This is a genomic window from uncultured Arcanobacterium sp. (assembly GCF_947253055.1).
GTDB lineage: Bacteria > Actinomycetota > Actinomycetes > Actinomycetales > Actinomycetaceae > Arcanobacterium_A.
In genome coordinates this window covers 1-57,671 of sequence record NZ_CAMXYE010000001.1, presented here as the reverse complement: position 1 = coordinate 57,671, position 57,671 = coordinate 1, and the positions used below count along the sequence as shown (strand labels likewise).

Sequence of the window (57,671 nt, the reverse complement as noted above, 5' to 3'; positions counted from 1 at the left end):
GAATTTCCGCTCGTAATATCACTCTTTCTACCGTGGGAATAGTGCCCGGCATTGAGCGGCTTGCCCAAGAAAATCTCCCCGTCACCCTGGCTATTTCTTTGCACGCTCCTGATGATGAACTGCGCGACGATCTAATTCCGATTAATAGCCACTACAAAGTAGGAGAACTACTTGATGCGGCGCGCGCCTATTTTCGGAAAACGGGGCGGCGGGTATCGATAGAGTACGCACTTATAAAAGATATGAACGATCACAAATGGCGAGCGGAGCTACTTGCACATGAGTTAAATAAACGGGGTAAAGGTTGGGCGCATATAAATCCGATTCCGCTCAACCCTACTCCGGGCAGCATTTGGACAGCTTCCACGCCGGCCGCGCAGAAAGTATTTGTAAATACGCTGCGCCAGGCAGGGATATCCACCACAATTCGGGATACGCGTGGTTCCGATATTGATGGAGCATGTGGGCAGTTAGCAGCAGAAATAGTAGATCCGGCGCATATAGCGCGCAAAGCGGCACGGGCGCAACAAGCAGTAGACTCCCGCATTGCGCAACACCGAGAAGCACCGGAAAACTTGTATAGTATTCTCCATAAGGAAAGTTAAGATATTGGCAGTAGTTTTATTTAGTGTAGAGAGCTGGGCCGTGCAAGAATGAATGAGACTTTTGAAAAAGTAGGGCGTTTTCGCTTCGGATACCATGTGAAAGATGTAGATAGCTTCTTTTCTGCTGCAAAAATTGCCTATGCAGCTTGGAAAGATGCTGATACTTCCGCTGATGATCCAGTAGATTCAGATCAAGATAAGGCGGGAGAGAATCCGGTATTCGACGAAAGCAACGTCCGTGATGTGGCTTTTCGGTGGGTGCGCGGCGGATATCGTCCCGATAAAGTGGATGCGGCTCTTGACCGTCTCGAAGGAGCTTTTCTGCAGCGTAAGCGCGCGCGGGTAATGCTCGACGAGGGAGAATCTGCGTGGCTGGAAAAAATTTACGCCCAGGCTACTACGCTTTATCCGCGGATGTTGCGCCCGGCGGGGGTACGTTTTCGCGATGCCTCTGGCAAAGGATATCTGAAGACGGATGTAGATAAATTACTGGATCTGATTGCGAGCTATTTTGACGGAAAAGCGCAGCTAAAATCGGAAGAAGTGCGCAAAGCAGTATTTCGGCCAGCTCGAAAGAATAATGCCTATGATGAAAGCGTCGTAGATGTCTATTTAGACCGCGTAATCCATGTGCTCATGGCGGTAGAGTAAATGCGGCCGGTAATTCTACTCGGCTCCACTGGCTCTATTGGCCGGCAAGCTTTAGAAGTAATTGCTGCACATAGGGATTGTTTCCAAGTAAAAGCGCTGGGAGCCGGCGGCGGGCATATAAAATTATTGGCCGCGCAGGCAGCTCAATTTTCCGTCTCCGCCGTGGGAATTGCCGATGCGGCGCAGCGGGAAGATTTTATAAGTGAATATAAGAGTTGCAGTGGCGGGCAGAAATTGCCGGAAATTTTTACGGGCCCGCTAGCTATGGAAGATCTCCTCACCCTAGCTTCTCCGCAGGCAGTGGTGCTAAATGGTATTACTGGTTCGCGGGGGCTCGGCCCCACTTTAGCGGCTTTACACAGTGGAGCTACTCTGGCGCTCGCTAATAAGGAATCGCTGGTAGCGGGAGGAAAATTAGTAGCTGAGGCACTGCAGCGCCCCGGGCAGATAGTTCCGGTGGATTCGGAGCATTCGGCGATAGCGCAATGTTTAAGTGCTGGCCGGCACCGTAAAGGGCTGGTTTCTCCAGAGGTAGACGGCACTTCGGAAGTAACGCGGTTAATTCTCACTGCTTCGGGAGGGCCTTTCCGTGGGAAAAAACGCTCTGAGCTGGCCGAAGTCACGCCGGAGCAGGCTCTGGCCCATCCGACTTGGAATATGGGCGCAGTGGTGACCATCAACTCCTCTACATTGATGAATAAGGCTTTAGAACTCATAGAAGCCGCCCATCTTTTTGCAATCCCGCCGCAAGATATTGTGCCGGTGGTACATCCACAGTCAGTGGTACATTCCATGGTGGAATTTCAAGACGGAGCTACGATTGCTCAAGCTTCCCCTCCGGATATGCGCCTCCCTATCGCCTTGGGGCTTTTCTGGCCAGAACGTTTAGTGGCTGCCGCTGCCCCTTGCCAGTGGGATAAGGCTACTCAGTGGACCTTTGCGCCGGTAGATTCCGAGACTTTCCCCGCTTTGGATTTAGCGCGGGCGGCACTAGCAGCATCGCCCCTCCACCCTGCCGTTTTAAATGCGGCTAATGAGGAATGCGTAGATGCATTTTTGAGTGAGCGGCTTGCTTATTTGGCTATTACCGAAATCGTGGAAAAAGTTTTAACAGATTTTTCTGCTCCCCCCGCGCTTTCTTTGGCGGAAGTACTGCACAGTGAAGATTGGGCCCGCCAGCGCGCTTGGCACTATATAAAGCAGGAAAAGGGCAGATAAATCTGCGTAAGTGGAGTTTTTATACGAGAGTGGAATAATAGAAGCGTGAGTACACCGATTAATTTGGGAATGCCAGAGGTAAAAGCACCAGCTCCGGTGCTGGCAGAGCGAAAAAAGACCCGGAAAATTTCTGTAGGCGGGGTAGAAGTAGGGGGAGATGCCCCGATAAGTGTGCAGTCTATGACTAATACTAAGACGCACAATATCGGTGCCACTTTGCAGCAAATCGCGGAGCTCACGGCAGCTGGTTGCGATATTGTGCGCGTAGCTTGCCCCACCGATAAAGACGCCGAGGCCTTGGCCACTCTAGTGGAAAAATCCACTATTCCGGTAATCGCAGATATTCACTTTCAACCGCGCTACGTATTTGCGGCCATCGATGCCGGCTGTGGCGTGCGGGTAAATCCCGGAAATATTAAGAAATTCGACGATCGAATTCCCGAAATAGCGGCCGCTGCCAATGCGAACGGCACCGCTATGCGTATCGGTATCAATGCGGGATCGCTGCATCCGGCGTTACTGAAGAAATACGGGAAAGCCACTCCGGAAGCTCTAGTGGAATCGGCAGTAAGTGAAGCGCGCCTTTTTGAAGATGCGGGTTTCTACGATTTTGCTATTTCAGTTAAGCACCACGATCCAGTAGTTATGGTGAGAGCCTACGAGCTCCTTTCCGAAGCAGGGGATTGGCCTTTACATCTGGGCGTGACGGAGGCGGGCCCCTCTTTCCAGGGGACTGTGAAATCTGCTGTCGCTTTCGGAGCACTTCTATCACAAGGAATTGGCGATACGATTCGTGTTTCTCTCTCGGCGCCGCCCGTAGAAGAAATAAAAGTGGGAGAGCAGATACTGCGTTCTTTGAATCTGAGGGAAAAAGAACTGGAAATAGTTTCCTGCCCCTCCTGTGGGCGCGCGCAAGTAGACGTCTACACCTTAGCTAACCGAGTCCAAGAGGGGCTAAAAGATATTAAATACCCGCTGCGGGTAGCGGTGATGGGGTGTGTGGTGAACGGCCCTGGCGAAGCTCGAGAAGCCGATCTGGGGGTAGCTTCTGGAAACGGTAAAGGTCAGATTTTTGTGCGTGGAAAAGTTGTGGAGACGGTGCCCGAATCCGAAATAGTGGAAACTCTTATTCGCCGTGCCGGAGTGGTGGCAGAAGAACTGGGGCTACAAGCTGCTCCCGAGGCGCACGCCGAAATTATTACTGCTGCGCCGCGTCGCTAAAAAGTTGTAGCGCTACTTCTCTTCGTTGATATCCGTTCATACTCGTTGACATCTGCTCACACTCGTTAATATCTGCCGCCACTACTTTTAATTTCTGGCGAGGTTTTACGATCCGTATCTTATATCGCAGTATTCACATCGGAGAAAGAAGCGAATTTTGCGGTAGCACGCTAAACTGTGAGCGTGCAAAGAATGTCTGAATTTTTTTTGAAAACGCTTCGCGAAGATCCAGCTGATGCGGAGGTAGCTTCGCATAAATTACTCGTGCGCGCTGGATATGTGCGCCGGGTATCTCCCGGTATCTATAGCTGGCTGCCGCTGGGATTGAAAGTACTGCGGAAAGTAGAGCAAGTAGTGCGGGAAGAGATGGACGCCGCGGGCGCGCAAGAATTGCTGCTGCCGGCTTTGCTTCCGCGGGAGCCCTACGAAAAAACTAATCGCTGGGAAGAATACGGAGCGAATCTTTTCCGTCTGCAAGATAGACGCCAAAATGACTATTTATTAGCACCCACGCACGAAGAGATGTTCACCCTCGCGGTAAAAGATATGTACTCTTCTTACCGTGATTTACCAGTAATTCTTTATCAGATTCAAACTAAATATCGCGACGAGGCCCGCCCGCGGGCGGGATTGATTCGCACCCGGGAATTCTTAATGAAAGACGCCTATTCTTTCGACGTCGAGGACGCCGGCTTGGCTCATGCCTATGAGCTAATGCGGGCAGCCTATCAGAAGATTTTCACTCGCCTCGGATTGCCTTTCGTAATCTGCTCTGCCACTTCTGGAGCTATGGGCGGATCGCGTTCCGAAGAATTTCTCTTCCCCTGCGCTATCGGTGAAGATACTTTCGTTTCTTCGCCCGGCGGATACGCAGCCAATACGGAAGCTGTGACCACTCCCGAACTTCCTGCTTGCGATTTTTCGCAGGTGCCGGCGCAAATTTTAATAGATACTCCAGAGGCGATGACTATCGAAGCCTTGGTGGAAGTGGCGAACAAAAACTGCCCGCGCTCGGACCGCCCCTGGGAAGCAGCCGATACGCTCAAGAATGTGGCTTTGGTAGCTATTCATCCCGATGGGGAGCGCGAAGTGATAGTGGTGGGAGTCCCCGGAGATCGAGAAGTAGATATTAAGCGCTTAGAAGCCAATATGGCTCCGCTAGAGCTGGAGATGGCGAGTGCAGAAGATCTAGAAAAGCACCCCGAGCTCGTGCCCGGCTATATTGGCCCGGAAGTATTGGGTCCGAATTCGCCGGCGCGGCAGCAAGATGAAAATGGCCAACCGGTAGGCTCCGTGCGTTACTTCCTCGATGCACATATTGCGCCAGGATCAGCTTGGATAAGCGGTGGAAACGCCCACGAGAAGCACCTTTTCTACACCGTATACGGAAGAGATTTCACTGCTGACGCTACGGTAGAAGCAGTAGTCGTAGAAGAAGGAGACGCTGCTCCAGATGGAAGTGGCCCGCTCAGTATCGAACGCGGCATCGAGATTGGCCATATCTTCCAGCTCGGGCGGAAGTATTCAGAATCTTTAGATCTGACGGTGCTAGATAAAGACGGCAAACCGGCAGTAGTCACTATGGGTTCTTACGGAATCGGCGTTTCACGCGTTTTAGCGGCACTTGCAGAGCAGAATCACGACGAAAAAGGTTTGATTTGGCCGGCAGAAATCGCTCCAGCTGCTGTATATATCATTGCAGCCGGGAAAAATCCGGAAGTCGCAGCGGCGGCAGAAAAAATTGCTACAGAGCTCAGCGCGCGCGGTCTCGAAGTAATTTATGACGACCGCACGAAAGTATCGGCGGGAGTGAAATTTAACGATTTTGAGTTGCTCGGTATTCCTTATGGAATAGTAGTCGGGCGCGGCCTGGCGCAAGGAGAAGTAGAACTGCGTATTCGCCAGAGCGGCGAAAGCCAGAATGTGGCTTATACCGAGATTTGTGATCATCTCTGTGCCGAGCTGCAGAGCTAATTTGCAGAGCAATTGCGCGCGGAAGCAGAATCACTTGGCAGGCTGCCAGCCGGGAAAAGCTGAGTCATTCGGAAACACCTGTAATATCTGCGCTAATACTTCGGCGGCAGTTTCGCGCGCGGGGGCTTCGCTGCGTTCTCCAAGCGTGAGTAATTCTCCGCAGAGTGCCGCCCCTAAATCTGCCACTTTCATCTCTGGATCTACCATTACCGGCCGGGTATCTGTTACTTTATTTGCCAAGGCGCCGTCGATGAGTGCATTTAGCGAGTCTAGGAGCTGGAGCCGATTTTCCCGTTCGGAAAAAGCTAATTCCGCGGTGGTATTTTGCAGCTGTTGCCGGAGCGTTTCTAAACGATTCAGCTCCTCTGATCCGGAAACTGCTTTACCGAGTTCTTTTAAACTACCGGGAGCTATATCTGCCGCAGTTTTGCCATTATTTCCGTTTTCTTTAGCGAGCAGAGCTATATAGTAGCGAGCTTTAGCACTAGTGGAAATTCCTAATTGGCGGGCAGTGCGGCTGGAGCTAGCCTGTATAGATAAATTAGCGAAATTCAACAATTCGTTTTGCAAGGCGGGAATATCAGTGGCGGCCGGGGTGAGCGAGAGCTCTGGATTTTGATAGTCTGCGGGCGCGCCTTCCGGCCACGGCACCCATACGCCACCCCAAGCTTTTTCCCAGGCTTGCCCGGCGGCCTCTAGAGCACTTAACTGCGGATACTGTTCGGCAATTTCACTAATCAGATGTGCACTCAGAGCAGTTTTTTGCCTTTGTATTTCGCCAGCGGAAGGTTCTGGGGGAGTTAGATCCGGATGTTCGCTGTGTAGCCCAATGGAGTACATAAAAATTCCGAATAGAGCTACAGAGCTGAGGAGCGAGATAATAAACACCCACTGCTTTTTTAACCAACTGCGCAGATTATTCGGCATTAATGCTCCTCAGTTAGCCGATGGTAAAGTAATTTTTGCTCCGGCTATGACACTTTTTCCTACTTCGGTACTCTTAATAGTATGGCAGATAAGAGTAAAAATCTTCATACAGAACTGACAGAGCTGCTTCAACCGCTAGTAGCTGCGGCCGGGCTGTATCTAGAAGATATAGTGCTGAAGCGGGCGGGAAAATATACTACTTTGCAGGTGATAGTAGATTTAGAAAGCGGCACCGGCGGAGTGGATTCTATGCAACTAGACGAACTCACGCGCAGTATTTCTGCCCAACTAGATAAAAAAGACCCCATCTCCGGCCCCTATACGCTGGAAGTGAGCACTCCGGGAGTAGAGCGTCTCCTCACGCAGCGGCGCCACTATGTGCGCGCTAGTGGCCACCTGATTGCCTTTGTGCTGCAAGATGGCGAAGAATTCACTGCCCGTCTACAAAAAGTAGAAGAATTTTCCCTGGTGGTGGTGCCGGAAACGAAAGAAAAACATCGTATACGGAGCGGGGAGCCGCGGGAGATTTCCCTCGCGGAAGTAAAAAGGGCCCGAGTCGTAGTAGAATTACGTCAGCTTGACTAGGGCAGGAGGAATTATGGATATCTCGATGAACGAGCTGCGCATTGTAGAGACGGAGCTCGGCATTGATCTCGAAGTGTTAATAAAAACTATCGAGGAGGCGCTCCTGCATGCTTATAACCGTGTGCCGGGAGCGGTAAAAGGAGCTCGTATTAACCTGGACCGTAATACTGGACAGGTGACGGTAATAGCTCCAGAGCGGGATGAAAATAACGAAATAATCGGTGAATTTGACGATACGCCGAAAGATTTTGGGAGAATCGCCACCGCTACTGCTCGTTCCGTGATTACGCAGCGGCTGCGCGATGCCGAGAGTGCGCGCATTCTCGGAGCTTTTCACGGCAAAGAGGGGAAAATAGTATCCGGAGTCGTGGAGAGCGTGTCGGGGCAAAATCCGGAATCGCGCGATTTATTCGTCCAGCTGGGAGAAAACCGCGGAATTTTGCGGGCAGAAGAGCAGGTGCCTACTGAGCACTACGGGCATGGGGATCTGATTCGGGCTCTCGTACTAGATATTTCCGTCGGTCCGAACGGTGCTTCGATTCGACTTTCGCGTTCGCATCCGGATTTCGTGCGGGAGCTTTTCGCCACCGAAGTGCCGGAAATAGCGGACGGGACGGTAGAAATAGTGGCTTTAGCTCGCGAAGCAGGGCATCGTTCGAAGGTTGCCGTCTGGTCGGCAGATGAGAAAGTGGCAGCCAAAGGCTCGGCAATTGGGCACAATGCGCAGCGGGTGCGTGCCGTCACCCAAGAACTACATGGAGAAAAGATTGACGTCGTAGAATACGATGATGATCCAGCTACCTTTATTGCAGCTGCACTTTCGCCCGCGCGGGTAGTGCGGGTAGATATCCTAAATCCGGATATGCGCCAAGCTTTAGCCATCGTACCCGATGATCAGGCTTCTCTCGCTATTGGTAAAGAGGCCCAAAATGTGCGTTTGGCAGCTAAATTAACTGGTTGGTCTATCGATATTTGGAAAGAATCCGATAACCCATATCAGGCAGAAGACCCAGAATAATTCGGCGGGCGCGCGGTTGTGGTAGTGAGAGTATTCACCTGCGAAAAGTAGCTAATAGATACGGAAATGGCAAATTTTCCGGTAAACTAGGCGGAGTGCGCGGGGGAAGTATGCCCCTATACAATATCCCGGTATATGAGTAGTTTCCCCGTCTGCAGTAGGCATTTTGCCGACTTTAAGTCAGATAACAACGATATGAAAGCGGGTAGAGAGCCGATGGGCACCCGATGAGTACCCAGCGATGAGCTGCCAGATAAGAGAGGTCTGACGCCTTGGTGCGCGGACCGTAACGAAGGAGAAAAGTGGCCAAGGTCCGCGTCCATGAACTAGCTAAAGAGTTAGGTATTCCCAGCCGGGATTTATTAAAGACTCTGACGGAGAACGGTGAATTCGTAAAGTCCGCTTCGTCTAGCATTGAAGCGCCGGTAGTACGCCGAGCGCGTGAATATTATAAGCAGCATCCGGAGTTATTACCTGATGCCAAGCCAGAGCCGGCGAAAAAAGAAACTAAGGCAGCCGGGGCGAAGAAAAAGGCAGCAGAGAAAACCACTGCTGCGAAGAAGAGTAGTGCGGCTAGTGCAGAAGATAAAGCACCAGCTCCTGCTGCAGAAGCAGTGACGGAAAAAGCGCCGCAGAAAGCTAAAGCGAGTAAAACAACTAAAAAACCGGGTCCAGTGCCGAAGCAGGCTAAGAAAGCACCGGTAGAGAAGTCAGAAGCGGCGCCGAGTGTGCCCGCAGCACCAGAGAAGAAGCCAACGTCGCACTCCAGTGCAGTGTCGGTAACTCCGGGAGAGGCGCATCGCAGTGCGAAAGCCGCGCGGGAGGCAGCTCCACCGCGGCCGCAAGCACGGAAAAAGGCCGGTCCGCGCCCAGGTAATTCGCCTTTCGCTGCTCAGCAAGGAATGCGGAGTCGGGGTAAGCCGCGCCCGGGTAATTCACCTTTCGCCGCTCAACAAGGAATGGGTGGTGCGCATGCGGCAGAAGATACTCGTAGTAGAGGGAAATCTGAGCGGCCTTATAAGCCGAAATCAGCGCCAGCGATTCCGGGTATGTTCCCAGCGCAGGAAGAAGCACGCGATAACCAAGGCCGGGGAGGCCGGGGCGAGCGCGGTGCGAACCGTTTTGGCAATTCGCGCCGGGGTGGCCATGTGCGATCCGGTGGAAAAGCGCGCGGTGGATCTACTGCCGGAGCTTTCGGTAATCAAGGTGGGAAGCGGCGTTCGAAGCGAGCTCCACGCAATGATTTTGAAGAGCAGAAATCTCCGATGCTGGCTGGAGTGCAAGTGCCGCGAGGAGATGGCTCTACGTTAGTGCGCGTTCAGAGCGGTGCATCCTTAGCAGATTTTGCCGAAAAGATTAAGGCAGATCCGGCAGCTTTGGTGACGGTACTTTTCCGAATGGGGGAGATGGCTACCTCTAATCAGTCTCTAGACGAAGATACATTCCAGCTTCTCGGAGCGGAACTGGGCTACGATATTAAAATCATGAGCCCGGAAGATGAAGATCGGGAGATTTTAGAGGCTTTCGATATTGATCTGGAAGCAGAACGAGCCGAAGAAACTGATGCCGAGCGCAGCCCGCGTCCGCCGGTAGTGACGGTGATGGGGCACGTAGACCACGGTAAGACGAAGCTGCTCGACGCCATTCGGAATGCCGATGTGGTAGAGGGAGAAGCTGGCGGTATTACGCAGAGCATCGGCGCCTACCAAGCGCATGTAAAGGTGGAGAATACCGAACGTTTCATTACCTTTATTGATACCCCGGGCCACGAAGCCTTCACGCAGATGCGTGCCCGTGGTGCGGATGTGACAGACGTAGCGATACTGGTAGTAGCGGCAAATGACGGCGTAATGCCTCAGACGGTCGAAGCGATTAATCACGCGAAAGCGGCGAAAGTGCCTATTGTGGTGGCGGTAAATAAGATTGATTTGGATTCTGCCAATCCGGAGAAGGTGCGTGCACAGCTCACTGAGTATGAGTTAGTAGCAGAAGAATACGGCGGAGATATTCCTTTTGTGGATATTTCGGCGAAGAAACGCCTACATATAGATGATCTCTTAGAGACTATCGTCACTACTTCTGATATTTTGGTCAATCCTACTGCGAATGCTAATAAGCCGGCGCGCGGAATCGCTATTGAGGCGAAGCTCGATCAAGGGCGCGGCTCGGTAATTACGGCTTTGATTCAAGATGGCACTCTGCGGGTAGGCGATCCGATTGTAGTAGGAGATGCCTACGGGCGTGTGCGCGCTATGGTAGACGAAAAAGGAGCGCCAGTAGCAGAAGCAGGGCCTTCGCGTCCGGTACAGGTACTGGGGCTCACCTCGGTACCAGCTGCCGGAGATCAACTAATTGTAGCGGATGATGATCGCACGGCCCGGCAAATTGCCGAGCGGCGGGCAGCAGCTCGGCGCGCCACTACCTTGGCGAAGCGCCGGAAGCGTATTTCTTTGGAGAACCTCACGGAGGCAATTGAAGAAGGCAAGCTAGAGAACCTCAACTTGATTATTAAGGGAGATTCTTCTGGCTCGGTAGAGGCGCTCGAATCTTCGCTCTACGATATTGAAGTAGGTGGCGATGAAGTACAGCTGAACGTAATTCACCGCGGTGTAGGTGCAGTTACTCAGTCTGACGTCAATTTAGCTACGGTGGATAACGCGATAATTATTGGCTTTAATGTGCGCCCGGCCGAGCGAGTACAGGATATGGCAGAGCGTGAGGGAGTGGAGATGAAGTTCTACTCCGTCATTTACGATGCTATTAATGATGTGGAAGACGCCTTAAAGGGTAAGTTGAAGCCGATTTATGAAGAAGTAATGCTGGGTACGGCGGAAATTCGCCAGATATTCAAATCCGGTAAATTCGGTAATATCGCTGGTTCCATTGTGCGCAGCGGCAAGATAAAGCGGCACACGAAGGCGCGGCTAGTGCGCGACGGAGCAGTAGTAGCTCCCGAACTAGAAATAGTCTCGTTGCGCCGGGAAAAGGACGATGCTACCGAGGTTAAAGAAGGCTTCGAATGTGGAATCACGCTCGGATATAAGGATATTCGGGTAGGCGATTTGATTGAGACCTGGGAAATGCGCGAAAAACCGCGTGAATAACCGGCCTTTTCAATTAGCGAAATAGCAGGAGGAATAATGCCTAATCCGCGCGCGGCTCGGGTAGCTGATCGGATACATCGCATTGTGGCTAGCTCTATAAATGGGCGGTTGAAAGATCCGCGCCTCGCGCGGGTGACTATTACCGAGGTGCGAGTAACCGGTGATTTACAGCAAGCGAGCATATTCTATACCGTATACGGAGGAGAAAAAGCGCAAGAAGTGGCTGCTGCTGGCTTAGAATCTGCGAAAGGTTTACTGCGGGCAAAAGTAGGGGAGCAGCTGGGTTTGCGCCTAGTGCCAACTTTAGAGTTCGTGCCCGACGCCCTGCCGGAAACCGCAAAATCTTTAGAAGCAGCTCTGCAGGCGGCGCGGGAGCACGATGCGCAGGTGCGGAAATTGGCTGCCTCTGCTCAGCCAGCTGGAGAGGCAGATCCTTATCGACGGCCGCTAAATACTGACGCCGCCGATTCGGCGCCGGAGGAAGATTTCGATGCCTCGCCCAGTGCTCCCTTGGGGTGAAGTACCGCGGGCAGAAATTTCTGCACCTTCCGGCATTCTGTTAGTAGCTAAAGATATCGGAGCTACCTCGCACGATGTGGTAAATGCGGTGCGGAGATTGGCGGCTACGCGGAAAGTTGGGCACGCCGGTACGTTGGATCCTTTAGCCAGTGGATTACTCACTCTCGGCATTGGAAAATCCACAAAAATACTGCGTTATTTTACAAATTTAGATAAAAGCTATCGAGCACAGCTGTGCTTGGGAGTGGCTACTACTACGGAAGATGCCGCCGGAGAAATTCTTTCTGATCCACAGCCGGGATTAAGCCCACTTTTCCAGGCTGCTTTATATTCTCCAGATTCTGCTCCTGCCGCTAACGCTGCTCTGCAAGCTGCGTTGGCGCAGTTTCGGGGAGAAATTATGCAGCGTCCTTCGGCAGTTTCGGCAATAAAAGTGGAGGGCGAAAGAGCCTATGCACGTGTGCGCGCGGGGGAAAAAATTGAGCTGCCCGCGCGCCCAGTGGTGATAAGTGCTCTGGAGGTAGGGGAGCTTCGCCCCGGGCCGATTTTTTTGCGAGCCGGAAAAGAAATTCCTACTCTAGTGGCCGAGCTTTCCCTCAGCTGCAGTTCTGGCACTTATGTGCGCGCTTTAGCTCGCGATATTGGAGCTAGTTTAGGAATGGGAGCACATTTACAGGCTTTAGAGCGCACTCGCGTAGGCACTTTTACATTGGCGCAAGCGGCTTCTATAAGTGAATACAGCGAGATGGTGCGCCGTGGCTTGCCATTACCAGTGCAAAGTGCCGAAGCAACTCTGCGGACGATGTTGCCGATATTAACTGTAAGCGCGGCGGAGCGGACGGCACTCAGCTATGGGCAACGAATTTCTTTACCACCGGATTTCCGGAAAGAGAATCAAGATTTCGCGGCGGTATATGATGAAGAATTAGTGGCTACTGGCACGGTAAAATCGGGAAAAATGCAGCTCCATACGGTATTTATTACCCCGCCGACCGCCCGCAGTTGAAGTATATCTTTTACACTAAAGCTAGTATTTAGCTTTCGATAAAGAAATAACTTTAGATAGAAAAGTAACTTTAGATAGAGATTTTCCGTTCCTTATGAGTTGAAACGGCTTTTAATCACGGAAAAAATGTGTGGGTATCTGCGCAGCATCTTTCACATCCGCTACTAATTCCCGCGCTAAGGGCTTATCGCTTTTAATTACGGAGAGCTTCCCGGAGGATTCCATAATTACGCTAGCTACTTCGTCGAGGGAGTGTATGCCACTTTCTCGCAGTTTAGAAGTGAGTTCGGAGTGGGTAGTGTGGGTAGCGTGCATATTATTTTCCAATATTTTATCTCCCGTCATTAGCAGTACGGGCTGGGTGTTGAGAATTTTATCGCCGCGCGGTTGATTGGCAATATTTCCTAGCGTTATCTGCAGCAACACCAAGGTTAAAAGGGCTACTACGCCGGTGGCTAAAGTGGGGACGGGGCCAAGAGTAGTACGGGCAACTACGCTCCCGAAAAGCAGCACCATTACCGTATCGAAAGTAGTGATATTGGAAAGCATTTTCGGCCCGCGAATCCGCGTAACTAGCAGGAATAGTGAATAAATAGCTACCGTGGCAATGATGGTAGAAGCCACTCCGACCCAGTTGAGACCCAACCAGGCAATAATTCCATCTGGATAATGCATTTTTCTTCCTTAGTAGTAAATGCGATTAGCACTGCAATCAACTTCGCTTTACACTATAAGCATGGGAAAGTGTGCATGTGGTAAAGAGCGGGAAAATTCACGCCCGGCGGTGTCGCCAGAAGTGGCGGCGCAATCCGAATCAGCGCCAGCGCCAAAATCGGCGCATAAATGTGGCTGTGGAGGTAAATGCGGGTGCGGCGGAAAAGGAAAACGGCGCGGAATTCGCACTGAGCATACTCCGCCTGGCGTTCCCGACGATTTTTCAGAAGGCCGACCGCAGTTAGGGCTGCGTGGTAAGTGAATGGAAATATGGACTAAACCGCAGGATGTGCCGAAAGATCTTCATTCTGCGCTCACGATTGGCATATTTGATGGAGTGCATCGCGGGCATGCAGAAATTTTAGCGCAGACCGTGGCGGCGGCGCGGGCAGCTAATCTGCGCGCGGTGGTATTGACTTTTTCTCCGCATCCGGCAGTAGTGCATCATCCAGAGCGGCCTCTGCACTTAATAACTGCACTTCCGGAGCGTTTGCGGCTCCTGGAAAAAGCGGGAATAGATGCAGTCTATATTCAGCATTACGATTTAGATTATGCGCGCACCGATCCAGAAGATTTTATTTCTTCCCAGCTCTGCGGTTTATTAAAAGCAAAAGTGGTGGTAGTGGGGAGAGATGCGCGCTTTGGAAAAAATAATTCTGGAGATTGGCAGCTGCTGGAAAAGCTGAGTGAAAAGCACGGATTTAAGCTGTATTTAGTAAATGACATCGGCGGCGTGCGGACGGCGCGTTGGTCATCTACGGTAGTGCGTGAGCTATTGGCAGATGGGAAAGTAGCTGCTGCCGCCCAAATTCTGGGCCGCCCCCACCGAGTGCGTGGCATAGTGCAACACGGAAACAAACGCGGGCGGCTGCTCGGATTTCCTACCGCTAACTTAGCCGGAGATGATTTAGGGGAAATTCCCGCGGATGGAGTATATGCCGGCTGGGTAGTAGAAAATGTGGATGCGGAAGCAGAAGTAAAGTATCCAGCAGCTATTTCGGTGGGAAGTAACCCGCATTTTCATGGTGAAAATCGCACGGTAGAGGCGCATATCCTCGGCCGAGGTGATCTGCATCTTTACGGAGAAGAAATAGCAGTAGAGTTTATTGCTTATTTGCGGCCGATGCGGGCTTTTGCGGGAATAGCAGAGCTACAAGCACAGATGGATAATGACATTGCGCAGAGTGCGCAGATACTAGGAGTCCCCGATACCGGCCGGATAGATCCTAGCGTCGTCACCGCGCAGTGAATAGAAGCAATTTGTGCGCTGTAGAGTAATTTGCGCGCCGCGGCCCAGTGCGGCCTTAGCCAGTGCGGCCTTAGTGAGCCGGATATCACTCAGTGGGCATCAGAGAATATGGGTGGGCATGATAAACTGAGAAAGCCGTTAGAGCCGGCCGCGGATGGATGCTGAAGAGAACAGGCCTTCAGCTCTGCGCAACGAGAAATGAAGGAGATCGTATGGCTCTCGCTAAAGAAGTTAAAGAGCAGATTATTAAAGAGTATGCTACGCACGAGGGTGATACCGGTTCGCCGGAAGTACAGGTCGCCATTCTCTCTGCGCGCATTAAGGAATTGACGGAGCACTTTCACACTCATAAGAAAGATCATCATTCCCGCCGCGGTTTGCAGCTGCTAATCGGTAAGCGTAAGCGTCTGCTGAAGTATTTAGCAGATGAAGATATTGAGCGTTACCGTTCTTTAATCTCCCGTCTCGGCTTACGCCGCTGACGAATCCATCGACCTGGCAAAATGCCGGGTCGATTAGTATATATAGAGTAATAAAAGAAGAAGTCCTCTCTAATCGGTTCGGTCCTCGGTTGTGGTGAGCGGTTGGGCAGTAAGATCACTGCCGTAACTGAGCATGATAATCGATGACCGTATCTGGGGAGGCACAGGAAATAAGGAGGTCCCGTGCAGGGTCCTGATATAAAATTTGCAGAAGCCGTTATTGATAACGGAAAATTTGGCACCCGGAAGTTTCGTTTTGAAACCGGGTTACTCGCCCAGCAGGCTGCGGGCAGCGTCTTAGTGACCATGGACGAAGAAACCACTATTTTGGCCACCACCTGCGTTTCATCGCAGCCCCGAGAAAATTTTGATTTCTTCCCGTTGACCGTCGATGTGGAAGAGCGGGCTTATGCGCTCGGTAAAATTCCCGGATCGTTTTTCCGGCGGGAAGGGCGCCCGGGCACGGAGGCAATTCTTGCCGCCCGTCTAATCGACCGGCCGCTGCGTCCTGCTTTCGTAAAAGGTCTTCGCAATGAGGTGCAGGTAATTGCCACCGTCTTTACTATTAATCCGGATGACGCCTATGACGTAGTAGCGATTAATGCTGCTTCTTTAGCTACCCAACTTTCTGGATTGCCTTTCTCTGGCCCAGTGGGTGGCGTACGGATGTCGCTAATCGAAGGGCAGTGGGTGGCTTTCCCCCGTTACTCGGAGCTGGAAAAGGCCACTTTCACAATGGTTGTAGCCGGGCGTATCGTCGGTGACGACGTAGCCATTATGATGGTGGAAGCGGAAGGAGGCGAACACCTCGTAGAAAACGTAAAGAAAGGTGGCGTCGCTCCTACCGAAGAAGTAGTGACGGAAGGCTTAGAGGTAGCGAAAGGATTTATTCGCACTCTTTGCTTGACGCAGGCAGAATTGGCCGAAAAAGCGGCCAAAGAAACTGTAGAATACCCCCTCTTCCCCTCTTATGAAGAAGAAGAGCATGAAGCAGTAGCATCTCGTATTGGAGATCGCTTCGTATCTATCTACGGAATCGTCGATAAGCATGAGCGTGATGAAGCTCTGAATGAGGTTACGGACGCTATTGTCGAAGAGCTCATTGAGCAGTTCCCCGAGCGGGAGCAAGCCTTAGCTTTGGCGGTAAACGATCACTGGAAGAAAGCTATGCGCAACCGCGTACTCACTGAAGGTGTGCGGATGGATGGGCGGACGCCGGTAGAAATTCGCACGATTACTGCTGAACCGGGCGTATTGCCGCGGGTACACGGATCCGCTATTTTCCAGCGGGGCGAAACGCAGATTCTCGGCGTCACCACTTTGAATATGCTGAAGATGGAGCAGCAGCTGGATAATCTTTCGCCGATTACCGCAAAGCGCTACATCCACCATTACAACTTCCCTCCGTATTCCACGGGAGAAACTGGACGGGTAGGTTCTCCGAAGCGGCGGGAAATTGGCCACGGAATGTTGGCCGAGCGAGCCTTGGTGCCGGTACTGCCCGGGCGGGATGAATTCCCCTATGCGATTCGGCAAGTTTCGGAGGCTTTAGGATCGAATGGTTCCACTTCGATGGGTTCGGTCTGTGCCTCTACTATTTCCTTGTTGAATGCTGGTGTGCCTTTGCATGCACCAGTAGCGGGCATAGCTATGGGTCTTATTTCGGGAGAAATCTCCGGAGAACGCCGTTACGTAGCTCTTACCGATATTTTGGGCGCGGAAGACGCCCTCGGCGATATGGATTTCAAAGTGGCTGGTACGCGTGAGTTCATCACGGCGCTACAGCTCGATACCAAGTTAGACGGCATTCCGGCAGAAGTGCTCGCGAAAGCTCTGGCACAAGCCAAGGCCGCCCGCTTTGCAATTCTCGATTTGATTGAGCAAGCTATCCCCGGCGTAGAAGAAATGGCGCTCACCGCTCCGCGGATTCTCACCGTACATATCCCGGTAGATAAAATTGGAGAAGTAATCGGGCCGAAAGGCAAGATGATTAACCAAATCCAAGAAGATACCGGAGCTGATATCACTATTGAAGATGATGGCACTGTATATATTGGTGCAGATAACGGAGCAGCAGCAGATGCGGCGCGGGATACGGTAAATGCTATTGCCAATCCGCAGATGCCGGAAGTGGGCGAGCGCTTTATCGGTACCGTAGTAAAGACCACCACTTTCGGAGCCTTCATTTCGCTGACTCCAGGTAAAGATGGCTTGCTGCATATTTCGCAGATTCGCCGCCTGGTAGGTGGAAAGCGGATTGACTCCGTCGAAGATGTGCTGAATGTGGGAGATAAGATTGAAGTAGAGCTGGAAGAAGTAGACGATCGCGGAAAGCTTTCGTTAATTCCAGTGCTAACTGAAGAGCAGCTAGCTGCCGAGAAAGAAAATGCGGAAAAAGAAGATAGCCGGGAAGGCCGCGAGCACCGCGGTAAAAACGAGCATCACCGCTCCAATCGGCAGAACCGCTCGCGGCGGCGTACCCGTTCTAAGAAAGTAGAAGAAGCTGGCGAATAGGTACATAATCTAGCCATTTAATCTAAATGTGGAGCATTCGGTTCATTACCGGGTGCTCCACTTTTTATATAAGATGGCAAAAGTAAAGTAGTTCCCCGACTAGAGGAAAACGTTTTGGCTTTTTCGTGTATTGAATTCCCTCTCGATTCCACCGCCTCCCAGACTTGGGAAGAAAATGGCGTAATTGGTAAAAGATCGGTACTCCCAGGTGGAGTGCGGGTACTGAGTGAAAAAATTCCCGGGCACAGCTCGGTTTCACTTTCTTTCTGGATCGGGGCCGGTTCGCGCGATGAAAAAGAAGGGGAAGAAGGCTCTACCCACTTTTTAGAGCATCTGCTTTTTAAGGGCACCACTCGGCGTTCCGCTTTAGATATTTCCCAGCTTTCCGATTATCTCGGAGGAGAGATAAATGCGGCCACTTCCCGCCGTTACACCTGCTACTACGGGCGGGTATTTGCCAGCGATATGCCGCAGCTTTTAGAACTACTGGTAGATTTAGTCACTTCTGCCACTCTCGATAAATCCCAAATGGAGATGGAGCGAGGAGTAATTCTAGAAGAATTGGCGGCGGCAAATGACGACGCCAATACGCGCGCCAGTGAAGCTATTTTACCGGCTGTACTCGGGAATCACCCCCTAGCTCGGCCGGTAGGCGGCACTATCGCCGAAGTGCGCACCTTGGATCATGTGCATTTATTGCAGCACTATCAGCAAAATTATTGCGCAAATGAACTAGTAGTTACGGCGGCGGGGAATGTAGATCACGCCGAGTTGTGCCGAGCATTGCAAAGATTGCTAGAAATATATGGCTGGGATTTAGCCGAAACCGCTCTCCCCGCTGCGCGGCGGAGCACCTACGATATTTCTTATACCGCAGGTAGTACCCAAGTATTGGCACATCCGGGGCTGCAAAGTGCAGTGGTGATTGGAGTGCCCGGCGTGCGCCAAGACAGCCCCGAAGAAGCGGTGCTAGATTTACTCAGCATTATTCTCGGTGGCGGTAATTCTTCCTTGCTTTTCCAAGAAGTGCGCGAAAAGCGCGGCTTAGCGTATTCCGCTTTTTCGGGGGCGATGCAGTGGAAAGAAGGCGGAATTGTTTGTATGCAAGCTGGCTGCGCGCCGGAAAATTACGCACAGGTGGCGCAAGTGATGGAAGACTGCCTAAAAGAGCTGGCAGAAAAAGAAGTGAGCGCCGATACTTTGGAGATGGCTTACCGGCAATATCGAGCGCAGTTGGTATTTGCTATGGAAAATAACAGCTTCCGGAAGAATCAACTCGGGTATGCAGAGCTGCTGTATGGAAATAATTATTCTATCGCTGCGCAGCTGCAAAAAATTCGAGCAGTTACTTCCGCAGATATTCAAAATCTAGCCGCCCAGCTAGCCACGGCTCCGCATTCCACAATAATCTGCACAGATACCGAGAAGTAGCTAGACTTAAAGTATGAAAGTTGCGGTAATAGGCGCCCGTGGGCGTATGGGATCATCAATTGTACAGGCTGTAGAAGCGGCAGCTGATTTAGAACTAGTGGCAGGGCTGGATGCCGGAGAAGAAATAACTTCTGCTTCGCTGCGGGGAGCAGAAGTGGCCGTAGAATTTACGGTGCCAGGAGCTACCGATAAAAATGTGCACGCGCTTTTAGACGCAGGAGTAAATGTAGTGGTAGGCACTACGGGATGGACGCCGGAACGGCTAGAACGAGTGCGTGCTCATGCCGAAGAAGTACAAAAATGCGTACTCATCGCTCCGAACTATTCTCTCTCGGCAGTTTTTGCGATGCGTTTTGCGCGGGAAGCAGCTGCTTATTTTGAATCAGTAGAGGTGATCGAGCTGCATCACCCAGATAAAGTAGATGCTCCTTCGGGTACCGCACTCACTACTGCCCAAGAAATAGCGCAGGCACGTGCCCAAGCAGCGGTGCCGCCGAGCCCAGACGCCACCGAAATCGATAACTACGGCGCGCGCGGAGCCAATATTGAGGGGGTGCATGTACATGCCGTCCGGCTGCGGGGGCTCTATGCCCACGAAGAAATTCTGTACGGTAACCCGGGTGAGCAGCTAGTGATTCGCCAGGATTCTTTTGCGCGCGAGTCTTTTATGCCGGGAATACTCCTAGGTATTCGGAAAGTAGGCTATCACCTGGGGCTCACCTACGGTTTAGATAAATTCTTAGATTTCTAAAATCTCTTTGGCTTTCTGCGTCTTTTAAGATGCGGGGTGGAGAGTAGTCCACCAGAGATGCTGCACCGCTTTTTTCCCGTCAATTTCGAAAGCGCTGCGGATACCGCCGGGAGCAAATCCGGCTTTTCCTAAAAATCCAGTAGTCCACTCATCGCTGGCAAAAGCCCAAATATAGAGTTCGGTGGCGCCTTGGGCGCGAAGAATATCAGTCACTGCCGCTAAGAGCCGCCCTTCGTGCCCGGCCGCAGCTAAATCGGCGCGCACGGCGAAATTAGAGATCAAAAAACTGCGCCGTTCCCCGGTGGGAGCCTGCGCCAATTGGGCAGGAGGCACCGCTTCGAAAGATAAAAATCCGCCTATTTCTTCTGCAGCTTCGTTACTAGCAGCGGGTGATGGAGCAGCATTTTTATGCACTGCCACTAAGAGCCCTGCATCAGCCCCGAGATTTTCCCAACTTTCTTTCCAAATCTGTGCAAAGTTCTGTGCATTCAGTTGGGAAGAGGTACTTAAAGAAAGAGGAGCTTCCAATTCAGCTACTAATTTTTCCCGCATATTCTGTGCCTGTAGTCTACTAATAGCCGGAATATCGGCGGGGACTGCTGGGCGCACGCTTTCTCTACTGCTTTTCACCCCTTTATTCTTTCAGAACTTTTCCGATATATCGAACCTCTCCGTTTCTTATTTATTTCCAGCTACGATAGAGATATGAGTAATACGTATATTCCTGCCCGTCCTTTCGGTTCCGTAAGCGTGGCGATGGTGACTCCTTTCCACGCCGATGGTTCTTTAGATATTGATAGTGCTTGCCGTCTTGCCGATAAATTAGTCACGGAAGGCTGCGATTCTATTTTGCTTTCTGGCACTACTGGTGAATCTCCTACGACTCACCAGCCAGAAAAAGATGAGTTAGTGCGCGCCGTAAAAGACACCATCGGGGAGCGCGCAATGTTAGTGGCCGGCGCTGGATCTAACGATACGGCACATGCAGTACGTATTGCACAAGGGGCAGCCGCTGCGGGGGCAGATGGTTTGCTAGTGGTGGCGCCTTACTATAACCGCCCTTCGCAAGCCGGAGTTTACCAGCATATAAGTGCCGTCACCGCCGCTACCGAACTCCCAGTAATGATTTATGATATTCCGGGGCGTACGGGAGTGAAAATTTCTGTAGATACGCTACTGCGCTTAGCAGAAAATCCCCAGATTCAAGCTGTGAAAGATGCTACGGGTGATGTGGCAGCCGGTTTCCAAAAAATGCGCCGTACCGGTTTAGCTTATTATTCCGGCGATGACGGTCTAAACTTTGCTTGGCTGGCACACGGAGCTTCCGGGGTTGTTTCTGTGGCCGGGCATCTGATCGCGAGCAGTCTCCGTCGTCTGGTGCAGGCAGTAGATGCGGGAGACCTTCCGGCCGCTCGGGCAGAATTTGCGCGCCAAATGCCAATCGTAGATGCCATTATGGGCACTGGGCAGGGAGCAGTAATGGCAAAAGAGGCTTTGCACCTACTGGGAGTGCTTCCACAAGCTAATTTGCGCTTGCCGCTCGTGGGAGCTAGCCCGGAGGAACTGGCGCAACTAGAAGCAGTGCTCCGTAAAGAAGGGTTTCTCGCTTAACTATTTGGCCCCCAACATGGCAGAATAGTAACGTGGTTACTGAAGATTTACCTCCGCAATTAGCAAAAGACACAATACGTATTATCCCTCTCGGTGGTTTGGGGGATATTGGCCGGAATATGACGGTATTCGAGTGCAATGGCCGATTACTCATAGTAGATTGCGGGGTGCTTTTCCCCGAAGAGCGCCAGCCGGGAGTAGATTTAATCCTTCCCGATTTTTCTTATCTCGAAGATCGTTTAGACGATATAGACGCTATGGTGCTCACCCACGGTCATGAAGACCATATTGGTGGGGTACCCTATTTACTGCGCTTACGCCCAGATATTCCGCTGGTAGGTTCGGAATTCACAATCGCTTTAGTGGAAGAAAAATTAGCTGAACACGGTATTAAGCCCTATACGCTGGTAGTAGCGGAAGGAGACGTGGAGCAACTTGGCAAGTTTAGCTGCGAATTTATTGCCGTAAATCATTCGATTCCCGATGCGCTCGCAGTATTTATGCGCGCTCCCGGTGGTTCTATTCTCATCACCGGAGATTTTAAGATGGATCAATTGCCTTTAGATGGGCGCATTACGGATTTACGCGCTTTCGCGCGAGCGGGAGAAAGCGGCGTAGATTTATTTATGGTGGATTCCACCAATGCTGAAGTGCCCGGCTTCGTCGCTTCCGAAGGCACAATTGGGCCGGTATTGGAGAGCATATTTGCGGAGGCAAAAGGTCAAATAGTGGTGGCTTCTTTTGCCTCACACGTACATCGGGTACAGCAGGTGTTAGATGCTGCTGCTAAATACGGGCGAAAAGTCTGTTTCGTAGGGCGCTCTATGGTGCGCAATATGAAAATCGCCAGCGACCTCGGCTATTTAGAAATCCCGGCCGGAACCCTAATCGAGTTGGGGGAAATGGAAAATATTCCTCCGCAGCAGCGCGTCTATATGTCTACCGGTTCCCAAGGAGAGCCGCGCGCCGTCCTTTCCCGCATAGCTGCTTCTGCCCACAAGAAAATTAAGATTGGACCAGGAGATACAGTAATTTTCGCTTCTTCACTTATTCCCGGAAATGAAAATTCAGTATTCCATCTTATAAACGGGCTCATGAAACTAGGAGCAAAAGTAGTGCATCAGGGCAATGCGGCGGTGCACGTATCTGGCCATAGTGCGCAGGGTGAGTTGCTCTATGCCTACAATATCGTGGAGCCACTAAATGTGATGCCGATTCATGGGGAGGTGCGGCATTTGGTGGCGAATGGCTCTTTAGCTGTGCGCACCGGCGTACCGACAGAAAATGTGATGCTCTGTGCCGACGGCGACGTAGTAGATTTGCACGGGGGAGAAGCACATTTAGTAGGGAGAGTGCCTTGCGGATATGTATTTGTAGACGGCAGTAGCGTAGGGGAAATCGGCGAAGCGGAGCTGCGTGATCGCCGCACGCTAGGGCAAGAAGGATTTATCGCTATTTTCGCGGTGGTGGACGCCAAAAACCGTACTATAATTACCGGGCCGCATATTCAGGCGCGCGGCATGGCTGAAGACGATACCGTATTTGCGGAAATCTTGCCGGCTGTGCGGGAGGCCCTCGCTGATACTCTGTGTAATGAAACTGCGGATTCTTACCGGATGCAGCAGGCAATGCGGAGAGTGATTGGAAGCTGGGCAGCAAAAACGCTGCAGCGTGCGCCCATGATTATACCGACCGTCATCGAAGCATAGAATGTGCCTTTTTCGCCTTATTAGGCGGGTGGAAGATGGGGAAGCTTCTCCCACAAGGGCGGCACTTTTTTATACACTTCTTAAAGAGGAAACAACCAAAACTAAGGAAAAATAGTGGCGAGGAAACGGGCCCAGAATTCTGGCGATACTGCGCGCATTCCAGCGCGAGCAGCAAAAAATAAAGCTCGCGGGGCGCGGAGAAATAGCGGCACCAGTGGCGCAGCAAATAAGAAAGCGCATGACGGATTAGCTCTCTTAGCGCTAGCTTTGGCAGTTTTAGTAGCTATAAAAGAATGGTTCGGTAAATCTGGATTGCTCCTAGAGGGCCTACATCATGTGGTGGCTGGCAGCGTGGGGCTTTTCGCCGTTTTAGTGCCAGTATTATTGGTGGGTTTAGCTATTACGCTGTTCCGGAAACGCCCTGCCAGCCGTAACCGGCATTTTCTCATTGCTTTACTAATTCTAATTTTCTCTCTCACCGGAGTTTTACATATTCTAGGTGGGCAGCCCAACCCGACTACCGTATTTATTTCGGTAGAAAGTGCCGGCGGTTTAGCTGGCTGGATAGTGGGAGGAAGTCTAGTAGCTTTAGTCACCGAATGGGGAGCTATACCGGTACTTTTTCTCCTTATTTTCTATTCGCTCCTCTTAGCTTCGGATACGTCAGTGCGGGATATTCTCGATTGGGTGCGCCAGCGGGCAGCGGTACGTGCCGAAGCGCGAGCAGCGGAGGAAGATGCTTCCACTGCGCTTATTGTCCAAGGAGAAGAAGAGCCACAGCGCCCGCGGCGCGGTATTTTGCGGCGATTGCGCAGGTCAACTGGAGAAGATGAGGCGGGAGATTTTAGTGACGGCGCAAATAGCGGCGTAGATAATTTAGATACTGCCGGCAGCGATAGTGGCGCAGATAGTGGCATGGCGGAAAATACTCGCGTGTTGAAACCATTAGCTGATAAGGAAGGCGCTAGGCAAAAAGTAGAACGCGCGGCGAAAAAGTTGCGCCCGCCGCGCCCGGAAGCATTGCCGGAGCGGGTAGAGCAGATGGAGCTTTCTTCTAATATCACCTATACCCTGCCGGCGCTCTCTTTACTGCGGGAGGGAGAACCGCACGTAGAAAAATCTCAAGCCAATACGGATGTGGTAAAAGAGCTCACGCAGGTATTTGCGGAGTTTCAGGTAGATGCGCAGGTCACTGGCTTTTCGCGCGGCCCCACCGTCACACAGTATGAAGTGGAGCTAGGCCCGGGGATAAAAGTAGATAGAATTACGCAGCTTTCTAAGAATATTGCTTATGCGGTGGCCTCTGCCGATGTGCGGATACTCTCTCCGATTCCCGGTAAATCGGCAATTGGAATTGAAATCCCCAATCGGGATCGGGAGACCGTCTTAATAGGAGATGTATTGCGTTCTCCAGCTGCGCGGAAGCGTACTCATCCTCTGGTAGTGGGAATTGGAAAGAATGTCGGCGGGCAATACGTATTAGCCAATTTGGCGAAAATGCCGCATTTATTGGTGGCAGGAGCTACCGGATCTGGTAAATCTTCTTTTATTAATTCGATGATTACTTCGATTATGATGCGCTGTACTCCAGAAGATGTGCGGATGATTCTCGTGGATCCAAAGCGAGTAGAACTCACTATTTATGCGGGAATTCCCCACTTGGTGACGCCAATTATCACTAATCCGAAAAAAGCTGCCGACGCTTTAGAGTGGGTAGTGCGCGAAATGGATCAGCGCTACGATGATCTTTCTACCTACGGATATAAGCATATTGACGATTTCAATAAAGCAGTGCGGGGCGGAAAAGTACAGCAAATAGGGGAGCGCAAGCTGAAACCGTACCCCTATCTGCTGGTAGTGGTAGACGAGCTAGCTGACTTAATGATGGTGGCTCCACGCGATGTGGAATCGTCTATTCAACGTATTACCCAGTTGGCGCGGGCGGCGGGAATTCATCTGGTACTCGCCACGCAGCGGCCTTCAGTAGACGTGGTAACCGGGTTGATTAAAGCTAATATCCCTTCGCGGCTCGCTTTTATGACCTCCTCGCTCGCTGATTCGCGGGTAATTTTAGATGCGTCGGGAGCGGAGAAACTTATCGGTATGGGAGATGCGCTCTTTATGCCGATGGGAGCCAGTAAACCGATTCGAGTGCAAGGCGCGTGGGTGAGTGAAGAAGAAATAAACGCGGTAGTGCAGCACGTAAAGGCACAGATGGAGCCGGTCTATCGAGATGACGTAATTCCCAAAGCGGAAAAGAAGCGAGTAGAAGAAGAAATTGGCGACGATTTAGAAACACTTCTACAGGCAGCCGAGATAGTTATCACCACCCAATTTGGCTCTACTTCGATGTTGCAGCGTAAATTGCGTATCGGTTTTGCAAAAGCGGGGCGCATGATGGATTTGCTCGAAGATAGAGAAATAGTGGGTCCTTCTTTAGGCTCCAAAGCGCGGGATGTGTTGGTGGCTCCCGATCAGTTAGAGGATGCTTTAGCTTTTATTCGCGGAGAAAAATCTGATTTACATAGCGCCGCTGCAAGTGCGCCGGCAGATTACTATACCGAGGTGGATTTTGGAGATGCCGAGGTGCCGCGGGAACCAGCTGCTGCCCAGCCTTTTGCCGCGGGAGAAGAAACTATTAATATAACTTCTGCTCCGAGCGCGGAGAGCACTGCGGAGTGGGAAGATACGGCGGGGCGTACAATCGTCTATGAGCAAGACAGCCGCTATGCGCGAGATCCATTAGAGGATTCAACCGAAATTCAGCGGCTCGATGTTGACGACGACGGCGATGAAGATGCTTGGCAATTGACGGGCAGAGATTAAATGGGTAGGAATTAATCGCGCAGGAATTAATCGCACCGAGATTGATTAGCTGTAGCGATTGCGTTGCTAGATCACTGCCTAGAGAAGCAATAGAATACACCGCGCGGTGCTGGCTAATTAAACTTTGCCAGCTCCATGCCTTAGACTTAGACTATGGTGGAAAAGTCGCATAAAGAAGTACCGCTTTTCAATATCGCTAATGCGTTGACGGTATTGCGCCTGGTGTTGGCGCCTATATTCATTTTTGCCTTTTTAGATACCGCTGTATCGCGGCGTTGGATAGCAGTGGCAATATTTTTCGTAGCTGCTTTGACCGATAAATTCGATGGATATTTGGCGCGGCGTTATAACCTAATTACTAATTTCGGAAAACTCACCGATGCCATTGCCGATAAAGTACTGATTATTTCCGCTTTATTATTGCTCTCTTTCCATGGAATGCTCTGGTGGTGGGTGACGATATTATTTATCGTGCGCGAATTGGGAATCACTGCTATGCGCATGGGAATGCGTAAAATTAAAGTGATGGCCGCCGGAGCTGGTGGAAAGATAAAGATGTTCGCCCAATCCTTAGCCATAGGAGGAATAATTTTGCCTTGGTCGGAGTTTTTACCGCAGTCATTGGCGAATGGAATGCTCTACATTAGCTACGCGTTAATGGGGGTGGCACTTTTCTTTGCTTTAACTTCTGCCTATGAGTACGTGCGGGAAGCAATACGGTTGCACAATGAAGCAGAGTGAGAGCGGGAAATGATGCGAAATGCAGAGCTTAGATGAATTAGCAGCCGCTCTTATAGCCCGTCTCCGCGCTGAACAGGCTACCCTCGGGGTGGCAGAATCTCTAACCGGCGGCTTATTAGCAGCTACCTTGGTGAATGTGCCGGGAGCTTCGGAAGTATTTCGCGGGGGCATAGTTAGCTATGCTACGGATGTGAAATCGGATTTGCTGGGTGTAGATAAAAATTTATTGGCCGCGCGCGGGGCAGTAGATGCCCAAGTAGCTAAAGAAATGGCTATCGGAGCGGCTAGGCAGCTGCAGGCAGATTTCGCTATTTCCACCACCGGAATAGCAGGGCCTGATCCGGTAGAGGGTAAACCAGTAGGTTTAGTTTATTTGGGTTTTGCTAGTGCGCCGCGGAGAAGTGGGCAGCGCGAAGTTCTCGGTAGAGAATCCGCTGATTCGTGGAGCCTAAAAGCGCTCCAAAAGAATTTTTCCGGTGACCGGCTTACCGTGAGAAAGCTAACAGTAGCGGCGGCTTTAGAGGCCTTTTTGGTTGAATTTTCAGGTGAAATAGGGGAGCGTTAGATATTTAGGGTGCGCAGTAATTGAAAAGCTGGGAAGTTTTTTGCTGCGGTGGGCGTTATAAGAAGTGTAAGGGAGAAGATGAGAAGATGAAACTGACAAGCGAGAAGAAGAAAATGCATTTAAATCCGGAAGTGTCGGTGGAAGTTAAGAGCGAAACGGTACTGCTACGCCAAGAACTGGGCGACGTGCTACGTGAGTACCGGCAGCGGCAAGGGCGCACACTGCGGGAAGTTTCTTCTCAGGCGCGGGTCTCCTTAGGGTATCTTTCTGAGGTGGAGCGCGGGCAAAAAGAAGCTTCTTCCGAGTTGTTAGACGCTATCTGCACTGCTCTGAATGTGCCACTCAGTCAAATATTGCGGGTAGTGGCGGACCGGATAGATCGGGCGGCTGGTCGCATCACTCCAGCTATGCGCCGAGCTCAACAAATTCGGGTAGAGATTCCAGATTCGGTGCCGGAATCTTTAGTGGCGAGCGAATTGGCGGCAATGAGGTAACACTTGGGGATGACCTACAGTGAATTCTGGGAGGTTATGGCGCGCGTCTTTACGAAAGTGCGTGCCGATTCTCTAGCGAGTGATTTAATTCTGCCGCAGTTAGGTAATTCTTCAGCTCAGACTGCATTGGAAAATGGTTATCGGCCCGAGGAAGTTTGGCGGGCGATAGTGGAAGAGATGGATTTGCCGGAAAAATACCTCTATTTACACCGAATTAATGCTCATAAAAAACAAGGTTAAGAATTCGCGCGGCGGGAAATCGCCGCGCGTTTTCTTTTGCCTTCGAACGGTTGTTCGGTATAAGATTGGCTATGTATTGCGGAAGTGCCGGTATTTTCCACAGAAAAAATATGGGTAATCTTTCGGCTTTAAGTCGGGCCTAGCGTAATACTCGGATAGTCATTCGGTGAGGGTGAGCTCCGATAAGACTTGTTCTATTGGTGAGGCGGAAGCCGGTTAAAAAGAAAGGCGCATTATGGCCGAGAAAAATATGCAGGATAAAGAAAAAGCGCTCAATTATGCTTTGGGGCGGATTGATGAGCAGTTCGGTAAAGGTTCGGCAATGCGCCTGGGAGATCACCCGGTGCGTTCCGTGGCAGTAATTCCCACGGGTTCACTCGCTTTAGATTTAGCCTTAGGAATTGGCGGTTTGCCGCGGGGGCGCGTGGTAGAGATATATGGTCCAGAATCTTCGGGTAAGACTACCGTCGCCTTGCACGCTATCGCCAGTGCGCAAAAATTAGGGGGAATTGCGGCTTTTATCGATGCTGAGCATGCTTTAGATCCAGAGTATGCGCGAAATTTAGGGGTAGATACTGATTCTTTGATAGTTTCCCAGCCGGATACAGGCGAGCAGGCACTGGAAATTGCCGATATGCTCATACGCTCCGGGGCACTCGATATTTTAGTAATCGATTCGGTAGCCGCATTAGTGCCGAAAGCGGAAATTGAAGGCGATATGGGTGATTCGCATGTTGGTTTACAGGCGCGGCTTATGTCGCAGGCTTTGCGTAAATTGACGGGTGCACTTTCTGCTTCCGGTACCACCGCTATCTTTATTAACCAGTTACGAGAGAAAATCGGCGTATTCTACGGAAATCCGGAGACTACTACCGGTGGGCGAGCCTTAAAGTTCTATTCATCGGTACGTTTAGATGTGCGCCGCGGAGAAGCCGTGAAATCTGGAGCGCAGCCAATTGGAAACCGCACCAAAGTTAAAGTGGTGAAAAACAAGATGGCTCCGCCGTTTAAGCAGGCAGAATTCGATATTATCTACGGGCAGGGGATATCGCGCGAAAGTGGTATTCTCGATGCAGCTGCGGAAATTAAAATAGTTACTAAATCTGGATCTTGGTATACCTACAATGGGGATCAACTGGGGCAAGGTAGAGAAAAATCGCGGCAATTTTTAGTAGATAATCCGGAAATAGCTGATGAGATTGAAGCCAAAGTAAAAGAGGCAATGGGAATCGGCGTGCCGGGTACTGAGGTAGCAGTAGATGGTGATGGGCTTGCCTAATGGTTAATTATGCGGCAGATGCGGATGTGCGAAAAAAGCGCCGTCCGCGGCTTTCGCCCGCCGAAATAAAAGCGCGACAGGCGGCGCGCGATGCGCAGCGCAGCCGCGCCGATTGGGAGAAGCACGCCAGCAATATCGTCTATCGGCAATTGGGAATGGCGGATCGTTCTGTGCAGCAGTTACGCGCAGCCTTGGCGAAACGAAATGTGCCTAGTGATATTCAGGAATCGACTCTAGAAAAATTCCAAGAATCGGGGCTCGTGAATGATGAAAAATTTGCGTGCCAATATGTACAGATGCGTTTTGCGGCGCGCGCTATTTCACGGCGGGCTCTGCGCAATGAATTGCAAAAAAAGGGGATCAGCTCCGAGCTAGCCGAGCTGGCTTTAGAGCAGATAAGCGCAGAAGATGAAGCAGCAGCTGCGCAAGAATTTGCGCAGCGCAAAATGGCTACTATGCAAGATTTGCCGCGCGAAGTTGTGTATCGGCGGATTTCTGGAGCTTTAGCGCGGCGAGGTTTTCCGGCCAGCATCATCTATGCTGCGGTAGAAATCGCATATTCTCAACATGAAGATGAGGCGGATTCTGCACTAAACTGGCGGGGATGAATAAAGAAAATTTGCCTCGCACTTATAGTATTCGCACTCTCGGCTGCCAAATGAATGTACATGATTCAGAGCGTCTTGCCGGGATGCTCGATGCAGCCGGCTATGTGCCGGTAGAGTTAGTGCCGCAAAAAGCGGCACGCGCTAGTCTCGCCGGAGATGGTGGAGCCGATATCGTCGTCATAAATACCTGTTCGGTGCGGGAAAATGCGGCAAATAAGCTTTTTGGAAATCTAGGGCAGCTGGCGCAGGTGAAGCGAGAGCGCCCTGATATGCAGATTGCCGTCAGCGGTTGTTTAGCGCAGCAGCTGGGGGAAAAAATCGTCGAAAAAGCTCCGTGGGTAGATGTGGTATTCGGTACCCATAATATGAATGTGCTCCCGGCATTGCTGAAAAGAGCTGCCCATAATAAAGAAGCGGCAGTGGAAATTGCGGAATCTTTGCAGGTATTTCCTTCGACGCTTCCCAGCCGGCGGGAAGCTAGCTATTCAGCGTGGGTATCTATTTCAGTAGGTTGTAATAACACTTGTACTTTCTGTATCGTGCCGCATCTGCGCGGAAAAGAAAAAGATCGCCGGCCGGGCGAAATTTTACAGGAAATGGAAGCGGTGGTAGCGCAGGGAGCCATTGAAGTGACGCTACTCGGGCAGAACGTCAATTCTTATGGGCAGAGCTTTGGAGATCGGGGAGCTTTCGCAAAACTGCTGCGTGCGGGCGGAAATATAGACAACCTCGAGCGGATTCGTTTTACTTCACCCCATCCAGCTGCTTTTTCAGATGACGTCATCCACGCTATGGCGGAAACTCCCAATGTGATGCCTTCACTCCATATGCCGCTGCAATCTGGATCGGATTCGGTACTGCGCGCGATGCGGCGTTCTTATCGCTGCGGAAAATTCTTGCGCATTCTCGATAATGTGCGGGAATATATACCGCAGGCCGCCATCACTACCGATATTATTGTGGGATTCCCCGGGGAAACTGAAGCCGATTTTCAAGCTACGCTCGACGTGGTAGAGCAGGCGCGTTTTTCTTCTGCTTTTACTTTTATTTACTCTCCGCGCCCCGGTACTCCCGCGGCGACTATGGAAAAGCAAATTCCGCCGGAAGTGGCGCAAGAGCGTTTTCAGCGTCTACTTAATCTGCAGCATCGGATAAGTACCGAAGAAAATCAGAAACTGTGCGGTTCGCAGGTGGAAGTGCTGGTAGCAGCTGGTGAAGGAAAGAAAGACGCCGAAACTAATCGAGTGACGGGGCGGGCGCGCGATAATCGGTTAGTGCACGTGGCACTGCCGGCAGATCTGCCGGAGCGCCCGCGGCCAGGAGATATAGTGGAAGTAGAGGTCACGCACGGGGCTCCCTCGCATCTCGTGGCCGATTCGGCGTTGACGGGAGGATTGTTCCGTTTGCGGCGCACCCATGCTGGAGATATTTGGGAAGAAAATGAGCGGAGAAAAGCCCAACTGATAGCTGAAATAAATAACCCGCAGGTAGTGAGCCTAGGTATTCCGCAAATCAGAAGGTCTTTATGATTATTGCGGTAGTGGGCCCCACCGCCAGCGGCAAGACTAATTTTTCTCTGCATCTGGCTCGCTATTTAGGGGGCAGCGCGGAAGTCGAAATAATTTCGGCTGATTCTATGCAACTTTATAAGGGCATGGATATTGGAACGGCAAAAGTTACCCCGGAAGAAGCGGGAGATATAGTACATCACCAGCTAGATGTATTAGAAGTGACGGAAGCGGCCTCGGCAGCTGCCTACCAAAAATATGCTCGCGCAGATCTCGCCGCTATCGAAGCGCGCGGGAAAATTCCGCTTATTGTGGGTGGATCAGGTCTATATGTGGCAGCTCTGCTTGATGAGCTGCGTTTTCCTGGTACGGATGTGGAAATCCGGGCTGAATTAGAATCTATATACGAAACGGAGGGGCTGGCTCCGCTTACAAAGGAATTAGCGCAGAAAGATCCGGTTTCGGCGGCCACTATCGATATGCAAAATCCGCGGCGGGTCATCCGGGCTTTGGAGGTAGTGCGGCTTACCGGAGAATCCTATACGCCAGTGTTTCCGCGGCATACTAGCCATTATGCAGATATTTCTTTGCTGGGAATTGGCGTGGAGAAAGCAGTCTTAGAAGCGCGTATTGCCGAGCGCACTGCCGATATGTTTAGCAAGGGTCTATTGGTGGAGGCTGCGCAGGTGCTAGAAGCGGGAATTTTACGCGGAAGTACCGCGCAAAAAGCTACTGGTTATATGCAGGCTATTGCGGTGTTGCAAGGGAAAATTCCGCTTGCGGAGGCGGTCGCCAATACGGAGCAAGCTACCCGGCGGCTCGCTAAAAAGCAGAATACCTGGTTTCATGCCGATCAGCGCATTGAGTGGCTGAATTTTTCGGGAGAAATAACGGATGAAAAATTGCGGGAAGCGGCCGATCACACTGCGCAAAAATTGCAGAATCTATAAAGGGTAGCTCCTGCGTAATTCATCTCTTAAATTTCTATTGCCTGCCACCTATTTAGAAAGGGAGAGATTCTTTCCCGACTTGGAAAACGCGGTAGCCTTTTGCGGAACCGATTTTTTCTACCGTATATCCGCTACCCCGTAACCAAGCAGCTAAAGAATCTGCTCCGAGATTTTTCTGCACTACTAAAAAGGCTTGCCCCTGCGGGGAGAGTAGCGCTAACCAGTCACTTAGTAACTTATGTAAAGCAGTTTTTCCAATCCTGATAGGGGGATTAGAAAGCAGCAAATCGATGTTTGCTTCTTGCTCTTGAAAAAGTTGACGGGCGGATTCTTCTTCCTGCACTTCTAGTGAGAATCCGGCATTTTCTGCATTTATTTTCGTCAGTTCGCGTGCCACCGGATTTACATCTATGGCCGTTATTTTATTTTCTGGGTAGTGAGCAGCTAGAGCCAGACTTATCGGCCCCCATCCGCATCCTAAATCGACAATCCGAGCCGCCCCGGGGAGCAGGGGGAAAGGAAATTTTCGTAAAAGTACGGCGGTCCCCTTATCGAGCTGCGTCGGCGAAAATACGCCACCTTGGCTAAGGATCCGATAATTGCGCCCACAGATTTCTATATCGTGCCATGTACGCGGCAAATCGGGGGCGTCACTGGAAAAATAATGCTGTACCACAGTCAATAGCTTAGCCGTTCAGCGAAAATAAAGAGAAAGTGAGATAATTTTTCTATATCGAGGAGTGGAGTAATAGCTATTAACGAGAAGCAAATACCAGAAGAATATCGGGCCGAATTGACTTTGCCGGCGGCATCTTTACAGCAGAGTGCCACCGCAGCCGCCGAAGCGCGGGGAGATTATTTTGAAGTAGAGCGCCGGGCAGCTCTGCACCGGATAAGTGATATTTCGCGCGAGGAACAAGTAGATGTAGAGTATCGGCAGCTGCGTCTAGAAAGGGTAGTGCTGGCGGGTCTGTGGATAGCGGGCTCTTTTGCGCAGGCGGAAGAATCGTTACGGGAGTTGGCTGCTTTGGCGGAAACCGCAGGGGCACTCGTAGTGGAAGGAATTATCCAACGGCGGCAAATACCAGATAAATCCACTTTCTTCGGTTCGGGAAAAGCCCAAGAATTGGCCGAAATCGTGACGGAAAAATCGGCGGATACGGTAATCGTCGATTGTGAATTAGCTCCTTCGCAACGGCGGGCTCTAGAAGATGTAATAAAAGTAAAAGTAATTGACCGGACGGCTTTAATTCTCGATATTTTTGCCCAACACGCCAAATCTAAAGAAGGTAAAGCACAGGTAGAATTGGCGCAGTTAGAGTACCTATTGCCGCGTTTGCGAGGCTGGGGTGAATCGATGTCGCGGCAAGCTGGCGGGCGCGTCGCTGGGGGAGCCGGAATTGGCGGGCGTGGCCCGGGCGAAGCAAAGATTGAACTAGATCGGCGGAGAATTCGCAAACGCATGGCGAAGTTGCGCCGAGATATAAAAGCGATGCAGCCGGCGCGGATTACGCGGCGAGTTTCGCGCCGCCGGCGGGCGGTGCCGGCAGTCGTTTTAGTGGGTTATACCAATGCCGGAAAATCCTCGCTCCTAAATAGGCTCACGGCGGCAAAAGTTTTAGTAGATAATGCTCTTTTCGCTACTCTCGATCCTACGGTGCGGCGCGGTGAAACTTCCGCGGGGCAAGTTTATACCCTCACTGATACGGTGGGATTTGTGCGTTCTCTCCCTACCCAATTGGTAGAAGCATTCCGTTCTACTCTTGAGGAAGTGGCAGAAAGCGATTTGCTCCTCCACGTCGTAGATGCAGCGCATCGCGATCCGGGTGGGCAAATAGCAGCGGTAAAAGAAGTACTCGCAGAAGTGCCGGGAGTTTCTGAAATACCGCAACTAATCGTATTTTCGAAGATAGATTTAGCTGATAAGCTCACTCTCACCACTTTGCGCAGTGCTTATCCAGAAGCTGTTTTTGTGAGTGCGGTGAGCGGGGCAGGTATTGCGGAGTTGGAGAGCGCTATCGAAAAGATGCTTCCTCGCCCGGAGCTGCATATAGAGGTCGTAATACCTTATGAGCGGGGGGATATCCTCGCGCGTATTCATCGGGAAGGGGAAGTTATAGCGGAGGAATTTTCTGCGGCAGGCACCCGTATCTCGGCTTATATTCATGCAGATATGGTGGGAGTTTTAGAACAAGCAGAGATTTCTTTTTCGCGGACTTCTGCTCTTGAGGATGTGCGATGAATAAATCTGCGCCGAAAAAGAAAACTGCGCCGAAAAGTAAAGCCGTGGTGAAAAGTAAAGCCGCGCCGAAAAGTATGCCTGCGCCGGAAAAGAAACCTGCGCCGGAAAAGAAACCTGCGCCGGAAAAGAAACCTGCGCCGGATGTAAATTCCAGTGTAGAAGTATCTGCCGAGCTAAATGCAGATATTACTGCTTCGCCAGATGGGAATTCACTAGATTCGGATGTGGTAGATGCGGCTGCGGAGAGCGGCGTAGAAGATATTAAGAGCTCCGAGAGTTCTGAGGAGAGTGCGAGTTCCGCGAGTTGTGCGAATGCGCCAGATACCGAGAGTGCACAGATCCTAGAACTACTAAAAGCTGCGGTGGCAGAACTAGGCGGTGAAGAGCGCAGCGGGCAATCGCAGATGGTAGAAGAAGTTTATAGTGCTTTAACTCGCAGCGGGCATCTGCTGGTGCAGGCGGGCACCGGTACCGGCAAATCGCTTGGATATCTGATACCAGCTGCCTATTGGAGTTTAGAAACTGGGCAAAAAGTAATTATCTCTACGGCAACTCTCGCTTTGCAGCGGCAAATTATTCGGCAAGACGCCCCCTTAGTAGCCCAGATAATAAAGGAAAAACTCGGGAAAAATCTCCAAGTGGCCGTATTAAAAGGGTGGAATAACTATGTCTGCCTGCGCAAATCAGCAGGAGGTTATCCAGAAGAAGGTACTTTACTTTCTCGAGCTGAGGGAGAATTCGGAGCTACTGCGCGGGGAGCGGAAGTAGTGCGCGCGCGCAATTGGGCGGCGGAAAGCAGTAGCGGTGATCGCGATGACTTAGTGCCGGGAGTAGAGGAGCGAGTTTGGGAGCAAGTTTCTCTACCTAAACAGGAGTGTTTAGGTGAAAAATGCCCAGTGCGTATATCTTGTTTTCCTTATTTGGCGCGAGAAGCCGCTTTAGCAGCCGATATAGTGGTGACTAATCACGCTATGTTGGGAGTAGAAGCGGCGGGTACCCCCATATTGCCGCCGGCAGCCGCATTTATTGTAGACGAAGCTCATGAGCTAGTAGATAGAGTGACGGCGCAGCTTTCTTGGGCACTCAGTAAATATGAAATTATTTCTCTCGCGCGCTCGCTGCGGCAAAACGGTTTAGGCGATAGTAATTTAGATGATTCAGCGGAAGATTTTAGTGAAACTTTAGCGGAAATTTCAGAGGGGCGTATCCGCGAAATTCCGCAAGCCTTGCAAGATGTTTTGCTGCGTCTTCAAGGCAGAGTCGGGGAGGCGGCAGCTGATATTGCGGGTATGTCGGGGCGAAACGAAGAAGAGGCTGCGAAAAAGATAGTACTACGGGCGCGCGCCGGGGATTTATTGAAAACGACGGAAAAGATATTAGGCAATGATATAAACTCCGGCCGCTTAGTGGCGTGGAAGTCGATCTCGCCTACGGGCAGTGAATCTCTGCAATTAGCTCCGTTACAAGTGGCAAGTGCAATTGCTGATTCTTTATTTACCGACCGGGCGGCAGTACTCACCTCCGCCACTTTGAAACTAAATAATTCTTTTCACCAGCTCGCCGGGCAGGCAGGCTTTACTCTGCCAGCGCAGGGAGAATGGGAGGGCATAGATGTGGGCTCTCCTTTTCAACCAGAGAAACAGGCCATTCTCTATATAGCTAAAGATTTGCCGCGCCCTGGGAGAGATGGCTACGGGAGTGAGCACTTAGCAGAAATATTGGATTTAATCACCGCAGCGGGCGGAGGAGCACTTTGTCTTTTTACTTCTCGAGCCGGTGCAGAAAAAGCTGCAGCCTATGTGCGTGATAGATGTGATTTGCCGATTTTTTGCCAAGGAGACGATCAACTACCTACTTTGCTAGAGCTATTCGCCGCCGATGAGAGCGCCTCACTTTTTGGCACGATTTCTCTTTGGCAAGGCGTAGACGTGCCCGGGCATACTTGCCGCTTGGTGATAATTGATCGGATTCCTTTTCCTTGCCCCGATGATCCACTAGTGCAGGCGCGCAGTGAGGCCGCACAAAAACAAGGTAAATCGGGGTTTATGGAAGTTTCTGCTACCCAGGCTGCCTTGCTTCTTGCACAAGGAGCAGGGCGGTTATTGCGCTCGCGGAGCGATAAAGGAATGGTGGCGATTTTAGATAGTAGATTGGCCACGGCGCGCTACCGGCATTACTTACTCTCTGCGCTGCCGACTATGTGGAGCACTGAAGATGGAAAAATAGCGCGAGAAGCTCTACAAAGACTACGAGATTCGCGGAAAAGTATCTAAATCTGTGCTTTTGTGCGCTAGAGAGCGCGCAGTACGCTTACCACTTTCCCCATAATTTTTGCATCGTCACCTGGTATCGGTGCATATTCAGGATTGCGGGGGAGTAACCAAGTGTGGCCATCCTGCCGTTTTAATACTTTTACAGTTGCTTCCTCTTCTAGTAGCGCTGCCACAATTTCGCCATTTTCGGCTACTTCTTGCTTACGTACTACTACCCAATCTCCGTCACAAATAGCTGCATCTACCATAGATTCACCATGTACTTTTAGCATAAAGAGTTCTCCTTTACCGGTGAGCTGCCGCGGGAGAGAGAAAAATTCTTCTACGCGCTGCTCAGCTAGGATAGGAGATCCGGCGGCTATATCGCCTACTAAAGGTACCTGTACTGCTTCTGAGTATTCATCTGCCAGCGAAGTGGAATTTATAGCAGGAGCGGGCCTCGGAGTCGGCGTGGAATCTACGGGAGGAATCTGGTGCTGCAAGTATTCTTGCCCAAGCGTTGTAATTTCAATAGTGCGGGGGCGGCGCCGATCTCGAGCAATGAAACCTATTTCTTCTAGGGAATCTAGTTGATATTTTACGGAAGAAGGGGAGTTTAGCCCTACTATTTCTCCTAATTCGCGCACTGTGGGAGGAAAGCCATTTTCTGCTATCGCGTTGTAGATAGCGAGAAAAATTTCCCGTTGCCGTCCGCTGAGATTTTGGGAAATATTTTCTGCCATAGTTTTGCCTTAGTTTGGTGATCTTGACGCACGAAAAACTGCGGGAGCGAGACCTGCAAAAATTTTTTCGGAGGCGCCTGTTTAACTTTAAATGTAAGTCTAATTGTTCTTTACACATATTTCAAACATTTGTTCGGAATTTTCGAACGAGTGTTCTGGACTTTTTGAAAATCAAAGAGTATCGTATAGAACAGATGTTCGATGAACAAGTGTTCGAGGAGGCTAATATGGTTAAGAAAGCAGTGGTAGACGGCAGTTCTGCACTAAAAGTTGCGGCGCTTTCCCAGCCGGCACGGCTGCGGGTAGTTTCGGCTCCGAAATCACAGCAGTTAAAAGAACTGGAAAATTTACATCCTGCTCGTGGCGGGCAAATAGTGGTGCGCCCGGATGCTCCGCGCACTTATCGGGGCGGAGGTTTAAGAGCGGTGCCGAGTGCTCCCTCTGCTCATTCCGGTATTGCAGTGCATATTACTCACTCGGCTGAGCATGATAGGCGAGGTGCGCGAAAATCCGCTATGTCGTCTTATCGTCTCGGGAGTGCGCGCCAAATTAATTCGCGTAATTGGCAAAAATCTTCGCAAGTCAGTAGCGAAAAAGCTCGGAGCTTATCTCCTTTTTCCTATCTTTTAGTTACCTTGGGAATGTTGATTAGCTTTGGAATCTGTTTCTTATTAGGCCTCAGTTTAGTAGGCGTAGTAGATGGCTCTCTATATGGGCTCGGAGCAGAAAGTGCACCGGCAGGAATTAGTGTTGCGGCGCAAGCAGAAAATCCAGTGCACTTAGATATTGATGCAGGGGTAGCGCAGCTGTAAATTACTGGGAAATTAGTTAAAGTGGCGTGAATTCATGCACTGCTGGGTGGATCTGCGTGAATTAAATTCGTAGTGCCTTCTATTTTCTGCGCCAAGCAAAAGCGGATAAAGAAATCAAAGCGAAGAAAGCAGCAAGAATAGAGAAGTCAGCAAGAATAGCGAAAGCAGAGAAATCGTCAAAACCGATTCGTAAAATTGTTGTTTAGGATAATCGGAATAGAGAAAACTTGCATAAAGTGGTGAATTATAGATATTTTAGCGGTATGCGTTGTCCTTTTTGCCACAGTGCTGAATCGAAAGTAATCGATACCCGCAGCAGCGAAGATGGTCTGTCTATTCGCCGCCGCCGGGAGTGTTTGGCATGCCAACGCCGTTTTACCACCACGGAATCGGCTTCTTTAACAGTCATAAAGCGCTCTGGTATTCAGGAACCTTTTAGCAGAGAAAAGATTATCTCCGGAGTGGGGAAAGCCTGCCAAGGTCGGTCAGTGACCGCTGATCAACTGGCCTTATTGGCGCAAGAAGTCGAAGATACAATTCGCGCGGAGGGGTTTTCTCAAGTAGAAGCGCAAAATATTGGCTATGCCGTATTGCCGCCTTTACGCAAGCTCGATCAGATTGCTTATCTGCGCTTCGCGTCGGTGTACTTAAATTTTGAAAATCTCGAAGATTTTACTCAAGCAATTGAAAGCCTGCGTGAAGAGCAGGCGCACTCTGCAGATACGCCTACGCCGCCAGCTTCCCCATCCCCGCAGTCGGCCGATACTCCTCCCCAAGAGTAGGCGATTCCGCAAGAGTAGGCAATCGGGCTAATTATTCTTTTGGCGCGGAATCTGGCGCAGTTTCTGAGGCAGAATCTGCAGCTTTATTTTCTTCCGAATTATTTGGCGTTGCATCTGCCACCGGCGCATCTAAAATTTCGCTATCGTTATCTGGCTTCGGCTCTTTAGTTAATTTTCTGCGCCACTCTCCAGATACCATTTCAAAATTTTCTAATTGTTCGCGCACGCTTCGCCGCAGTACTTTTCCTAGTTGGGAGCGCGGCAGAGAATCCATAATTGCAATCGACTTCGGCATGGCGTAGTGGGAAAGTTTCTTTTCCGTCCACTGGCGTACCGTTTCGAGATCTATCTTAGCTCCTGGTTCGAGCACAATAGCTGCCACGATATTTTCTCGCAGCCCTTCTTCTGGCATTCCCACTACTGCTACATCTGCTACGCCAGCAATATCCCGTACTGCCGATTCGACCTCGGAGGGATATACATTGAACCCGCCGTTAATAATCATCTCTTTGCGCCGATCCGCCATTACTAGGAATCCATCATCCCAGCGAGCTAAATCACCCGTCCGTAACCAGCCATTATGGAAAACGATTTCCGTTTCAGCAGCATTCTGGAAATATCCGCAAAATACTTGCGGGCCTTTCACTAGTATTTCTCCGACTTCTCCGAGCGGCATTTCTACATCCGGATTATCGGGGTCTACCACTTTTATCTCGGTAGAAGGGAAAGGTAAGCCGAGGGTAGAAGGGCGGCGAGCAGCAGAAACTGGAGATCCGGCTACTACGGGGCTAGCTTCCGAAAGTCCGTAGCCTTCAATAATGAAACCGCCGGTAGCTTCTTCCCATTTCGCTGCGAGCTGCGGATCGAGGGGCATAGCACCCGAAAAAGAGAAACGAATTGTGGAAAGATCGGCATCTGTGCCAGCGGCGGAGCGCAAAATTCTATCGAACATAGGTGGTACGCCCGCAAAAAAAGTGATGGGATGGCGTTTATTTCCAGCGAGCACGATATCTGCATCAAATTTTGGTGCCATTACCTGCGTTGCCGCTAGAGATACGCACAGTGCTAAAGAGAGCTGTAGCCCGAAAGCATGAAAAAATGGAAGTACGGAAAGTCCCGTTTCATTTCCGCGTTGAAAATTATTCATCCAGCAGCGAATCTGGGTGGTATTAGAAACTATATTGCGATGGCTCAACTGTACTGCTTTAGGCGTGCCGGTAGTGCCGCCAGTTTGAATTAAGACGGCGATAGTATCTAAATCCGGCGCACGCAATAGATCCAAATTGAGCGGTTCGGCATGGCGCACCATATTATCCCAAGAATGCACGCTGTTCGGTACGGGAGCAGTGAGTTTTTCCTTTTGTTGCTGCGCGGCTTTGATGGGCAACTTTAACAAAAGTTGTGACTTGCGAGGGAGAGCCTTTATGAGATTCACGGCTAAGAACGTGTAGCTCAAATGATCGCTATCTTGCAGCAACCGGTTAATAGTGGAGTCCCAGGCAATAACTACGCGCGGCTTCACTACTTCTAGTTGTTGGGTAATTTCTTCTACCGCTGCTATGGGATTGTGCTCCGATACGGTAGCTCCCAGATAGTTAACGGCGAAAAAAGCTACAAAATGTTGCGGGCAGTTGGGAAGCAGAGTGGCGACTACATCGCCTTCGCGCACTCCACACATCCGCAATACGCTCGCGGCACGCTGTATTTCTTTATATAACCTCCGGTAGCTGTATTCGTTTCCTAAGAAATCAATCGCTACTCGTTCGGGATAATCTTTTACGGCTTTATCTAGCAGATTCGTAAGAGTATCGGAAACTTCCGGTATTTCGGGATTTACTCCTTCTGCGTACAGGCTGTGCGCGTAGGCCATTACATCCAAGACTTTTCTCCTCTTATAGTTGTGATTGCTTCGGAGGCGGGCAAATCTTAAACCGAAATGACGGCTCATCCGCGCTTGCCGTAACGCTACTCAATATACTAGGCAGCGGTAATTTCCAAAAATTGACACTCGCAGCGGAGAGTTTTCTGAAGGAAAATTTCGGCTCTGCTCTTTGCTATTTCTAAATTCAGTTTTCCCAGCGTAGCCACTATTTTCTTAACGTAGCCACTACTAATTTTAATTTTCGTTGTGCTGTTTAAGGATTCGCAAGCGGATATGTGCGGGGGAACTTTGCAGTTCGTCAATAACGGTTGGGCTTATCTCCGCCGTCGTATCCATGACGATATAGCCGTATGGGCCCCGAGTAGCTAATGACTGGTAGGTGATATTAATACCTTCATTAGCGAAAAGCTGATTTACTCGCGCCAGAGCTCCGGGCGTATTTCGATGTACCCAGCCAATTCGATAGAGAGAATCTACTCCGGGAGACGGAGCCAGGTTGGGGAGATTCACCGACATATGTGTTTCTCCGCGCTGCCAATATTGCATCAATTTTTCGGAGACGAAACCACCGATAGATTTCTGCGCTTCCATCGTGGATCCACCGATATGCGGAGTGAGAATTATATTGTCGAATTCTTGCAGTTTAGTATGGAATTCTTCGCCATTGGCTGCCGGTTCGCTTGGATATACATCAATTCCCGCTCCAGAAATAGCTCCTGATTCCAAACCCTCTTGCAGCGCCTCTAAATCCACCACATGCCCGCGCGCCAAATTTATGAAAACTGCACCGGGCTTCATTTTGGCAAATAGCTCGCGGGAAAAGAATCCGGCATTGCTTTCCCGCCCGTCAATATGGAGCGAAATCGCATCGGAATTAGCTAAAAGCTCATCCAAACTATCTACGCGGCGCGCATTTCCAATCGCGAGTTTCTCGACGATGTCGTAAAAGAGCACTCGCATCCCTACTGCTTCTGCCAATACGGAAAGTTGGGAACCGATGGAGCCATAGCCGATGATTCCTAAAGTCTTCCCGCGCACTTCGTGGGCGCCAGCGGCAGATTTTTCCCAAGTTCCCCGCTGCAATACTTTATTGCGGGCCGGCAAATGGCGAATTAGCGCAATAATCTCGGAAATAGCCATCTCCACTACGGAACGCGTATTGGAATAAGGAGCATTAAATACGGCAATTCCCGCTTCGGAGGCCGCCGAAAGATCGATTTGATTGGTGCCGATACAAAAAGCGCCAATAGCTGCCAAACGGGGAGCGGATTCGATTACTTTGCGCGTGATATGAGTCTTAGAACGCAAACCTAAAATATCTACGTCTGCTAGTTCCGTAAGTAACTCCGCTTCGCTGAGCGAACTAGGGATGCGCCGTACTTGGCAACCATATTTTTCAAAAGTGGTATCAGCGATAGTATGTGGATCTTCCAGAAGTAGTATATTAGCCACTATTTTACTTTCCTTTAGCCAGTGTATAGGCCCGTATTTGATTATTTAAAAGCTCTGCTCTTTCGGTGAGCATCCGGATTCATTCTATATCTCTGGTATTGAGTTGCCGCCAATCAGAGCCGGAAAGTGGTCATACTAACCCTGGCGGGAGTGGTTCGGTGCTGAGAGTACACATTCGGTGGGTAGCTCTGGTAAGGGCTACATAAAAATCGCCTAGTCCCTCTTTCCCTATTTGAATAGGTTCCAGCAGTATTACGGTGTCAAATTCTAGGCCTTTTACTCCGTGTGCACTGCTCACTTTGATGCGCTGTTCAATTTCTGGCGTATTTGCTGCGTACCACTCAGCTAGCTCCGGCGCAGAGGTGAATAGTTTATGCCATTTTTCTACTTGCGCTGCGGGCACTAATACTGCGATAGTGCCGATATTCTTTCCGTATTCGCTATCCAGGGCGCGCAGTTCCGCTTCTAGAATCTGCACTGCGGTTTTTTCTAATTCAGCTGAAGAAATTTCCTGGCTATAGTAGCAGTTCTCGCTATCGCGCACCGCCTGCATCGGCTGCACCGGCTTCCCCAGGGCTGCCATAGTGCGCGCGGCTCGCTCCAGAAGAGAGCGGGGAGTGCGGTAACTAATCGTGAGCGGTTTTACTTGATACTTGGCCCCTAATTCTTCTAATACGTTTTCCCAAGTGTGCAGCGAACCGGCTGTGCGTTGATCTAAATCTCCGACAATCGTCATGGAACGGCGCGGGTTACGCCGTGCCAGCATCCGCCACTGCATAGGGGAAAGCTCTTGGGCTTCGTCGACCACTATATGCCCGTAGGTCCAGGTGCGGTCGCTAGCTGCGCGTTCGGCCATGGAGGTGCGCCCACCTACTTGCTCGATTCGTTCTTGGAGCATATCGCTGCTCACTATGCCTCCTCCGAGTTGCAGCGAATCCATAGTTTCTTGCACATAGGCGGAAAAATCAGCGGCTTTCTGGGTCTCCAGCGCCTGCTGGTAGCGCTCTTCGGGAGTGTAGAAAGGTCCTAGATGCTCTGCTAGTTCATCCAGAATAGGGATATCGGCACTGGTGAAGCCATTTCCTGGTTGCCGGCGCAGCAACTGGCGCTCGCGGGCAGAAAGCTGGGGAGCAACTAAAGAGAGCACATCCGGCCATTTATACATATGCTCCAATAGCCATTGCGGAGAAGCAGGTAGCCAATGTCGATTAATGAGGCGGCGAATTTCTGGGCTGCTGGCGATATCGTTAATTATCCATTCATCAGCAGCTACGTTAGTTTTTAACTCGGCGGCGAGCCGCTCGGAGAGTACCGATACTAAAAAACGCGCATAGGTATCGCGTGCTTGGTTATGCGTTTTGCCGCTGCGCCGCGCCCGTAGTTGCGCTTCCTGTACATCGCTTGGCAAGAGTGCGATATTCTTGCCTGCTATGCGCAGCGGAGCGGGATCTTTTAGAGGTTTCTGCAAAATGAGTCGCACTGCTTGCCGAGCAATATGAGCCCAGATGGTTTTTTCTTTTATGGCTGCTACAGCGGCAGGCTCAGTGGCGCTTACTTGCACAAATGGCAATAGGTTGTCGATGGTGGTGGATACGACATTTGATTCACCTAAAGAGGGAATCACCTGATTTATGTAGCGCAGAAAATCGGAAGAAGGCCCTATTACTAAGACGCCGGAGCTGGCCAGTTCTTTTCGATAGGTATAGAGCAGGTAAGCAGCTCGGTGCAGGGCCACGGCAGTTTTTCCCGTCCCGGGGCCACCCTGTACCACCAGTATTCCGGCGGCGTCGGCGCGGATGATCTGGTCTTGTTCTTTTTGGATAGTGGCCACAATATCGCCCATTTTGCCGCTCCGAGCGCGGCGCATAGCAGCGAAAAGTGCTCCTTCGCCCGTAAGATTCATGCCGGCGGAATCGGCAAAGTCGCTATCTAGTAGTTCATCTTCTACACCAATCACCTTCCGGAACCGGCTTTGAATATGCCGCCGCCTCCGTACTCCCTGTGGGTGCGTGGCAGTGGCTTGATAGAAAGCTTCGGACTGCGGAGCCCGCCAGTCGGTAAGAATAATGTTTTGTTCAGAGTCACGAAGAGTAGTGCGCCCTATGTGGAGTACTTTATCGGCAAAATCTAATCTGCCTAAGACGAGGTTATTCTCCACATTGCGCAGCATCTGCAGGTTGTCTTCATAGTGAGTGGCAAAGGAATCTCTTTCCCGCCGCCCCGCGGGGGTGCCTTGCCCGCCCGCTTCGCGCACCTGACCGAGCCGGTTTTTATAATAGGATTCATCGCGGTCTAAAGCTGTGTAGGCTTCGTCGATAAAATCCTGCTCTTCGGCAATAGCTTGTTGTAAAAAAGCTTTTTCCGAAAGATTGTTTTCTTGCAAAAAATCTCCTCGTCTGAAAACTGTGCCTAATAATTATGGCTGATTTTCTCCTATCTGTCACTAATTGCTGCGGAGCAGTGAAATAGCTGTCCCTATGTGATTTCGAGGGGTGCTTTTCCGTAAGCGTTATATACTTGGTAGATAGAGAATGATTTTTCGGAAATACGAGGAGGCGGAATGCAGGATTTAATTTCTTTTGCGCAGACGCGCGCTGATTTAACTGTGCCACATCTCGTACTCAACCCGATAGATCCTTTAATCGATGCCGGGCATGTGGCGCAGGCAGTAGATGCGGCAATAGCAGATTTAGATGCGGTGAATATTGCCCTTTTTTCTGCCGATCAACTCTATGATTACCGTGCGCAGCGCCCCATAGTCACCTATAGTGACGGGAAAATAGCCGATTTCGTAGCTCCGGAGCTCTATCTAAATTTAGTGACGGATATGAGCGGGCAGAGTTTTCTCTATCTAGGTGGGCAAGAACCAGATTTCAATTGGGAGAAAGTAGCGAAAAGCATTATTTCCATAGTGGAGCGTTTCCAAGTGCGCCAAGTTTATTCGCTGGCGGCGATGCCCGGTACAGCTCCGCATACGCGCCCAGCGGATATGCTTTTGCGCTCTACGTCGCCTGATAGCAGCACTAAGTTTATTAAAGGGCAGGTGCAGCACTATGGGGCACTTCCGGATCTTTTTGAATTCTATGCGGGGAAAAACGATATTCCGGTAATGAATATCCGGGTGCGGGTGCCTTTTTATATCGCAAAAGGGGCGCAGCCCTTTATTTCCGGAGCTCTGGCTGCCATTAAAATGATTGCAAATTTGGGAGGCCCGCGGCTGCCGCTAGGAGATTTGGAGCAATTAGAGGATCAGCAGGTAGAGGGGTTAAATCAGATACTTACGGAGAATCCGGAGCTGCAGACTCTCTTAGAGCATTTAGAAGAAGATTATGATTCAGCTGCGGGAGAGGAAAGCTTCGTAAAGACGGAGGAAGAAAGCCCAGCTATTCCAAGTGCGGAAGAAATAGGGCAGGCTGCCGAACGTTTTTTGGCTACGCAGACGGATAATCCTTTGCAAGAAATTTTTTCGGTGGGGGATAAAGACGGCAAAAAGCAGGATAATCTTCCGAGTGCTGTGGAGAATTCAGAACGGGGAGACACTTCGGCTCCGCGCCGGCGCGGGCGGCACCACTACTGAAGAGGCTGGCCGTATTATGCGGCGGCGGTGTTACTAGGAATGGCCGGAGTTTAGTCCAAGGAGGCGGTGTCTATGTCGCGCGGGCCGCGGCCGGTAGATTTACGGCGAGATTGGGGTAAAGACGATTCCCAGACTCCGATATTGCACGTGGATATGGATGCTTTCTTTGTGGCAGTGGAATTGCTCGATAAACCGCATCTGCGGGGGAAACCGCTGGCGGTGGGAGGAATAGATCGAGGAGTAATCTCCACTGCTTCCTACGAGGCGCGCCGCTACGGAGTAAATTCGGCTATGCCGGTCGGAAAGGCGCGCCGGCTCTGCCCACAGTTAATTATTCTGCCGGTGGAGGCAGAGAAATATAGAAGTGTATCTGCGCAGATAATGGAGATATTACAAAATATCAGCCCGGTATTCGAGCAAGTATCTATCGACGAGGCTTTTTTAGATGTGCGCGGAGTGCGCCGATTATTTGGTTCACCGCTAGAAATTGGGGTAAAAATACGTACCGCGATTCATACTCAAGTGGGGGTGGCGGCGTCAGTGGGAATCGCCTCCACTAAACATTTAGCTAAAATAGCTTCTGCGCAGGCTAAACCAGATGGTTTGCTCTTGGTGCCGGAAGCAGAATCTCTAAATTTTTTGCATCAACTTCCCGTAGGAGTGCTGAATGGAGTGGGAGGAAAGACGCAACAAAAATTAGCTTCCCACGGGGTGGAGCGAGTTGGAGATCTAGCTATGCTCGGGGAGAAAAATTTAGTCTCTTTGCTGGGTGAGGCAGCGGGAAAACACCTCTACGCCTTGGCGATGAACGAAGATAGCCGCCCAGTAGAGCCGGAGACTCGGGAAAAATCTATTAGCAAAGAGGCGACTTTCTTCGAAGTTCTTGCTACGCCAACTGCAGTGCAGCCAGTATTATTGGAGCAATCCCACGCAGTGGCGCGGAGGTTGCGCTCCGGTGGTTACTTAGCCTGGACAATAAGTATAAAAGTGCGTTTTGGTAATTTTCAGACTTACTCCCGCTCGCTTACGCTCGGAGCTCCTACTGATTTAGGTGCAGATATTTACACCGCGGCGCAGCGACTTTTTTCCACTCTTCCTTTTCCTGATTCTGGTATTCGTCTGCTGGGAGTGCGCGCACAGCAGCTCACGTCGGGGCAGTCCGGAGTGCAGCTCGCTTTCGGAGCTGACGAACGGCAGAGTAAAGCGGAGACGGCTGTCGATGCGATTCGCCGTCGTTTTGGTTCGCAAAGTGTGCGTCCCGGTTCTCTGGTGAAAGAGCGGGAATCTGAAAATAAGCGGGAATCTGAAAATAAATAGGTTTCGGCTATCCTTATCGCAAGGCTTTCGCTATTCTTTGTCTTAGTAGAGATATAATTTACCGAGATATGCCGGGTGGTAGCGAGGAGAAACTAATGGCACTTTCTGATTACGAGCGGAAGATGCTGGAGGAGCTGGAGTCGCAGTTACACAGTGACGATCCGAAGCTTTCGGAGACTTTGAAGAGTGAAAAAACTACCGCTACACAGTTGAGTATTGCTCCGAAAAATTTAGTGGGCGGAATTGTGATTATAATTCTCGGTTTAGCGGTGGTTATAGCTGGCGTAGCAGCGGAGATAGTGCCAATCGGCGTAGGCGGAGTGGCAGTGGTATTTGCTGGATTCTGGTATTTGAGCTCTGGATTTGTGCGAAAAGAGAAGAAAGTTACTTCTCCAAAACGGCCGAAAGGCGCCTCTCTGAGCTTTTTTGAAAAGCAGGCAGAAGAGTGGTTGCGCCGGCAAAAAGGCCAGTGATTATTATTTTATAGCGCGTGCCGCGGGAATTTTCCTAACGGATCCCGGCGGCTCTAGCTAGTTAGCTTTATTTAATTCCCGTTCCGGATTTCCGGCAGCGGGAATTTTATTTTTCGTGAAGTGGATTTATTCAGGGGCGTCTTTATTTAGGTGCGGCTCTGTTTAGGAGTGTCTCTATTTAGGTGCGGCTCTGTTTAAGTGCGGAGCGGGATATTCTAAATATTCCCCAAATTTGCCCTAAATCTCAAAAATTCCCTCCACCGTATTTTCCCTTGAGATATAGCCATAATCTTTTGAAGTAAAAGGCATTTTTGACTTGCATGTGGCGCAAAGTGGGGTAAAATGGAGTTATCTGTAAAAGGAATGGGAGGTGGATAGTGTTTCTAGGCACGTACGAGCCGCGTTTAGACGATAAAGGGCGCTTAATCCTCCCTGCCAAATTCCGTTCGCAACTCGCTTCTGGTTTAGTGGTGACGCGCGGGCAGGAGCATTGCTTATACGTATTTCCACTCAATACTTTTACCGAGATTCTGGCTAAGCTCCAGCAGGCTCCTTTCACTTCTAAGGAAGTACGGGCCTACGGGCGGGTATTTCTATCTGGAGCTAGTGATCAAATTCCGGATAAACAAGGGCGTATAAATTTACCGGTGAATCTGCGTGAATATGCGGGCTTAGAAAAAGATTTAGCCGTAATCGGTTCCGGAGAACGAGTAGAAATTTGGGATCAGCAGGCTTGGGAAGCCTACCTAGAGGGGAATGAGGCCGAATTTGCAGATAGGGAAGAAGAGCTAATACCAGGAGTTTTCTAGGAGCATTAGATTCCTCACTACTTTGGGAGATTATTCCCCGATTTCCGAAAGTGGTGGGAAATCTAGTGTTCCTAGTGGTAAAAAGAGAGGAAAAGCCGTGAGGGAAGCATTACTTTCTGCGTCTCCAGCAGATTTGCACACTCCGGTACTCTCCGCCACCTGCGTAGAACTATTAGCTCCTGCTTTACAGGCAGAGAATTCAGTTTTGATCGATGCCACACTCGGTTTAGGTGGTCATACCGAAGCAATTTTGCGTGCTTGCCCGCAGGTAAAAGTAATCGGCATAGATCGCGATACGCAGGCCATAGAGTTGGCTACGCAGCGGCTGCAGCCTTTTGAAGAGCGTTTTCAAGCCGTGCATGCCACGTATGACGAAATCGGAGAAGTAGCTAGCACCTACGGCACAGCTGGGAAGGTGCAAGGAATTCTATTCGATTTGGGAGTTTCCTCCTTGCAAATAGATGCCGCGGAGCGGGGATTTTCTTATGCACAAGATGCCCCCTTGGATATGCGCATGAATCCGGAGCAGGAGATGACGGCGGCGTCTTTATTGGCAGAGGTAGAGGAAGCGGAATTGAGTCGAATTCTCCGTGAGTACGGAGAAGAAAAGTATGCTGGGCGGATTGCGCGGGCAATTATCCGTGCGCGTACTTCCGTCCCTTTACAGAGCACTGCGCAGCTAGTGGAGATAATTCGCGCTGCCATACCAGCCCCCGCCCGCCGGCGCGGCGGCAATCCGGCAAAAAGATCTTTCCAAGCTATTCGTATCGCCGTCAACAATGAATTGCAGATACTTTCCCAGGCAATTCCGGCAGCTCTTCGGTCTTTAGCTCTGGAGGGGCGGCTGGTAGTGGAGTCTTATCAGTCTCTAGAAGATCGAATCGTGAAGCAAATTTTTGCTCAGGGTTTGCGCTCGCGCACTCCGACTGGTTTACCGGTAGAGCTCGCTGAGGATCAACCCTATTTACAGGCTTTAGTGCGGGGAGCGCAAAAGGCTTCCTCCGCCGAAATCGCTGCTAATCCGCGGGCTGCATCGGTGCGTCTGCGGGCAGTGCAGCTAATCAGAGAAATACCAGATTGCGCTTCTTTAGGGGCGTCTAATAAGGGAGAAAATAAATGAACGCCGCAAACTCTACTGCCCAGCAGCTGCGCGCCCCTCAATCTCGGCCCATTATTTCTGCTCCCGGATTGCAGGTGGTAGCTAGCCCTGCTCCGTCGCGCACATTCTTCGGTACGCTAATTATTTGCGGTGCCATACTCTTAACCTCAATTATTCTGGCTTTTTCTCTGAATACTTTGCTAGTGCAGGGCGCCTATGAATTAAAGAGCTTAAAAGTGGAGCTAGACGAAGCTGATACTCATATTAATACTCTAGAAGGAGAACTAATCGGGCTATCTAGCCCCGATAAGCTGAGCGAAAATGCCACTAAACTCGGCATGAAACCAGCTACGGAAATGCGCTATCTTAATCTTGAGACGGGCACTATCGCCGATAGTACAACTAAATCTGACTGATAGAGGCGCATATGGAGGTATTTAATAGCTCGCACCCAGATGCTACGTCGAAAAAGCGCGCTGCGGTGTCTAGCGAATATGCGGAGCGGCAAGTGCACGATGTGCGTTTGGCGCGCGCTTTCACTAATCATCGCATGCGCCTCATAATCGTCGTTGTTTTGATTACAGTGGCTTTGCTGGTGTTGCGGCTATTTTTTCTCCAGGTGGTAAAAGCCGATACTTTGCAGGGGGTAGCCAGTACTTTTCGCACGCGTTCCTACGAGCAAGAAGCAAAACGTGGAGATATTTTAGATGCGAACGGGGCAGTGCTCGCCACTTCGGAGCCGCGCTACAATGTGCGGGTAGATCAGCAAGCCATTGCCGATTATGTGGAATACGATGACGAGGGAAAAGCAATAAATGGTGGAGCCGCGGCGGCTGCAGCAAAATTAGCTCCGCTACTGAAACGCGACCAAGCTGAATTGGGTGGCATTTTGCTGGGGGGAGAAAAGAAAGACCAGTGGCGTCTATTAGCCAAAGGGCTCACTCCCGAAGAATGGAAAACCGTAAGCGATCTGAATATCCACGGAATATTCCCCGAGCGCTATATGGAGCGCATCTACCCGAGCGGCAGTGTGGCGAGTTCAATTCTCGGATTTCTGGGGCAGACTACTGAGAATCCACTTCCGCAAGGACAGGCGGGAATTGAACAGAAGTATAACGATATTCTCGCTGGTACAGATGGAAAACTTACGGTAGAAGTGGGGCCAGATGGCACTATTTTCCCGCAGGCAGAGAAGAAAGAAACTCCGGCAGTAAATGGCGGTAAAGTGCAGCTCACTATCGACCGTGATTTACAGTATGCAGCTGAACAAGCGGTAAATGATTCTGTACGTAAGTTTGGTGCGGTGTGGGGAAGTGCGGTAGTGCTAGAAATAGGCACGGGCCGTATTCTCGCCATGGCGGATAGTGGAAACCAAGATCCAGGCAATAGTGAAAATAAAAGTCCAGATAAATGGGGCTCTCGGGCAGTTAGCTCGGTGGTGGAGCCGGGCTCTACCGGAAAAATAATTACCTATGCCACGGCCTTAAATGAGCAAAAAATTACGCCGCTTTCCGTATTTAACGCTCCTTATGCCTATACCACTCCGGATGGAGAAACTATTACCGATGATTCGGGGCATCCTACGGAGCGAATGACGGCAGCGGGTTTGATGGCGAAATCCTACAATACGGGATTAGTGCAGGTGGGTTCGCTTGTACCTACCGAAACTCGTTATAAATATCTTTCGGCTTTTGGGCTGGGGCAAAAGACCGGTGTGGAGTTACCCGCAGAAGAACCGGGTTTACTCAATCCATATACGCAGTGGGATCGCCGCACTAATTACACCACTATGTTTGGTCAGGCCTATGCGGTGACGCCGCTGCAATTAGCGCAGGTAGCTTCGATAGCGGGGAGTAAAGGAGTAAAGAATCCAGTTCATATTGTAGACGGAGTCTACGATAAAGATGGGCAGCTTATTCCGCAGAAATTGGCGGAAAAGAAACAGGTAATTACGCCCGAAGCAGCTGATCAGTTAATAAAAATGATGCAAGGGGTGACGCAGAAAGGCTCTACCGGCCCCTTGGCAAAAGTGCCTGGCTATAACGTAGCAGGAAAGACGGGAACAGCGCAGGTGCTTAATTCGGCCGGAAAGACTGCTGCTCTTGTCGGCACTTTCGCGGGGGTAGTGCCGGCCGAAAATCCGCGCATTGCGGTGGCAGTAGTCGTCTATACCCACAATTTGCCTGCTTATGGTGGTGTAATCGCGGCTCCGGTATTCGCTGAAGTCTCCAAATTTGCAATGCGGCAGCTGAAAGTGCCGCCTTCGGCAGTTCCGCTCTATAAGTATCCCTGGTTAGAGGGAGAATAGGGGGAAAATTGCTGCCAATCAGTATTGCTCAGGTAGCTGCTATTTGCGATGGAAAGCTGGGAAGTAGCGAAAATTCCTGCTTGGAAGTCTGCGGAGTAGCTAGTGATAACCGCCTTGTAAAAAAAGGCGATCTATTTATTGCTTTGCCCGGAGCGCGCGTAGACGGTAACCAGTTTGCGGGTGATGCGCTGGCGCGGGGAGCGGTGGCAGTACTTAGCGCTAATAAAGAAGCTGCTTGCGCCGGAGGAGCCAGTGCTGCGCACATTATTGAAGTGGCAGATCCGCTACTCGCCATTGGAAAAATAGCGCAATACTCTTTGGTGCAGCTCCGGAAAAAGAATCCAAATTTGCAGGTGGTGGCGGTTACTGGTTCAGTCGGCAAGACTACTACAAAAGATTTATTGGCGAATTTGCTGCAAGAGCGGGGCCCAGTGGTGGCTCCGCCCGGATCTTTTAATAATGAGCTCGGCTTGCCGCTTACCGTACTGAGTGCCGATGCCACTACTGCTACGTTAGTTTTAGAAATGGGTGCAGATAGAGCTGGAAATATTGCCTACCTGACGCATATTGCACCTCCTGATATTGGCATGGTGTTGGCGGTGGCGCGCGCACATTTAGGAGAGTTTGGGGGAATCGAAAAAGTAGCTGCGGCCAAAGCGGAGATGCTTTCAGGCATTCGCCCCGGCGGAATCGCCATCTTAAATGCCGACGATAAACGAGTAGCAGCTATGGCGCAGAATTCCCCCGTGCCGGTATGTTTCTTCTCTGCGCAAGGCGGAGGAAAGAATGCCGGGCAAGTCCCATACGGGGTAAAAGATGGGTCGGCGCTGATATATGCGAGTGATATTAAAAATAACGGTGGGCGAGCTGCATTTTTGCTCCATACTCCCAGTGGAAATGCGCCAGTAAATCTACAGCTCATCGGAATTCATCATATAAATAATGCGCTGGCGGCCGCTAGCGCTGCCTATCAACTGGGAATTTCTCCGGAAAAAATTGCGGAGCGGCTTTCTACTGCTTTTCCAGCGAGCCGGCACCGGATGGATGTGCAGGAAATTGGGGATATTACTATTATTGATGATTCCTATAACGCCAACCCCGATTCGCTCACTGCGGCAATACTTGCTCTAAGTGATATAGCAGGCGCGCGGCGCAAAATAGCAGTGCTCGGAGCTATGTTGGAGCTGGGTGAAGAGAGCGGCGTAGAGCATAAAAAAATTGGTTCCTTACTCGGCGCGGAGAAAGTAGCTGTGCTCTACGCGGTGGGGGAAAATACAGATATGCGATTACTGGCTGAAAGTGCTGCTCAAGCCGGAGTAGAAGTAAAATTATGTGCAGATGGCACGGAGGCGCGAGCCTTGCTTAGCGCCGAAAGCTGCAGTGGTGACGTAATCTTATTGAAGGGTTCTAATGGATCAGGCATCTGGAAAATAGCCGATGCGCTTAGCGAAGAGGGTGTGTAAATGCTTTCCGTACTAGTGGCAGCAGCAATAGCGTTACTGATTACGCTTTTTGGCACGCCGCTTTTCGTCCGCTATCTGCGGCGGCGTTCCTATGGGCAGTTTATTCGAGAAGACGGCCCCACTAGTCATTTCACTAAACGCGGCACTCCCACGATGGGAGGAGTAATAATTATTTTTGCGGCTATTACGGGTTACCTCACGGGTAATCTCGTGGTAGGAAGAGCGCCGCACGTCACCGGGTGGCTTCTGATTTACTTGCTCGCCGGCATGGGACTAATCGGCTTTTTAGACGATTTCACGAAAGTGCGCAAAGAGCGCTCCTTGGGTTTGACGCCGATGGCGAAAATAATCGGGCAAGGAATAGTTGGTGTCTCTTTTGCAATTGCCGCTCTGCAATTTCCCAATAATTTTCATCGCACCCCCGCTACCACCAGTATCTCGATTGTGCGCGACACAAGGCTAGATTTAGCTTTTTTGGGAATCGTAATCGGGATTGTCCTCTTCGTACTTTGGTCAAATTTTCTCATTACCGCTTGGTCTAACGCCGTAAATCTCACCGACGGTCTCGACGGTTTAGCAGCGGGAGCTTCAGCTATCGCTTTTGGCTCCTATGCCATAATCACTATCTGGCAGTCGTATCAATCTTGCCAATCGGTCGTCAATCCCGATCCGGGTTGCTACGATGTGCGCGATCCGCGCGATTTAGCCATTATCTGTGCGGCCCTAGTGGGAGCCTGCCTCGGCTTTCTCTGGCACAATACTTCTCCGGCGCAAATTTTTATGGGTGATACTGGCTCCCTAGCTTTAGGCGGTGCTTTTGCCGGGCTCTCTATTCTTACCCAGACGGAAGTATTGGCAATTTTCTTAGGTGGCCTATTTGTAATAATCGTATTTTCTGACGTCATTCAAATAAGTTATTTCAAATCCACCGGAAAAAGAGTTTTCAAAATGGCGCCTCTGCACCATCATTTTGAATTAAAAGGTTGGAAAGAAGTCACAATCGTAGTGCGTTTTTGGCTAATTGAAATGTTGCTAGCCGCGGCGGGTCTGGGGCTCTTCTACGGTGAATGGTTGGCGCAACAGTGAACAGTGTAATTCCGGGGGCGGCCGCTTTCGCAAATAAAAAAATAGCCATTCTCGGTATGGGAGTATCGGGAGCGGCTTGCCTAGAAGTGCTGCAGCGAGAAACTAGCGCAGTGGTGAGTATCTGGGATCAGAAAGCTGCGGCAGTACAGAAGTATCAAGAAAATAATCCAGATATCACGGCTGGCGCTAATGATGATCCAGCTGCTCTAGCTGCCGCTATTATTAAATGGCAGCCAGATCTAGTGGTAATTGCGCCTGCATTTGCGCAGACGGGTCTGATGTGGGAGAAACTGGCCGCTGCCCATATTCCGCTTTGTTCGGAAATTGAATTAGCTTGGCAGCTGCGTGCCCAAAATGCCGACGGCAGTTATCCGCAGTGGCTCTGTGTCACCGGCACAAATGGGAAAACTACTACCGTCACCATGTTGGCGGCCATGCTGGAGGAAGCGGGCTTCGGGGGAGCAGCAATAGGTAATATTGGACTACCAGCTATCGGAGCAGTTTCTCAGTTGCCGGCCACGCCGGTACGCGCTTTCGCTTTAGAGCTGTCGTCTTTTCAACTCGCTGCCACCTATACAATGGCGCCAGCTGGAGCGGTATGTCTAAATCTTGCCGCTGATCATTTGAGCTGGCATGGAGATTTGGCTGCCTATGCGCAAGCTAAATCGCGTATCTACGAGCGGGTAGAAAAATTCCGGATCTATCCGAAAGAAGATAGCGACGTGCAGCAAATGCTCCGCGAGACGGCCGATACTGCTGCCGCACCGAGCATTGCCTATACTCTGCAGGCTCCAGCAGTTGGAGAGATTGGCCTCGTGCGTGATCCCGCCTCGGGAGAAATTTTAGCGGTAGATAGAGCCTACGTGAAAGACCCCTACCAAGGAGCAGCGGAACTTTTTTCGCTAGCCGATCTAGCTCATTTGACTCCTGGGCGCCCGTGCCCGCCCCATCTTCTAAAAGATGCACTGGCGGCAGCAGCTTTGGCACGCGCCGGCGGAGTTCCAGTGGAGTGTATTCGCGCCGCTTTGCAGAAATATCAGGTAGAACCTCATCGCCTGCAGATTGTGGGTGAATGGGAAGGAATCTGCTGGGTAGATGATTCGAAAGCCACGAATGGGCATGCGGCACGCGCGGCTTTGGCCGCCCAAGCTGGCAGACCCATAGTGTGGATCGTAGGTGGAGATGCTAAAGGAGCCGATTTTACGGAATTAGTACAAGCCGAAAAATCTCGATTAGCTGGAGTGGTGGTAATTGGAAAAGACCAAGAGCCATGGAAAAAAGCTCTCGCTGATCTAGAAATTCCTATCACCTATATTGCAGCGCCAGAAAATCCGATGCGCCCTGCTGTAGCTGCTGCACGCAATTTGGCAAAGAATGGCGCTACGGTGCTCTTAGCTCCTGCCTGTGCCTCTTTAGATCAATTCTCTTCCTATACGGAGCGGGGGAGGCAATTTCAAGCAGAAGTGCGCCAACTAGTTGGGAAAGAGCAGGCATAATGGCTAAATTTTGGAAAAAGTTCCGCCCGCGTTCTCCGCTTGCTCTTTCGGTAGATAATTCTGCTTCTGCCTTTTCTCCGGAATTGACCGATGTGCAGCGCCGGCGGCGCGATGCTATTCAACAGTCTTTACTTATGATGGGAATCATCGTCAGCATATTGCTGGTAATGGGAGTGCTGATGGTATTTTCCGCCACTTCCGCTAGATCAATTCGCTTAGTGGATTTAACGGGCGGGGAAGTAGCGCTTTTTTCCGTAGCTATTAAGCACACTGCTTGGGCGGTTATGGGCATCGTCGGAGCTCTAGCCGTGGAGCACTTTGGGAGCGCTGCGCTAATACAAAAATTATCCAATGTTATTTTCGGAGCTGCCCTATTATTACAGTTAGCAGTGATTCTAGTAGGCGTAGAAGTTGCCGGAAATAAAAATTGGTTAGCCTTTGGGCCTATTCAAATTCAGCCCTCGGAATTCCTTAAATTCGCCACTATTATTTGGCTAGCGCGGGTATTGGGAGAAATGAAACGCAGTGCCATCAGCGGCGATTATCATAATCTTATTTCTCCTGTTGCCGGGATGATTGCAGCGATAGTGCTAGTGGTATTACCAGGGGATATGGGTACCGGAATTATTTTCGTAGTCATCGGGGTGGGAATGTTTTGGCTAGCGGGAATGCAGAGCCGCTATTTAGCATTTGCCATGCTGCCCGTTTTTGGTTTGGCAGGCGTACTGGTGGCATTAAAGGCCTCCCGGTTGCGCCGAGTCTTTGAATACTTTTCTAATCTCTTTACCACTCCCGATATTCATGAACCTACCCAGTCCGATTTTGCCCAATTTGCCTTTGGAAGCGGCGGCTGGACGGGCGTAGGCCTCGGAGCCGGAAAAGAAAAATGGCGTGATCTCAGCGAAGCGCATACGGATTTTATTTTCGCCGTCATCGGAGAAGAACTGGGGCTTTTCGGCACTCTTACCATCGTTCTACTTTTCTTAATGCTCGGTTGGTGCTTCTTGCGGCTAATAGTTAATCAACCCAGCCGTTTTGGTCAACTTCTCACTGTCGGGGCTGCTATCTGGATTTGCGGGCAGGCTTTTCTGAATATGTGTGTAGTGACGGGATTACTTCCCGTATTCGGTATTCCTCTCCCATTTATATCGCAAGGTGGCTCTTCGCTATTGGCCACTCTGCTAATGGTAGGAGCAGTATTTGCGTGTGGATTCGACGTCCCGGGAGTGCGCCCCCAGTTGAAAATTCGCGCCAAATTGGCACTGCGAGAAAGATCAGTGGTGAAAAGAGGATAACTATGGGGGAAAAATTGTCGGTACTTCTCGCCGGTGGCGGTACAGCTGGGCACGTGAATCCGCTTTTAGCCACGGCGCATGCC

50 protein-coding genes (1 of these 50 running past the window's edge) are annotated in these 57,671 nt (G+C 50.8%); 42 read left to right on the top strand and 8 right to left on the bottom strand.

Features of this window, described 5'->3' with window-relative positions:
- The 5 genes from rlmN to Q0X35_RS00230 form a co-directional block, all read left to right on the top strand.
- A protein-coding gene (gene rlmN / locus Q0X35_RS00250) for a 23S rRNA (adenine(2503)-C(2))-methyltransferase RlmN (RefSeq protein WP_297564267.1) crosses the window boundary here: on the top strand, positions 1-605 show its 3' end. The gene continues 655 nt to the left of window position 1, outside the view; only the last 605 of its 1,260 coding nucleotides appear in the window; its start codon lies off the left edge, out of view; it ends in the stop codon at positions 603-605.
- Positions 606-653: 48 nt separating this feature from the next.
- Positions 654-1,256: a DivIVA domain-containing protein gene (locus Q0X35_RS00245; protein ID WP_297564265.1), complete on the top strand. Its 603-nt coding sequence runs from the start codon at positions 654-656 to the stop codon at positions 1,254-1,256.
- Positions 1,257-2,474, top strand: a complete 1,218-nt coding sequence (dxr, locus tag Q0X35_RS00240) for a 1-deoxy-D-xylulose-5-phosphate reductoisomerase (RefSeq protein ID WP_297564264.1) — start codon at positions 1,257-1,259, stop codon at positions 2,472-2,474. It begins immediately after the preceding gene.
- 69 nt (positions 2,475-2,543) lie between these two features.
- A complete protein-coding gene (ispG, locus tag Q0X35_RS00235; RefSeq protein WP_297564280.1) occupies positions 2,544-3,695 on the top strand; it encodes a flavodoxin-dependent (E)-4-hydroxy-3-methylbut-2-enyl-diphosphate synthase in 1,152 nt (383 codons plus the stop codon).
- Positions 3,696-3,887: 192 nt separating this feature from the next.
- Positions 3,888-5,669, top strand: coding sequence for a proline--tRNA ligase (locus Q0X35_RS00230; RefSeq protein ID WP_297564262.1), 1,782 nt, complete (start codon positions 3,888-3,890; stop codon positions 5,667-5,669).
- 30 nt (positions 5,670-5,699) lie between these two features.
- Here Q0X35_RS00230 and Q0X35_RS00225 read toward each other — a convergent pair whose 3' ends face one another.
- Positions 5,700-6,596 (bottom strand): hypothetical protein, encoded by an 897-nt coding sequence (locus Q0X35_RS00225; RefSeq protein WP_297564261.1) that lies wholly within the window; start codon positions 6,594-6,596, stop codon positions 5,700-5,702.
- An 81-nt stretch (positions 6,597-6,677) separates the two neighbouring features.
- On the opposite strand from Q0X35_RS00225, the gene rimP reads away from it, so the two are divergent.
- The 5 genes from rimP (at position 6,678) to truB (ending at position 12,828) form a co-directional block, all read left to right on the top strand.
- A complete protein-coding gene (gene rimP / locus Q0X35_RS00220) occupies positions 6,678-7,181 on the top strand; it encodes a ribosome maturation factor RimP (RefSeq protein ID WP_297564259.1) in 504 nt (167 codons plus the stop codon).
- A 13-nt stretch (positions 7,182-7,194) separates the two neighbouring features.
- Entirely contained in the window at positions 7,195-8,199 is a 1,005-nt protein-coding gene (gene nusA / locus Q0X35_RS00215) for a transcription termination factor NusA (protein ID WP_297564257.1), read from the top strand.
- Positions 8,200-8,501: 302 nt separating this feature from the next.
- Positions 8,502-11,303 (top strand): translation initiation factor IF-2, encoded by a 2,802-nt coding sequence (gene infB / locus Q0X35_RS00210; RefSeq protein WP_297564256.1) that lies wholly within the window; start codon positions 8,502-8,504, stop codon positions 11,301-11,303.
- Positions 11,304-11,339: 36 nt separating this feature from the next.
- Positions 11,340-11,822, top strand: coding sequence for a 30S ribosome-binding factor RbfA (rbfA, locus tag Q0X35_RS00205; RefSeq protein ID WP_297564253.1), 483 nt, complete (start codon positions 11,340-11,342; stop codon positions 11,820-11,822).
- The gene (gene truB, locus Q0X35_RS00200) at positions 11,794-12,828 is read left to right on the top strand and encodes a tRNA pseudouridine(55) synthase TruB (RefSeq protein WP_297564252.1); all 1,035 of its coding nucleotides are present in this window, start codon (positions 11,794-11,796) and stop codon (positions 12,826-12,828) included. Before rbfA ends, truB begins: the two co-directional genes overlap by 29 nt.
- A gap of 111 nt (positions 12,829-12,939) precedes the next feature.
- Here truB and Q0X35_RS00195 read toward each other — a convergent pair whose 3' ends face one another.
- Positions 12,940-13,503 (bottom strand): DUF421 domain-containing protein, encoded by a 564-nt coding sequence (locus Q0X35_RS00195; RefSeq protein WP_297564250.1) that lies wholly within the window; start codon positions 13,501-13,503, stop codon positions 12,940-12,942.
- Positions 13,504-13,564: 61 nt separating this feature from the next.
- Between Q0X35_RS00195 and Q0X35_RS00190 the strand changes: the two genes are divergently transcribed.
- From Q0X35_RS00190 to dapB, 6 genes are all read left to right on the top strand, one after another.
- A complete protein-coding gene (locus Q0X35_RS00190; RefSeq protein ID WP_297564248.1) occupies positions 13,565-13,804 on the top strand; it encodes a hypothetical protein in 240 nt (79 codons plus the stop codon).
- Complete coding sequence (locus tag Q0X35_RS00185) at positions 13,805-14,791, top strand: bifunctional riboflavin kinase/FAD synthetase (protein ID WP_297564247.1); 987 nt, start codon at positions 13,805-13,807, stop codon at positions 14,789-14,791.
- A 212-nt stretch (positions 14,792-15,003) separates the two neighbouring features.
- Positions 15,004-15,273 (top strand): 30S ribosomal protein S15, encoded by a 270-nt coding sequence (rpsO, locus tag Q0X35_RS00180; RefSeq protein ID WP_297564246.1) that lies wholly within the window; start codon positions 15,004-15,006, stop codon positions 15,271-15,273.
- 183 nt (positions 15,274-15,456) lie between these two features.
- A complete protein-coding gene (locus Q0X35_RS00175; RefSeq protein WP_297564245.1) occupies positions 15,457-17,787 on the top strand; it encodes a polyribonucleotide nucleotidyltransferase in 2,331 nt (776 codons plus the stop codon).
- A gap of 114 nt (positions 17,788-17,901) precedes the next feature.
- Positions 17,902-19,218: a pitrilysin family protein gene (locus tag Q0X35_RS00170; RefSeq protein ID WP_297564244.1), complete on the top strand. Its 1,317-nt coding sequence runs from the start codon at positions 17,902-17,904 to the stop codon at positions 19,216-19,218.
- Positions 19,219-19,231: 13 nt separating this feature from the next.
- Complete coding sequence (gene dapB / locus Q0X35_RS00165; protein ID WP_297564242.1) at positions 19,232-19,969, top strand: 4-hydroxy-tetrahydrodipicolinate reductase; 738 nt, start codon at positions 19,232-19,234, stop codon at positions 19,967-19,969.
- A gap of 24 nt (positions 19,970-19,993) precedes the next feature.
- Here dapB and Q0X35_RS00160 read toward each other — a convergent pair whose 3' ends face one another.
- Positions 19,994-20,599: a GNAT family N-acetyltransferase gene (locus Q0X35_RS00160; protein WP_297564240.1), complete on the bottom strand. Its 606-nt coding sequence runs from the start codon at positions 20,597-20,599 to the stop codon at positions 19,994-19,996.
- A gap of 75 nt (positions 20,600-20,674) precedes the next feature.
- On the opposite strand from Q0X35_RS00160, the gene dapA reads away from it, so the two are divergent.
- From dapA to miaA, 11 genes are all read left to right on the top strand, one after another.
- Positions 20,675-21,580 carry a 4-hydroxy-tetrahydrodipicolinate synthase gene (dapA, locus tag Q0X35_RS00155; protein ID WP_297564239.1) on the top strand — a complete coding sequence of 302 codons (906 nt, stop codon included), beginning with the start codon at positions 20,675-20,677 and terminating at the stop codon, positions 21,578-21,580.
- A gap of 74 nt (positions 21,581-21,654) precedes the next feature.
- Entirely contained in the window at positions 21,655-23,289 is a 1,635-nt protein-coding gene (locus tag Q0X35_RS00150; protein WP_297564278.1) for a ribonuclease J, read from the top strand.
- A 114-nt stretch (positions 23,290-23,403) separates the two neighbouring features.
- A complete protein-coding gene (locus Q0X35_RS00145) occupies positions 23,404-26,115 on the top strand; it encodes a DNA translocase FtsK (protein ID WP_297564236.1) in 2,712 nt (903 codons plus the stop codon).
- Between the two features lie 153 nt (positions 26,116-26,268).
- Entirely contained in the window at positions 26,269-26,856 is a 588-nt protein-coding gene (gene pgsA, locus Q0X35_RS00140) for a CDP-diacylglycerol--glycerol-3-phosphate 3-phosphatidyltransferase (protein WP_297564234.1), read from the top strand.
- Positions 26,857-26,875: 19 nt separating this feature from the next.
- On the top strand, positions 26,876-27,421 hold the full coding sequence (locus tag Q0X35_RS00135) for a CinA family protein (RefSeq protein ID WP_297564233.1): 546 nt from the start codon (positions 26,876-26,878) through the stop codon (positions 27,419-27,421).
- Between the two features lie 113 nt (positions 27,422-27,534).
- Complete coding sequence (locus tag Q0X35_RS00130; RefSeq protein ID WP_297564276.1) at positions 27,535-27,915, top strand: helix-turn-helix domain-containing protein; 381 nt, start codon at positions 27,535-27,537, stop codon at positions 27,913-27,915.
- 9 nt (positions 27,916-27,924) lie between these two features.
- Complete coding sequence (locus Q0X35_RS00125) at positions 27,925-28,155, top strand: DUF3046 domain-containing protein (RefSeq protein ID WP_297564223.1); 231 nt, start codon at positions 27,925-27,927, stop codon at positions 28,153-28,155.
- A gap of 235 nt (positions 28,156-28,390) precedes the next feature.
- The gene (gene recA, locus Q0X35_RS00120) at positions 28,391-29,434 is read left to right on the top strand and encodes a recombinase RecA (RefSeq protein ID WP_297564222.1); all 1,044 of its coding nucleotides are present in this window, start codon (positions 28,391-28,393) and stop codon (positions 29,432-29,434) included.
- Complete coding sequence (locus Q0X35_RS00115; RefSeq protein WP_297564221.1) at positions 29,434-30,042, top strand: regulatory protein RecX; 609 nt, start codon at positions 29,434-29,436, stop codon at positions 30,040-30,042. Before recA ends, Q0X35_RS00115 begins: the two co-directional genes overlap by 1 nt.
- Complete coding sequence (gene miaB / locus Q0X35_RS00110) at positions 30,039-31,571, top strand: tRNA (N6-isopentenyl adenosine(37)-C2)-methylthiotransferase MiaB (RefSeq protein ID WP_297564219.1); 1,533 nt, start codon at positions 30,039-30,041, stop codon at positions 31,569-31,571. The genes Q0X35_RS00115 and miaB overlap by 4 nt, the downstream gene beginning before the upstream one ends.
- A complete protein-coding gene (gene miaA, locus Q0X35_RS00105) occupies positions 31,568-32,500 on the top strand; it encodes a tRNA (adenosine(37)-N6)-dimethylallyltransferase MiaA (protein ID WP_297564218.1) in 933 nt (310 codons plus the stop codon). Before miaB ends, miaA begins: the two co-directional genes overlap by 4 nt.
- Before the next feature lie 52 nt (positions 32,501-32,552).
- Here miaA and Q0X35_RS00100 read toward each other — a convergent pair whose 3' ends face one another.
- Complete coding sequence (locus tag Q0X35_RS00100; RefSeq protein ID WP_297564217.1) at positions 32,553-33,176, bottom strand: class I SAM-dependent methyltransferase; 624 nt, start codon at positions 33,174-33,176, stop codon at positions 32,553-32,555.
- 117 nt (positions 33,177-33,293) lie between these two features.
- On the opposite strand from Q0X35_RS00100, the gene hflX reads away from it, so the two are divergent.
- Positions 33,294-34,742 (top strand): GTPase HflX, encoded by a 1,449-nt coding sequence (hflX, locus tag Q0X35_RS00095; protein ID WP_297564215.1) that lies wholly within the window; start codon positions 33,294-33,296, stop codon positions 34,740-34,742.
- A complete protein-coding gene (locus Q0X35_RS00090; RefSeq protein ID WP_297564214.1) occupies positions 34,739-37,015 on the top strand; it encodes an ATP-dependent DNA helicase in 2,277 nt (758 codons plus the stop codon). Before hflX ends, Q0X35_RS00090 begins: the two co-directional genes overlap by 4 nt.
- A gap of 17 nt (positions 37,016-37,032) precedes the next feature.
- Here Q0X35_RS00090 and lexA read toward each other — a convergent pair whose 3' ends face one another.
- Positions 37,033-37,737: a transcriptional repressor LexA gene (gene lexA, locus Q0X35_RS00085; RefSeq protein WP_297564212.1), complete on the bottom strand. Its 705-nt coding sequence runs from the start codon at positions 37,735-37,737 to the stop codon at positions 37,033-37,035.
- A 227-nt stretch (positions 37,738-37,964) separates the two neighbouring features.
- Between lexA and Q0X35_RS00080 the strand changes: the two genes are divergently transcribed.
- On the top strand, positions 37,965-38,549 hold the full coding sequence (locus Q0X35_RS00080) for a hypothetical protein (protein ID WP_297564210.1): 585 nt from the start codon (positions 37,965-37,967) through the stop codon (positions 38,547-38,549).
- Positions 38,550-38,812: 263 nt separating this feature from the next.
- The gene (nrdR, locus tag Q0X35_RS00075; RefSeq protein WP_297564208.1) at positions 38,813-39,331 is read left to right on the top strand and encodes a transcriptional regulator NrdR; all 519 of its coding nucleotides are present in this window, start codon (positions 38,813-38,815) and stop codon (positions 39,329-39,331) included.
- 31 nt (positions 39,332-39,362) lie between these two features.
- Here nrdR and Q0X35_RS00070 read toward each other — a convergent pair whose 3' ends face one another.
- The 3 genes from Q0X35_RS00070 to Q0X35_RS00060 all read right to left on the bottom strand — a co-directional run bounded on the left by Q0X35_RS00070 (position 39,363) and on the right by Q0X35_RS00060 (position 45,048).
- Positions 39,363-41,201 carry an AMP-binding protein gene (locus tag Q0X35_RS00070; protein ID WP_297564275.1) on the bottom strand — a complete coding sequence of 613 codons (1,839 nt, stop codon included), beginning with the start codon at positions 41,199-41,201 and terminating at the stop codon, positions 39,363-39,365.
- A 246-nt stretch (positions 41,202-41,447) separates the two neighbouring features.
- Positions 41,448-42,665: a phosphoglycerate dehydrogenase gene (gene serA, locus Q0X35_RS00065; protein WP_297564207.1), complete on the bottom strand. Its 1,218-nt coding sequence runs from the start codon at positions 42,663-42,665 to the stop codon at positions 41,448-41,450.
- A gap of 130 nt (positions 42,666-42,795) precedes the next feature.
- Positions 42,796-45,048 carry a UvrD-helicase domain-containing protein gene (locus Q0X35_RS00060; RefSeq protein WP_297564205.1) on the bottom strand — a complete coding sequence of 751 codons (2,253 nt, stop codon included), beginning with the start codon at positions 45,046-45,048 and terminating at the stop codon, positions 42,796-42,798.
- Positions 45,049-45,225: 177 nt separating this feature from the next.
- Here Q0X35_RS00060 and Q0X35_RS00055 point away from each other — a divergent pair, with 177 nt between their 5' ends.
- The 11 genes from Q0X35_RS00055 to Q0X35_RS00005 all read left to right on the top strand — a co-directional run bounded on the left by Q0X35_RS00055 (position 45,226) and on the right by Q0X35_RS00005 (position 57,588).
- On the top strand, positions 45,226-46,242 hold the full coding sequence (locus Q0X35_RS00055; protein ID WP_297564201.1) for a PAC2 family protein: 1,017 nt from the start codon (positions 45,226-45,228) through the stop codon (positions 46,240-46,242).
- 72 nt (positions 46,243-46,314) lie between these two features.
- The gene (dinB, locus tag Q0X35_RS00050; protein ID WP_297564200.1) at positions 46,315-47,559 is read left to right on the top strand and encodes a DNA polymerase IV; all 1,245 of its coding nucleotides are present in this window, start codon (positions 46,315-46,317) and stop codon (positions 47,557-47,559) included.
- Positions 47,560-47,654: 95 nt separating this feature from the next.
- Positions 47,655-48,032, top strand: coding sequence for a DUF3040 domain-containing protein (locus tag Q0X35_RS00045; RefSeq protein WP_297564198.1), 378 nt, complete (start codon positions 47,655-47,657; stop codon positions 48,030-48,032).
- A 377-nt stretch (positions 48,033-48,409) separates the two neighbouring features.
- Positions 48,410-48,841 carry a division/cell wall cluster transcriptional repressor MraZ gene (mraZ, locus tag Q0X35_RS00040; protein WP_073996198.1) on the top strand — a complete coding sequence of 144 codons (432 nt, stop codon included), beginning with the start codon at positions 48,410-48,412 and terminating at the stop codon, positions 48,839-48,841.
- Positions 48,842-48,938: 97 nt separating this feature from the next.
- Positions 48,939-49,961, top strand: a complete 1,023-nt coding sequence (rsmH, locus tag Q0X35_RS00035) for a 16S rRNA (cytosine(1402)-N(4))-methyltransferase RsmH (protein ID WP_297564194.1) — start codon at positions 48,939-48,941, stop codon at positions 49,959-49,961.
- Complete coding sequence (locus Q0X35_RS00030; protein ID WP_297564193.1) at positions 49,958-50,356, top strand: hypothetical protein; 399 nt, start codon at positions 49,958-49,960, stop codon at positions 50,354-50,356. Before rsmH ends, Q0X35_RS00030 begins: the two co-directional genes overlap by 4 nt.
- A gap of 11 nt (positions 50,357-50,367) precedes the next feature.
- On the top strand, positions 50,368-52,248 hold the full coding sequence (locus tag Q0X35_RS00025; protein ID WP_297564192.1) for a penicillin-binding protein 2: 1,881 nt from the start codon (positions 50,368-50,370) through the stop codon (positions 52,246-52,248).
- Positions 52,249-52,256: 8 nt separating this feature from the next.
- On the top strand, positions 52,257-53,711 hold the full coding sequence (gene murF / locus Q0X35_RS00020; protein ID WP_297564191.1) for a UDP-N-acetylmuramoyl-tripeptide--D-alanyl-D-alanine ligase: 1,455 nt from the start codon (positions 52,257-52,259) through the stop codon (positions 53,709-53,711).
- Positions 53,712-54,797 (top strand): phospho-N-acetylmuramoyl-pentapeptide-transferase, encoded by a 1,086-nt coding sequence (gene mraY, locus Q0X35_RS00015; RefSeq protein ID WP_297564189.1) that lies wholly within the window; start codon positions 53,712-53,714, stop codon positions 54,795-54,797. It abuts the gene before it with no gap.
- Positions 54,794-56,293: a UDP-N-acetylmuramoyl-L-alanine--D-glutamate ligase gene (gene murD / locus Q0X35_RS00010; RefSeq protein WP_297564187.1), complete on the top strand. Its 1,500-nt coding sequence runs from the start codon at positions 54,794-54,796 to the stop codon at positions 56,291-56,293. The genes mraY and murD overlap by 4 nt, the downstream gene beginning before the upstream one ends.
- Positions 56,293-57,588 carry an FtsW/RodA/SpoVE family cell cycle protein gene (locus Q0X35_RS00005; protein WP_297564186.1) on the top strand — a complete coding sequence of 432 codons (1,296 nt, stop codon included), beginning with the start codon at positions 56,293-56,295 and terminating at the stop codon, positions 57,586-57,588. The genes murD and Q0X35_RS00005 overlap by 1 nt, the downstream gene beginning before the upstream one ends.
- Positions 57,589-57,671: the final 83 nt, after the last annotated feature.

What these genes read in the sequence shown, in the direction of transcription:
- Q0X35_RS00245 (WP_297564265.1), top strand. Translation starts at nt 654, where the DNA reads ATGAATGAGACTTTTGAAAAAGTAGGGCGTTTTCGCTTCGGATACCAT.
- dxr (WP_297564264.1), top strand. Translation starts at nt 1,257, where the DNA reads ATGCGGCCGGTAATTCTACTCGGCTCCACTGGCTCTATTGGCCGGCAA.
- ispG (WP_297564280.1), top strand. Translation starts at nt 2,544, where the DNA reads ATGCCAGAGGTAAAAGCACCAGCTCCGGTGCTGGCAGAGCGAAAAAAG.
- Q0X35_RS00230 (WP_297564262.1), top strand. Translation starts at nt 3,888, where the DNA reads ATGTCTGAATTTTTTTTGAAAACGCTTCGCGAAGATCCAGCTGATGCG.
- Q0X35_RS00225 (WP_297564261.1), bottom strand. Translation starts at nt 6,596, where the DNA reads ATGCCGAATAATCTGCGCAGTTGGTTAAAAAAGCAGTGGGTGTTTATT.
- rimP (WP_297564259.1), top strand. Translation starts at nt 6,678, where the DNA reads ATGGCAGATAAGAGTAAAAATCTTCATACAGAACTGACAGAGCTGCTT.
- nusA (WP_297564257.1), top strand. Translation starts at nt 7,195, where the DNA reads ATGGATATCTCGATGAACGAGCTGCGCATTGTAGAGACGGAGCTCGGC.
- rbfA (WP_297564253.1), top strand. Translation starts at nt 11,340, where the DNA reads ATGCCTAATCCGCGCGCGGCTCGGGTAGCTGATCGGATACATCGCATT.
- truB (WP_297564252.1), top strand. Translation starts at nt 11,794, where the DNA reads ATGCCTCGCCCAGTGCTCCCTTGGGGTGAAGTACCGCGGGCAGAAATT.
- Q0X35_RS00195 (WP_297564250.1), bottom strand. Translation starts at nt 13,503, where the DNA reads ATGCATTATCCAGATGGAATTATTGCCTGGTTGGGTCTCAACTGGGTC.
- Q0X35_RS00190 (WP_297564248.1), top strand. Translation starts at nt 13,565, where the DNA reads ATGGGAAAGTGTGCATGTGGTAAAGAGCGGGAAAATTCACGCCCGGCG.
- Q0X35_RS00185 (WP_297564247.1), top strand. Translation starts at nt 13,805, where the DNA reads ATGGAAATATGGACTAAACCGCAGGATGTGCCGAAAGATCTTCATTCT.
- rpsO (WP_297564246.1), top strand. Translation starts at nt 15,004, where the DNA reads ATGGCTCTCGCTAAAGAAGTTAAAGAGCAGATTATTAAAGAGTATGCT.
- dapB (WP_297564242.1), top strand. Translation starts at nt 19,232, where the DNA reads ATGAAAGTTGCGGTAATAGGCGCCCGTGGGCGTATGGGATCATCAATT.
- dapA (WP_297564239.1), top strand. Translation starts at nt 20,675, where the DNA reads ATGAGTAATACGTATATTCCTGCCCGTCCTTTCGGTTCCGTAAGCGTG.
- pgsA (WP_297564234.1), top strand. Translation starts at nt 26,269, where the DNA reads ATGGTGGAAAAGTCGCATAAAGAAGTACCGCTTTTCAATATCGCTAAT.
- Q0X35_RS00135 (WP_297564233.1), top strand. Translation starts at nt 26,876, where the DNA reads ATGCAGAGCTTAGATGAATTAGCAGCCGCTCTTATAGCCCGTCTCCGC.
- Q0X35_RS00130 (WP_297564276.1), top strand. Translation starts at nt 27,535, where the DNA reads ATGCATTTAAATCCGGAAGTGTCGGTGGAAGTTAAGAGCGAAACGGTA.
- Q0X35_RS00125 (WP_297564223.1), top strand. Translation starts at nt 27,925, where the DNA reads ATGACCTACAGTGAATTCTGGGAGGTTATGGCGCGCGTCTTTACGAAA.
- recA (WP_297564222.1), top strand. Translation starts at nt 28,391, where the DNA reads ATGGCCGAGAAAAATATGCAGGATAAAGAAAAAGCGCTCAATTATGCT.
- Q0X35_RS00115 (WP_297564221.1), top strand. Translation starts at nt 29,434, where the DNA reads ATGGTTAATTATGCGGCAGATGCGGATGTGCGAAAAAAGCGCCGTCCG.
- miaB (WP_297564219.1), top strand. Translation starts at nt 30,039, where the DNA reads ATGAATAAAGAAAATTTGCCTCGCACTTATAGTATTCGCACTCTCGGC.
- miaA (WP_297564218.1), top strand. Translation starts at nt 31,568, where the DNA reads ATGATTATTGCGGTAGTGGGCCCCACCGCCAGCGGCAAGACTAATTTT.
- Q0X35_RS00090 (WP_297564214.1), top strand. Translation starts at nt 34,739, where the DNA reads ATGAATAAATCTGCGCCGAAAAAGAAAACTGCGCCGAAAAGTAAAGCC.
- lexA (WP_297564212.1), bottom strand. Translation starts at nt 37,737, where the DNA reads ATGGCAGAAAATATTTCCCAAAATCTCAGCGGACGGCAACGGGAAATT.
- Q0X35_RS00080 (WP_297564210.1), top strand. Translation starts at nt 37,965, where the DNA reads ATGGTTAAGAAAGCAGTGGTAGACGGCAGTTCTGCACTAAAAGTTGCG.
- nrdR (WP_297564208.1), top strand. Translation starts at nt 38,813, where the DNA reads ATGCGTTGTCCTTTTTGCCACAGTGCTGAATCGAAAGTAATCGATACC.
- Q0X35_RS00070 (WP_297564275.1), bottom strand. Translation starts at nt 41,201, where the DNA reads ATGGCCTACGCGCACAGCCTGTACGCAGAAGGAGTAAATCCCGAAATA.
- Q0X35_RS00055 (WP_297564201.1), top strand. Translation starts at nt 45,226, where the DNA reads ATGCAGGATTTAATTTCTTTTGCGCAGACGCGCGCTGATTTAACTGTG.
- dinB (WP_297564200.1), top strand. Translation starts at nt 46,315, where the DNA reads ATGTCGCGCGGGCCGCGGCCGGTAGATTTACGGCGAGATTGGGGTAAA.
- Q0X35_RS00045 (WP_297564198.1), top strand. Translation starts at nt 47,655, where the DNA reads ATGGCACTTTCTGATTACGAGCGGAAGATGCTGGAGGAGCTGGAGTCG.
- Q0X35_RS00030 (WP_297564193.1), top strand. Translation starts at nt 49,958, where the DNA reads ATGAACGCCGCAAACTCTACTGCCCAGCAGCTGCGCGCCCCTCAATCT.
- Q0X35_RS00025 (WP_297564192.1), top strand. Translation starts at nt 50,368, where the DNA reads ATGGAGGTATTTAATAGCTCGCACCCAGATGCTACGTCGAAAAAGCGC.
- mraY (WP_297564189.1), top strand. Translation starts at nt 53,712, where the DNA reads ATGCTTTCCGTACTAGTGGCAGCAGCAATAGCGTTACTGATTACGCTT.
- Q0X35_RS00005 (WP_297564186.1), top strand. Translation starts at nt 56,293, where the DNA reads ATGGCTAAATTTTGGAAAAAGTTCCGCCCGCGTTCTCCGCTTGCTCTT.